We start from the raw sequence: 55,597 nt of genomic DNA, 5'->3' as shown, positions 1-55,597 counted from the left end.
CTTGATCGCGATGATGTCGTTGACGATGTCGCGGATTTCCTCGCGCGCGCTTTCGGGATCGAGCTTGGCGAGCTGCGACAGATCGATCGTGTCGATGAGTGCGGAGAAGACCTGGCTTTTGGTGTCGTAATAGCTCTCGCTGCGCTCACGCTGAATCCTTTTCGGCTCCGGCGCCAATGGCGGCGGCTCGACCGCACGGCGAACCGCCGGCCCTGCAGGCGCGCCGGATGGCGGCAGCGCCCCGGGCCTGGCAGCTACCGCCGCTTCCACAGGGTTCGCGGCCGCCGGCGCGGCAGGTGCGGGTGCTGGCTGACGGAATTCCGGGATGGTCCGGTTGCCGTCGTCGCTGCCTCTTTTACCAAACATGATCGCTTACCAATTCCACCGCTGCGGCATCACTTCTTGTTGCGCGAAAGCTTGCCGAGCAGGTTGCCGAGGCCAGCCTTTTTCTTCACCTTGATTTCGCTGCGCCCCGTCAGCACATGGGCAATCTCGTTGATCGTGGCGACGACGGGGCTCTTGGCATCCATCTCACCGAGCATACGTCCGTTGTTGGCGGCATTTCCGAACAAAAGCGGCTCGAACGGGATGACCGACATCGGCGAAAGGCCGAGCGATTCGGAGAAATCGGACGGCGTAATCTCGGGACGTTTCGGCACACCGGCCTGGTTGATCACAAGCTTTGGCGCAGGATCGTTTGGACGAAGCCGCTTCAGCATGTCGACCAGGTTCTTTGTGTTTCGCAGATTGGCCAGTTCGGGCGTCGCCGTGATGACGATCTCGTCGGCCTTGACCAGCGTGTTCTTGGTCCAGCCGGCCCACACATGGGGGACATCGAGCACGAGGAGCGGCGCGCTACGCTGGGCTATGTCGATAAGCTGGGTGAAGGCGTCGGGCTCGAAATCGTAGACCCGCTCCAGGGTCGAAGGTGCCGCAAGCAGCGACAGGTGCTCGGCGCATTGGGCGAGCAGCCGGTCGAGATAGACCTCGTCGACACGTTCCGGCGAGAAGACCGCCTCGGCAATGCCCTGCGCCGGGTCCTGGTCGAAATTGATGTTGGCCGTTCCGAAGGCGAGGTCGAGATCGGCGACAACCACTTCGGACTTGAAAAGGGACGACATGGCCCAAGCCACATTATGGGCTATTGTCGAGGAGCCGACGCCGCCCTTGGCGCCGATGAAGGCAATCGAGCGGCCGATCGGCTCAGCTTCCGGATCAACGAAGATCGAGGACACCACGCTGACGATGTCGGCCATCGATACCGGGGCGATGACATATTCGGAAATGCCCGAACGGATGAGTTCGCGATACAGGCCGACATCGTTGTAATGGCCGACAACCACCACCTTGGAGGTCGGATCGCAGTGCTCGGAGAGCTGGGCGAGTTGTTCCAGCAACAGCTTCGGCTCGCTGCGCGATTCAAGCAGGATCAGGTTCGGTGTCGGCGCAGACTGGTAGAATTCGATAGCGGTGGGGATGCCCCCCATATGCACCTTCAGATGGGCCTTGGCCATACGGCGATCCTCGCCAGCGCGCTCGACCGGATTGGCTACGCCTTCGGTCTCGCAGAACGCCTGGATCGAAATGCGCGGGATCGGCCGCAACGCCTGCATCGCGGCAATATCCTGCTCCGAGGTTTCGCCGCCTGCTACCTCTGTGTCATAGGCAAGATTGCTCATTGTCATCTCTTTCAGTGACTTGCGCGGCTTAGGTCTGTTGAGCCTCAACACTCGTTAATATTCGACTTCCGAATTGCCGAGGAGTTCGTCCGAAATTCCTCTGTCGCGATAGACGTCGATCACCGCGCTCCGATTTGCCGCGTCGATGGGAGTCTGTTTGCGCGGCCCGATCAGATCGGCCGGATTGGCCATCTGGGCGGCAAGGTTGTTTTGGTACGAACAGCCGAAATCGGCATAATGCTTGTTTTCCGAAGTCTCCAGAAGGTCTTCCGGCCAGCGCCCGCATTTGTCCGTCTGAGCCTTCACCGAGACGTAGGCGACACGGACCGGGGCGGACGCTTCGGCCGAAACGGATTGATAGGACCGCACGGCGATCCGCTTCCGGCTGATGCCGCTGGCTATGGCAAGCCTGGCGAAATCGCGGCCGGCCGCGGCCGCTGCGATTTCGTTAGCCGAGCCGCTCGGGACCTCAATCGTCAGCACCGGAGCCGCGCTCCTGTCGTATCCGTCCAGAAAGCCCAGGAGCGTGTCGCGCTGGAATCTGGTCATGCCACGGTCGCCGGCGCCGACCGGAAGGTCGATCTTCTGGATCTTCTCGGCGATGACGATCGGATGGGTGGTGCGATAGTCGTCCGGTATGGCACCGACCGTGACGCTGTCGCGATTGGCGCAGCCGGCCAGTGATGCCGCCATCACGACCGCCATGATGGGAACGGCGGGCCGCCAGATTCGCAAATGGACCGACCGCATCGCGGTGATCGCCTTTGTCTTCGATGCTGACTGAGACATGTCCGCTTCCCCGCTTACTTGTAGATGAAGCCGATAACGCCGTGATAACGGCCGTTGGGCTTGTCGGTCTGCATGGTGCCGTAGACGCGGTTGACGCGTCCAAGGAACATGGCGGCCCCGTCGCTGGCGGCGTTGAAATTGTCGTCAGGCTTGGCAAGGTCGTTGCGCGCCACCGGCTTCACCAGATAGGGCGTGATGATGATGACGAGCTCGGTCTCGTTGCGAACGAAATCCCTGCTGCGGAAGAGCGCGCCGAGCACTGGAATCTTTGTCAGGCCAGGCAAGCCGTTGACGGCTTGCCTGACATCGTCGCGGACGAGCCCGGCAATCATCATCGAGCCGCCCGAAGGCAGTTCCACCGTCGTGTCGGCCAAGCGTTTGCGAAGCGACAGGGCGTTCATGCCAAGGCTTTTTACGCCTTCGGAATAAGATACTGACCCTTCCGTTGTCGGCTCGGAGACCGACGTCCTGACTTTCAGGCTGATGCGGCCGGGAGACAGCACCACCGGCTGAAATTCCAGGCCAATACCATATTCGATCTTCTCGACTGAATAGGTTTTCAGACCTGTCTGGTTATCGTTGGAGACGGCTTCGGAAACGCCGGTCACCATGTTATATTCACCGCCGACCTTGAAGGTCGCCTTCTCGCCGGATACGGCCGTCAATGTTGGCTCGGCGAGAGTCTTCATGACGCCGGACTGTTCCATGGCGTTGATATAGGCCTGCAGCGTCGAGCTGCTGATAGAGAGGCCCGAGTTCGACAGCGACTTGCCTAAACCCGTGAAATTGTCGCTTAACGCGCTCCAGCTGATGCCGTTGCTGCTGCCGCTGCCGATCATGTTGACGCCGAGCTGCTTCATCACCGAGCGGCTGACTTCGGCAACCGTCACCTTGAGCGTCACCTGGTCGTCGCCGATAATCTGCAGCAGGTTGACGATCTTGCTGACGCGGCGCTCGGTGTCCGGATTGTTGATGTCGACGCCGGCATCGGCGGAGCCGCCGGCAGCGGTCTGCGAATATTGACCCGTGGTCGCTTCGCCGCCTGAGACGAAGATCTCCGCCAGGTCTTGCGCACGCTTGGCGTCCAGCGGAGTGTCAACGGTTCCGGTCAGAACGACATTGTCGTTCAGCAACTCGACCTTGATCTCCGATGACGGGATGAAGCGCTTGATATAGTCCTCCAGCCCGGCAACATCGCGTTCGACCGCCAGATCAAGGCTGACGATCTGTTCGCCATTCGGGCCAAAGACGAAGATGTTGGTCTCGCCGACCGCCTTTCCGAATAGATAGATGCGCCTGGCGGTGCGGGTCACCGCATCGGCTACCGCGGGGTTGGCAACGAGAATATCGTAGGCATCGCTCGGCAGGTCGATGACCACCGATTTGTTGAGCCCGAGCTTCACTCGCTGGGTGGCCGTCGAGGCTGTGACCCTGGCATTGTTCGCCGCATGGGCATCGAGAGTGCCATACGCATTCGTTCCAAGGAGAAACAGGCCGATCGCCGCAGCCAAGGTGACCGGCAGTTTGGTTTTTAGCTTCATTTCCTCGCCCCCACTTCGGAAACTTCGCCCGACTTGATCAACCGCACCGTTCCGCGCCGACCATTGCCGGAAACCAAGTAGTCGGCCTCCCCCACATTCTTGTCCTGGCTGTCCTTGATTGAGCGCAGTGCCAATGTCAGGCGATCCGCCATCTGCTGAGCGACGGTGATGATCTCGGACTGCTGCGGCGTCAGTTCCAGGGTGGCGGTCTGGCCGACCCTGGTCTTCTTGCCTTCCTCATCCTCCTGAATGGTCTGGTCGATCGCCAGGACGCGAATGTTCTTGAGGATAGTCTCGGTCGTGAAGCCCGGACTACCGCCATTGGCGGTATCGGCTCTGCGGGTCATGATGACGTCGACGAAATCGTTGGGAAGAATAAAGCCACCGGCCGAAGTGTCGGCCGAGATGCTTGTGGCGACAGCCCGCATGCCGGAGGGCAGGATCGACGACATGAAGCTTTGCCCCTCACCGATCAACTTCGAGCGCCGCAACGGCTCGCCGGCATACAGCGCCACGCGCGCGACGCCGCCCTTCAGCTTATCCAGCGCTTCAGGCTCGGCGGCGCGGGTGATGAAATTTGCGTTGATGCCGGCGGACGGCCATGACTCCCAGGAAATGTTGTTCTCTAGCGGACTGCCCATCGGAACATCGCCGGAAAGGACAAGCACGTCCTGCAGCGCGATCGCCGGCGCTTGGGGGCCGGAATCGACAACCGGAGGCGGCGGAGGCGCGACCATGTTCTTCGCGACATAGCCTGCACCTCCGGCCGCGGCTATCGCCACGCCTAGAATAATCAATCGGGATGCTGGCATCTGTCCGAACCTCGCCCTTGGCAAACCACCTGGCCAAGCCGGACTTTGCAGCGGCAATCGTCAAAACAAGGTTAATGTTATACTTACGATCGTGATTAATTTAACGTTTACATAAATTAGAGCGACCAAGCGCGGCCCGAAGGAAAGACGTCGCCAACTCGCCAGGCCCGGCGCAAACGGAGTAACGCAAATCAGCCCGCCAGCCTGGCGAGAGCCCAGGCCATTAACGGCGAGTCCGGATAGGTAAGCAGACCGCCAATGCCAAGCGCAATGCCGTACGGAACACCGGTCGCGTCATCGGCGAAATGGCGCAGGAACGGATTGTGGCTTGTGACGGCGGCAAGCAGCGATTTTCGATAGGCGAGAATGGCAAGCGTCAGCAAGCCGCCTATGAATGTCGAGGCGACGAGATATTCGATGAGATGGACATTCAGTCCCATCCACATGGCAGTGGCGGCCAGAAGCTTCGCGTCGCCGCCGCCCATGCCGCCAAGCGCGAACAGGCCGAACGTCACCGCGAGAACCAGGCCGGCGGCGGCGAAATGCCAGCCATAGGTGGCCCAATCCATGCCGGTCAAAGGCGCTACCAAGGCGAAGACAACCACAAGCAGCACAGGCACGCGATTGGCGATCGTCATCGACAGCATGTCGGAGATCGCGGCAAAAAGCATGCAGAACGGAAAGACGACGAAGATCACGGCTTCAAGCATGGACGCGCGCCTGTGGTCAAATTGTACCTGGCCTAACCTAGGCACATTCTATTAACGACTGATGAGACTTCAAAGTGTTTTGTTACTATAATGCAACAAGGGCCGCAACGGAGCGGCCCCTGTTCTTGAAAAGTGACTGGCCGCGTAGCTTAATTGACGCCGTTGACCTTGCTGGCGATCTTGTCGAACTTGGCGTTCAGCGCGTTGCCGAGCGAGCCGGCGCCAACCATGATGGCGAGCGCGATGAGGGCGGCGATCAGACCGTATTCGATAGCGGTCGCGCCGGATTCGTCCTTCACAAAACGTGCGATGAGGTTAGACATTCGAGCTCCTACTCCAATTGTTACAGCACTTCCGTCAACTTCTCTTGATGGCTGATCGGATGCTGCGAATGTAAGCGGAAGCTGTTTCGATCGGCTTAATAAACAGGCTTACCGATTCCTTTCCCGCTTCGATGACATTGCGTAGTTAACCCAGGACTAAAATACCGGCCACTGGGTCCACAGGCTAACAAAGGGCGCAAAAGGCGCAATTCGGCAAAGAGGTTTGAGCCGTGCCTGCTAGCCCAATGCCGGTTCCGGCTTAATCCTGAACTCCAGCCGCTTAACGGTTGGTTCACCAATCTCGTTCATGTTCTGTTGAACAGTTTGTTGCCGGGGAGCGCCTCAATGGCCGGGCCGAGATCGTCATTTCCAATTGCCGTGGTTCTTGCCGCAGCGGCTTTCGCCGTTCCAGCCAAGGCAGGCGCCGGCATCGAGGTCACGATGAACCAGGCAAAGATCGTCAAATTGTCGCGCGCCGCCGATACGATTGTCGTCGGCAATCCGGCGATCGCTGACGCCTCCGTGCAGGACGCATCGACGATCGTACTGACCGGCAAGGGATTTGGCGTCACCAATCTTGTCGTCCTCGATCAGGAGGGCAACCCGATCGTCGATGAGCAAATAACGGTCGTGCGCCAGGCAGCGTCGTCGGTGCGCATCTATCGGCGTGCCGAAGTACAGACCATGTCCTGCGCGCCATATTGCGAAAGCTCGTACAAGAGCGATGCCGAGAAGGCCTCTGAGGCCGAGATGAGCGCCGGGCATTAGCTAGCCGACTTCTCCACCTTTGCGGGAACGCTTCGGTTATTGCCTGGTTAAGGCCTTTCCGCCGAATTTAACGGTCATTCCAACCGGACTTCAATCGGTTCCGACTAATGGTGGGATCCGATGCAGAACTGGAATCGGCGGGTAGAGGACATGAGCAAGGCAGGACGAGCAGGTTTTCCCGGAAGGTTTTTGGGCGACCGACGCGGAAGCACGGCGATCGAATTCGCCATGCTTGCAATTCCATTCGCGCTTCTTGTCTTCGCCATCCTGGAGAGCTGTATTTCATTTGCCGCACAAGAAGTGATGGCAAACGCCACAGACGACATCGCGCGCCAACTGCGTACCGGCCAATTAAGACCGGCCGATGTGTCCGGGACCAAGCTGCGGGATATGATCTGCACCAAGTTGGAGATCATGGTCGCCAAGACCTGTCCCGGATTGCTGGTGGATTTGCGCGAATATCCGACCTTCGCCGATGCGGCGCTGGCCGGTTTCAAGATCCAGGATGGCGACGTCGTGTTGACCAAGGGCACGAGCACACAGACCTTCACCGTCGCACCAGGCCTGGCAGAGTCGAGAAACATGCTGCGGGTTTTTTACAAATGGCCGGTGATGACCGACTTCATGGCCAAGTCGATGGCCAATCTGAAGGACGGCAAAACGCTGCATTTCGCTTCGATCACTTGGCAGAACGAGCCGTTCGACAACTGAACCACCTAGTCGCTTGAAAAGGGCAAAGCCATGATTCGTGCGGGGGCACAGCTGGGCATCGCAGAGATTTGTACAAGAGCAGTCCGGCTTTGCTCGGACCGCCGCGGTATTGCGGCTGTCGAGTTTGCCCTCATCGTGCCTGTCCTGTTGATCATGTACTTTATGACCATGGAAGCCTCGCAAGCCATCGAGACCAGCAAGAAGGTCAGCCGCATCGGCAGCATGGTAGCGGACCTTGTCACGCAGCAGCAGACCATCAAGGCGGCCGATCTCGATGCCATCATCGCGATCGGCAGTTCCACGCTTCAGCCCTATAATCGTTCGAAACCGAAGATCATCATTACGGCGATACAGGTCACGGACGAGACGACGCCGAAAGTCTTGGTCGTGTGGTCGCGCAAAGTAGTCGATGGTGTCTCTAGCGTCGACGCCATCAAGGATTCCGCCACAACGGTCCCGAGCGCGCTCAAGATCAAAGGCACTTTCCTCATTCGGGTCGAAAGCGATCTCGCCTACAAGCCAATCATCACCTGGTCGGCGGATGGCCAAAGCCGGTTCGGGTTGAGCTCGGCCTTCAATTCGATATCGATGGCGGAAACTTATTATCTACGGCCGCGAAGGAGCCCGACCATTCCGTGCAGCGATTGCTGACGCCTGAAGCCCGCTAACCGGGCTGTAGCTATTGCGTGCGGCCGCGGGCCGAGACCAGGTGCACGATGGCCGCAGCCAGCACATAATCCCTCGGACCGGCAACGGCGAACCCGCCGGAGTGTCTCGGCTCCAGAAGATCGTAAATGTCCGGCGCGGCTGATCTGAGATTGGTGAGAAAGACGGTGAGCCGGCGCTTGGCTTCGGGGTCCAGATCGCTGCGGACGGCGTGCGGACCATACCTCAGCAGGCCTGAGGTCCATACGACCTGAAGCGACGATTTCGAGAGCCCTGCGGCCTCGAGCCTCGCCACCGTGCCGCCAGGAGGATTTGGCCGTCCCTCTGCCACAGCCGGGATCCAGCCGAATATGGCATCGGCCTCGCCCTCGACCAGCATTGCTTCAGCTGCGGCAGCCGAATTGGCGTGGGTCAAAAACGGCGCATCTTCCGCCACGTTGACCCCGTCTGCAGCCAGCCCGGCAAGCGGCAACAAAGCACCACCGACGCTGTCGAAAGGCGCCATGACGACCCGATGGACTGCCATGGCCATCAGATCGGGAACCCTCCCGTCGCGCGTCAGCAGTACGGAGCGGATGCCGATGGCGCCGCCGGAATCGAGCGGCGCCGCGAGAGGTTCGACACATCCGCACCGTTCGGAGGCGGCGGCGTAGGCGGTTGCCGAATAGATTGCATATTCGATCCGCGCATTGGCCTGCGCCTCGATCAACGACGTATAGTCGCGGGCAACGACAAACTCCACCTTCATGCCGAGCGCTTTGGTATAGGCGTCGGTCAGCAGCGCCAGACCTGGAACGGTGTTGCCGGCGCCAGGCTCGGCGACGATACCGATACGGAACGTTCCGATATCATCGCGCCAATCGGCACGCGCCAGGTTCGCGCAAGATGCATCCAGCAGCAAGGCCAGTACGGCAGCGAATGCTTTCAGGGCAGGCCTCATGCGAGCTCCATGCCGCGCATTTCGATCGGCAGATCGACCATGCCGCGATTCGTTTCTCCCGGACCAGCACGCCAAGCCGTGCCGTTCGGGTTTCCGAATTGCCAACGGCAGCGCGGAACCCTATGTCTGAGTCAACACCCAGGCAATGATGAACCTTTGATGGCACGCGCCTCCCTTTTTGTCCTTGACTCCTTCGGCATCGGCGGCGCGGCCGACGCCGAACGCTATGGCGACACTGGCTCCAACACGTTCGCACACATCGCGCAGGCCTGCGCGGAAGGCCGCGCCAATCGCGAAGGCCTGCGTGGCGGACCGCTTCTTGTACCAAACATGCTATCGCTCGGCCTCGGCCATGCCGCGGCAACGGCGACGGGTTTCAGGTTCGAGAATGGCGGCAGCGTCGAGTTTGCCGCCGCCTTTCACGGCGCGGCACAGGAGGTTTCGAGCGGCAAGGACACGCCATCGGGCCATTGGGAAATAGCCGGCCTGCCGGTCCGTTTCGACTGGGGTTACTTCCCCGACACGATTCCCGCCTTTCCAGCCGAGTTGACCGAAGCAATGGTGCGTGAAGGGAAGGTGCCCGGCATTCTCGGCAATTGTCATGCCCCCGGCACCGAGATCATCGAACGGTTCGGCGAAGACCATATCCGCACCGGCAAGCCGATTTGCTACACCTCGGTCGACTCCGTCCTGCAGATCGCCGCGCATGAGGTTCATTTCGGCCTGGAACGGCTTTACGACTTCTGCAAGATAGTGCGCGGGCTGGTCGATCCGCTGAATATCGGGCGCGTCATCGCACGACCGTTTATCGGTGAAACCGCCGCCACGTTCGCGCGAACGCATAATCGTCGCGACTATGCCGTACCGCCGCCGGAACCGACGCTGCTCGACCGGCTGACGGCGCGCGGCAGCCGGGTTATCGCAATCGGCAAGATCGGCGACATCTTCGCCCATCGGGGGATCTCGGAAGTCCGCAAGGCTGCCGGCAACATGGCGATGTTCGACAAAGCGCTTGGCGCCATGGAAGATGCCCGCGACGGCGACTTCGTCTTCGCGAACTTTGTCGACTTTGATACCGAGTTCGGACATCGGCGCGACGTCGCGGGGTATGCCGCCGCACTCGAAGCTTTCGACCGGCGCCTGCCGGAGGCATTCGCGCGGCTGAGGCCAGGCGATCTGCTCATTTTGACCGCCGATCACGGCAACGATCCGACGTGGCGCGGCACCGACCACACACGCGAGCGTATTCCGGTTATCGGCACACGGCCGGGTTTCAAAGGCGCGGACATTGGACTGAGGACGACATTTGCCGACATCGGCGAAACCGTGGCCGAACATCTCGGGCTGGCGCCCGGCCCATACGGCACCTCCTTCCATGCCACGATAAGCGGCCATGCCTGAGCTGCCGGAGGTCGAGACAGTCAGGCGCGGTCTGCAGCCGGTCCTTGAAGGTGCCCGCATCGTCGGTGTCGAGGCACGCCGGCCCGATTTGCGGTTTCCATTCCCCGAGAGATTTTCGGAGCGGCTGACCGGCAAGACGATTGCAGCGCTCGGCCGCCGCGCCAAATATCTGACGATGCACCTGGACAACGGCCCGGTGCTGATCTGCCATCTCGGCATGTCGGGTTCGTTTCGCGTCGAAACGGCCGACGAGAGTGCAACACCCGGCGCGTTCCACTATGAACGTTCGAAAAACACCGCTCACGATCACGTCGTCTTCGACATCACATCACCTGCCGGCGTCCGCTCTCGCGTGATCTTCAACGACCCGCGCCGCTTCGGGTTCATGCTGTTTTCGGAAGACGAGCCAGACATGCATCCGATGCTGGCGGGATTAGGTGTCGAGCCTACAGGCAATGCACTGGACGGCGCTCTGCTCGCTTCGCTGCTGAAAGGTCGCAAGTCACCGCTGAAGGCGGCACTTCTCGACCAACGGCTGATCGCCGGGCTAGGCAATATCTACGTCTCGGAAGCGCTTTGGCGGGCCGGCCTGTCACCGCTGCGCAAAGCGGGCACGCTCGCGAGAGCCGGCAAGAAAGCCAGAGAACAGAGCGAACGCCTGGCCGAAGCAATCCGCTCGGTCGTCGCCGACGCGATCGCCGCCGGCGGCTCGTCGTTGCGCGATTATATGCAGACCGATGGATCGCTGGGCTACTTCCAGCATTCCTTCGCGGTTTATGATCGCGAGGGCGAGGCCTGCCCCAAGCCTGGTTGTGGCGGACACATCGAGCGTATCGTGCAAAGCGGTCGCTCAACCTTCCACTGCCGGACCTGTCAGGCTTGAAACACAAGCGAGGAGGAGCAAGCATGGGCTATGAAACCATCATCGTCGAGACCCGCGGCAAGGTCGGGCTGATTACGCTGAACCGGCCGCAAGCGCTCAATGCGCTGAATTCACAAGTGCTGGCGGAACTGGTTGCGTCGGTGAACAGCATGGGCGCAAATGCCGACATCGGCGCTATGGTCATCACTGGTTCGGAAAAGGCTTTCGCCGCAGGTGCCGATATCAAGGAAATGCAGTCGATCTCCTATGTGGATGCCTATCTGCAGGATTTCTTCGTCGGCTGGGAAGAATTTACGCGGGCACGAAAGCCGATCATCGCGGCGGTGGCGGGCTACGCTCTGGGCGGCGGCTGCGAACTGGCGATGATGTGCGATTTCATCATCGCCGCCGATACCGCCAAGTTTGGCCAACCCGAGATCACGCTGGGTGTCATGCCCGGCATGGGCGGATCGCAGCGCCTGACCCGCTTCGTCGGCAAGTCGAAGGCGATGGATATGTGCCTGACGGGGCGAATGATGGACGCAGCCGAGGCCGAGCGTTCCGGCCTGGTCTCGCGCGTCGTGCCAGCCGGCGAGTTGATCGAGGAAGCGCTTAAGGCAGCGGCCAAGATCGCCGGTTTTTCCTTGCCATCGGTGATGATGGCGAAGGAGGCCGTCAACCGCGCCTATGAGACGACGCTCACCGAGGGCCTGCGGTTCGAGCGCCGGCTGTTTCATTCGCTGTTTGCGCTGGACGACCAGAAGGAAGGCATGGCGGCCTTCACCGGCAAGCGGAAGCCGAATTTCACGAACCGATGAGATGACGAAGGCACCGGCCAAAAAGAAAGCGCCGCAGCGTTGACGCGCCGGAAAAGCTGAACTATAAGCCGCACCAACCGAGGCGGCCCTGTGGCTGCCCGTTTGTTTTTTGCGCCCCGCGGTATCCCGCAAGCGCCCACCAGATCAGAAGAGAGGCACCATGGCCAATACCTCCTCGGCCAAAAAGGCAACGCGCAAGATCGCCCGTCGCGCAGCGATCAACAAGAACCGTCGCTCCCGCGTCCGGACCTACATCCGCCAGGTCGAAGAGGCGCTCGCGGCTGGCGACAAGGCGGCCGCACAGGCTGCCTTCAAGGTGGCCGAGCCGGAATTGATGCGGGCCGCGACCAAGGGCGTGGTGCACAAGAACACTGCATCGCGCAAGGTGTCGCGGCTGGCCCAACGGGTCAAGGTGCTGTCGGCCTAATATACCTTTTCCTGAACTGCGCTTCTTCAAACCCGGCCGATCGCGCCGGGTTTTTTCCTTTGCCGGCAAGTACTTAAAAGAAAGCCCGCAAAACGGCGCTCCGCGTGCATTTCAAAGTTCGAAATGCTTTGCCGGCATATACATGCCCGCTGATATTCGCAGCCTTCGAAACCGCCAATGCGAAAATTTCCGAGCGTCACAGATTACCGTTTCTTTTCAGCAGTTTACAGATGGTGATCCACAGCTTGTTCACATCGGCTGCGGTCGATAGGCGACAATTGGCTGTCAAGTGAATTATTTCAGAAAATTTCCCGTTGTGTGGCCTTTTTCATATTCGCCGGAAAAGGGTTTGAATCACAATGGCTTTGTCAAAATCAACTGTTGCGGCATGGCGTCCGAACCGTCCCTTGCTAGTCAGATTCCTTAAAAATCCGTTAGGGGTGGCCTTGCCCTATCCACAGCGATTTCGGTAATGTCTGTCCATCGAAGGGACGGGCCCTTGGCCCTTGACCAGCCTGAAACCGGCCAGCTCAAATTGGCAGAGTTTACAACGCGGATTCAACTCCGCGGACAGGGTTGGTTTGTCTTTTTGATACGGTAGGGGACTGGCGTAATTGTACATGGCAGGTCGACGGTGCGCCGGCGTTTTTCGCCGGACGGCATTTTATTGCCCTGACATGACCAAGGCGGATCGGCACTTCGGCGCCGGACCGACAACGAGGCGATTCATCAGCCGGCGGTGGCGATGGTGTCGCAGCGAAGACACGGTCGCCGGAAACATGGATGCAGGAGGCGCATCCCCGGCGGAAAACAGGTACAAGAGACAAGGAACTCGATCATGCAGAGCGGCGGCATCGAAAGGGAGCTTACGGGCGACCTCCCATTTCCTGGAACGTTAATCGGAAGGAACGACATGGCGGCTTCCAATGAAGCTGAACAGAAGTTCGATCGGGTCAAGGCCCAGCTGAAGGCGCGTCTGGGAACCGAGGTCTATTCGAGCTGGTTCGGGCGCATGAAGGTCGCTGAATCCTCCAAGGGCATTGTCCGCATCTCGGTGCCAACCGCATTCCTGCGTTCATGGATCAACGGCCACTATCTCGATCTCATCGCCGAGTTGTGGAAGCACGAGGATCCGGAGATCCTCAAGATCGAGATCGTCGTTCGCACCGCCACACGCCAGGGCCGCAACAGCGTCGAGCCGGAAGTGGCCCCGGCACGCAAGATGACCAGGCAGACGCAAACCGCTCTCTCTGCGGGCACGGCGAGCCCCAGCAGGGTCGAGCGGGTCCCGGCACCCCGCCCAGGAATGCCGGCAGAGACAGAGTTCCGGCACAATGTGCTCGGTTCGCCGCTCGATCCACGCTACACTTTCACCTCCTTCATCGAGGGACCATCGAACCGAGTGGCTTTTGCCGCTGCCAAGGCGGTCGCGGAATCACAGTCGAGCGCGGTGCGCTTCAATCCGCTCTTTCTTCACGCGACGGTTGGGCTGGGCAAGACGCATCTGTTGCAGGCGATCGCCGCAGAATCGCTGAAGCAGAACCCGAAATCGCGGGTCGTCTATCTGACGGCTGAATATTTCATGTGGCGGTTCGCCACCGCGATTCGCGACAACAACGCACTGACGCTGAAAGAACAGCTTCGCGACATCGACCTTCTCATCATCGACGACATGCAGTTCCTGCAGGGCAAGTCGATCCAGCATGAATTCTGCCATTTGATCAACATGCTGCTCGACAGCGCCAAGCAAGTGGTGGTCGCTGCCGACCGGCCGCCGTCGGAATTGGAGTCGCTGGAGCCGCGCGTCCGCTCGCGCCTCAACGGCGGCGTCGCGCTGGAAATGTCGGCCCCGGATTTCGCCATGCGCATCGGTATGCTCAAGCTCAGGCTTGCCACCGCCAAGCTCGACGATGTGTCGCTCGATATTTCCGAAGAGATCCTCAATCACGTTGCCCGCACGGTGACCGGCAGCGGGCGCGAGCTCGAAGGTGCCTTCAACCAGCTTTTGTTTCGCCAATCCTTCGAACCGCAGATCACCATCGACCGCATCGACGAGATCCTTGGCCACATCTATCGTTCCGGCGAGCCGAAGCGGGTGCGTATCGAGGACATTCAGCGCATCGTCGCACGCCATTACAACGTGTCGAAGACTGAACTTCTGTCCAACCGGCGCACACGCACCATCGTCAAGCCACGGCAGGTCGCCATGTACCTGTCGAAGGTGATGACGCCGCGCTCGCTGCCGGAGATCGGGCGGCGTTTCGGCGGCCGTGACCATACGACGGTGCTGCATGCCGTGCGCAAGATCGAGGATCTTTCAGGCGTCGACAACACACTGGCGCAGGAACTCGAATTGCTGAGAAGGCTGATCAACGACCAGGCCTGACGGCGCGAAAAACGCCGGCTCGCGGACTTCGGCCTTTTTATCCCCAGAAAGCCCGTGCAGCCGGCCCGAACCGGTGGCGCGGGCTTGCGTTTGCCGGGTTTTTCCTGTCAGTTTACGCAGATTCTGAGCCTGTTCAGACCTTTCGCGGGGCGCCGCTTGCCGGAGACCCGTTCATTCATTCAAGCGAGCCTGTTTCGTCATGCGTGTTATCCTGGAACGGTCAAATCTCCTGAAGTCGCTCAACCATGTTCACCGCGTGGTCGAGCGGCGCAACACCATTCCGATCCTGTCGAACGTGCTGCTCAGCGCCGAGGGGGCCAGCCTTGAAATGAAGGCGACCGACCTCGACCTGGAGGTGACCGAAGCAACGCCGGCAAAGGTCGAGCGTGGCGGGGCGACGACGGTTCCGGCGCATCTGCTCTACGACATCGTGCGCAAGCTTGCCGACGGCGCGGAGGTGGCGCTGAAGACCGACGAAGACGGCAACGCCATGACGGTGACGTCGGGGCGCTCGAGCTTCCGCCTGCAGTGCCTGCCGCAGTCCGACTTTCCCGAGCTTTCAGCCGGGTCGTTCTCGCATATTTTCCGGCTCGATTCCCTCGGGCTAAAGGGCCTCATCGAGAAGACCCAGTTCGCCATCTCGACCGAGGAGACGCGCTATTATCTGAACGGCATCTATCTGCACACGCACGAGGCTGGCGGCAAGCTGAAGCTGCGCTCGGTCGCGACCGACGGCCATCGGCTGGCGCGCGCCGAGATCGACGCACCAGCGGGCTCCGAGGGCATGCCTGGCGTCATCATCCCGCGAAAGACGGTCAGCGAGTTGCAGAAGCTGGTCGACGACCCCGACATTGCGGTGACCACCGAGCTGTCGGACACCAAGATCCGTTTCACCATCGGCAGCGTCATCTTGACCTCCAAGCTGATCGACGGCACTTTCCCGGACTACCAGCGCGTCATTCCGACCGGCAACGACAAGAAGCTGATCATCGATCGTCAGAGTTTCGCCGCTGCCGTCGATCGCGTTTCGACCATTTCGTCCGAACGCGGCCGGGCTGTAAAGCTTTCGATCGCCGAAGGCCAGGTCACGCTTGCAGTCAACAATCCGGATTCAGGCAGCGCCACCGAAGAACTGGCAGCCGACTATTCGTCCGATCCGATCGAAATCGGCTTCAACGCCAAATACCTGCTCGACGTTGCCGCGCAACTGACCGGCACGGAGGCGAAGTTCATGCTGGCGGATGCCGGATCCCCGACACTGATCCACGACATGGCCGACGAGACCGCGCTCTACGTGTTGATGCCGATGCGGGTGTAGGGCCCGAACGAGGCCATCTGCTGTCGTGACCAGATTTGCAAACCCGCGGCAGACTTACATAAGTAAGCTTACACTTACGAATTTCCGCAATTATGCGGCGTTGGCAATCGACCTTGATCCCGGCGCTGTGGTTTTCTCCGGCGACAATGGCGCCGGCAAGACCAATCTGCTTGAAGCGATCTCGCTGCTCACGCCAGGCCGCGGCCTGCGCCGCGCACCCTATGCCGAGGTGGCGCGCGAAGGCGGCGACGGTGGCTTTGCGCTGCATGCCCGGCTTGACGGGCCGGACGGCCAGGTCGAGATCGGTACCGGGATTGCAGGCAGCGACAGCGAAGGCGGCAGGCGGGTGCGGATCAACGGCGCGGCGGCGCGCTCAGCCGAAGACATGCTGGAATGGCTGCGCGTGGTCTGGCTGACACCGGCCATGGACGGCCTGTTCCCCGGGCCAGCCGCCGACCGTCGGCGCTTCCTCGACCGACTGGTGCTGGCGATCGACCCCGGCCACGGCCAGCGCGCGCTTGACTACGAAAAGGCAATGCGCGGCCGCAACAGGCTGCTCGCCGACGGTTCGCGCGACGGTGCCTGGTTCGATGCCATCGAGATGCAAATGGCGGAGACCGGCGTGGCAATTGCCGCGGCGCGTGCCGAACTGGTGCGCCTGCTCGCCGCCATGATCGACCGTCTGCCCGGCGACGGACCGTTTCCGCAAGCCGACATCGGCATCTCGGGGGAACTGGAAGGCGAAGTCGGCATTTCGCCGGCCGTCGACGTCGAGGAACGGTTCCGTCGTGCGCTTGCCCAAGGGCGCGACCGTGACCGCACCGCCGGACGCACGCTCGACGGCCCGCACCGTTCCGATCTCGTGGTGCGCCACCGGCCCAAGGCAATGCCGGCCGAACTCTGCTCGACCGGCGAGCAGAAGGCGCTGCTGGTCGGCATTGTCTTGTCGCATGCACGGCTAACCGGCGAGATGTCGGGCATGACGCCGATCCTGCTGCTCGACGAGATCGCCGCCCATCTCGACGGCGGCCGGCGCGCGGCCTTGTTCTCGATCCTGGAGGAGCTGAACTGCCAGGCTTTCATGACCGGGACCGATGCCGCGTTGTTTGACAGCCTCAAGGGACGCGCGCAGTTCCTGACCGTCGATCACGGCAAGGTCAGGCCGACCATCTGAACTTCGTCCATGACGCATTTCTGAGCCGCATGCATTGACGCCTGACAAGTTTTTTCCTCCGTTATATGGTCCGGCGATGATCACAGCCGCCCTCACCGACGAAGAGCTCGAACGCTACGCCCGCCACATCGTGCTGCCCGAAATCGGCGGCGCCGGCCAGCAGCGGCTAAAGCGAGCGCGGGTGCTGGTCATCGGCGCCGGCGGGTTGGGAGCGCCGGTGCTCGAATATCTCGCCGCCGCAGGGATTGGCACACTCGGTATCGTCGACGACGACATCGTTTCGCTTTCCAACCTGCAACGACAAGTGATCCACGCCACGGGCGATGTCGGCATGGCGAAAACCGACAGCGCCAAGGCGGCGATCATCCGCATCAATCCAAACGTCGTCGTGGAAGAGCACAATTTCAGGCTGACCGCGGACAACGCCCCTGCCCTCATCGCCGATTATGACATCGTCGTTGACGGCTCCGACAATTTCGAGACGCGCTACGCCGTGGCCGACGCCTGCGCCGCCGAAAGCCGGCCGCTCGTCCATGCCGCCGTTGGCCGCTTCGACGGCTCGGTCACGGTGCTGAAGCCGTTCGAAACCGGTCCGGACGGCACGTTGAACCCAAGCTACCGCGATCTTTTTCCCGAAGCGCCGCCGCCGGGACTGGTGCCGTCCTGCGCGGTGGCCGGCATTGTCGGCGCGCTGAGCGGGGTCATCGGCACGCTGCAAGCCATGGAGGCAATCAAGCTGATCACCGGGATTGGCGAGCCGCTGGTCGGGCGACTGCTGCTCTACGATGCACTGGCGGCACGCTTCGACACGATCCGCTACAAGCGAACTAGCCGGTGAGCCTGCCTGCCGACGTTTCCATTGTGCAGTTTGCGGCCGACTTCGATCGTTGGGACGAGGTCTTGGCACTGGTCATGCGCGCCTTCGCCTTCATGGAAGACGTTATTGATCCGCCGTCCTCGGCGCATCGGCTCACTGTCGAAAATCTTAGGGCTAAAGCGCTGGAGGAGACAGGATTCCTGGCGCTGAAGGAAAGCGAGATCGTCGGTTGCGTCTTCATCCTGGAGCGGGCAGACGACCTCTATGTCGGAAAGCTCGCGGTTGTGCCGGCTCTTCAGGGACAAGGCATCGGAAAGCGGCTGATGCAGGCTGTCGAAGATCTTGCCCGTAGCCACAACCGGGCCGCCATCGAGCTCCAGACCCGGGTCGAACTGACCGGAAACCACGCTGCCTTCGCCCGCCTCGGCTTTCGCGAAACCGAACGGACAGCGCACAAGGGCTACGACCGGCCGACCTCAATCACCATGCGCAAGGCGCTTTCGTAAGCCAACACTATCCAAAGACGAACGCGTGGTTGCCGCGGCAAGGCCATGCCGGCATGATGGCAGGTCACGCCCGCAGCGGCAGCACGCGGTCGGGCGGACGATGGCCATCGAAGAAGGCGCGGATGTTGATGATCACCTTCTCACCCATGTCGATGCGGCCTTCGAGCGTCGCCGAGCCCATATGCGGCAACAGCACGACCTTGCCTTTGTGGGCGAGCTTCAGAAGCTTGCTGTTCAGCGCCGGCTCGTGCTCGTAGACGTCGAGGCCGGCGCCGGCGATCTTGCCGTCATGGATGAGCTTGACCAGCGATTCCTCATCGATGATATCGCCGCGCGCGGTGTTGACTATGTAAGCGGACGGTTGCAGAAGCGCCAGCCGCCGCGCCGAAAGCAGGTGGAAGGTTGCCGGTGTCGATGGGCAATTGACCGAGATAATGTCCATACGGGCAAGCATCTGGTCGAGGCTTTCCCAATATGTGGCTTCCAACTCGTCCTCGATTGCCGGCAGCACGCGGTGGCGGTTGTGGTAGTGGATCGAGAGGCCAAAGGCCTTGGCGCGCCTGGCGACGGCGGTGCCGATGCGACCCATGCCGACAATGCCGAGCCGTTTGCCCCAGATGCGACGGCCGAGCATCCAGGTCGGCGACCAGCCCGCCCATTTCTTGTCCCCGGTCAGCACGTTGGCGCCTTCGGCCAGCCGTCGCGGCACGGCCAGCATCAGCGCCATGGTCATGTCGGCCGTATCTTCGGTCAGCACGTTCGGCGTATTGGTGACGGTGATGCCTTTCTTGGCCGCTGCCGCAACGTCGATCTTGTCGACGCCATTGCCGAAATTGGCGATCAGCTTGAGCTTGTCGCCGGCTTGGGCAATCAGCGCCGCGTCGATATTATCGGTCACGGTCGGCACCAGCACGTCAGCCTCCTTGACCGCCGCCACCAGTTCCGGCTGCGTCATCGGCCTGTCCTCGACATTCAACCGGGCGTCGAACAACTCGCGCATGCGGGTCTCGACCGGGTCGGGCAACTTGCGCGTGATGACGACGAGGGGCTTCTTTTTGCCTGCCATTGTTTCCTCGAACCCGATCTCGTTGAGACCTCTTTAACCAAGAACGGCGAAACTGAGAGCCGATCGCGGTACCGGTCATCCATGTAACAAGTGGTTCCGCCGAACACAAAGAAAAAGGGGCGCGAAGGCCGATGGGCCGGCGCCGAAAGGAACGAAAGTGTCTGGTTTCGCGTCGCTCCGCCTGACCCTCAGTGCAGCATTCCTCGGCGCTCTCATCCATAGCCCACTGGTGATGGCGCAAAGTGCCGCGGCCCCCGCCCAGAGCGTCACGCTCGGACCAAGCGGCTTGCCGCTGCCGCGCTTCGTCAGCCTGAAATCCGGCCGCGTCAACTCGCGCGTCGGGCCGGGCGTCAACTATTCCGTCGATTGGATGTACATGAAACCAGGCCTGCCGATGGAGATCATCCAGGAGTTCGATACATGGCGCCGCGTGCGCGATGCCGACGGCTCGGAAGGCTGGATCAATCAGTCGCTGCTTTCGGGCCGCCGCACGGCGATCGTCGCCCCCTGGCAGCGCGGCAAGGACGCCCGCATCAACCTCCTCGACGACCCGGCAAAAGATGCAAGCGTCATCGCGATCCTCGAACCGGGGGTGATGGGCACGATCAAGTCCTGCGATGGCCAATGGTGCGAAATGACCTTCGACGGCCATACCGGCTGGCTCGCCCAGTCGCTCGTCTGGGGCGCCTATCCCGGCGAAAAGGTCAAGAACTGACGCTTCCGAACCGGAGGTCAGGCCAGCGCTGCAAGCACCGGATCCGGCATTTTGTTTCGCTGTTCTTCAATTCGGGGATGATCTAGCCGCCGATGCGGCCGAGATGGGTATCCTGGAAACTGCTCGACAGCTTCAAGCCATAGCCCAGGGCGCGGTCGATGGCGATGTGGGCGATCCAGATCAGCGCAACGGATGTCGCCAATGCATTGTCAAAGACGCTGCCGAAAAGCGCCAGCAGAACGGGCAAGACCAGTATGTGCAAGGTGTTGTAGGCGACGGCCCCGACGCGCGGCCCGGCCATGTAACCCAGGATCGACAGGTCGGGCGCCAGGACGAGCACTGCAAATAGCCACCAGGAAGCACCGGCCATTGCATAGAAGACAAGAGCCGCCACCGCGACGGCGACCCATTCGAGCCGGAGCGTCAAATCCAGGAAATTCATAAGGCGCCGGTCAGTCGCAGCGTTTCGGACGCAGTCTCACCACGATATCGACATTGGCGATCTCCATGCCTTCCGGCGGTTCCGGCAGGTTGGAAACCGTCACCGGGCCGCTGTCGATATCGAAGATCCTGTTTTCGCCCTCGATATAGAAATGATGGTGATCGGAGGTGTTGGTGTCGAAATAGGTCTTCGATCCCTCGACGGCAAGGATGCGCAAAAGGCCAGCCTGGGTGAACTGGTGCAGAGCATTGTAGACGGTGGCCAGAGACACCGGCACGCCGGCGGCAAGCGCTTCCTCGTGCAGTTCCTCGGCCGAAAGGTGGCGGTCGCCCTTGGCGAAAAGCAGATCGGCCAGCGCGATACGCTGGCGTGTCGGCCTCAGACCGGCTTCGCGAACCCGCTTGTCCACAGCGACATTATCCTTCCGGCAACCCAGATCCATCTATCCGTCGCGCCCACAGTTCCGTCTCAGACACGTCCAAAATGGCAGAAATAGAGCATCTGCCGAAATTGGACGTGTCCTGACATATATTCTGTCGGCCGAATGCGATCAATAGCGCGCATTGACCCGGGCAGACGGGCAGGTTAAGCGCAAACGCCGGTTTCCGGCCTGAAACAGATTGTGTTAGGAAACCACCAGCATGGGCGCCTATCGCCCGGGACGATCACGGGGACGAGATTGATGGCGGGTTCGAAATCCAGCTACGGTTACGAGGAATTGCTTGCCTGCGCCCGCGGCGAGCTGTTCGGACCGGGAAATGCGCAACTGCCCTATCCGCCGATGCTGATGTTCGACCGCATCACCGAGATCAGCGAAACCGGCGGTGCGTTCGACAAGGGTTTCATCCGCGCAGAATTCGATATCAAGCCGGATTTGTGGTTTTTCGCCTGCCATTTCATCGGCAATCCGATCATGCCGGGATGCCTGGGCCTGGACGCCATGTGGCAGTTGACGGGTTTCTACCTTGGATGGCTCGGCGAACCAGGCAAGGGAATGGCGCTGTCGACAGGTGAGGTGAGATTCAAAGGCATGGTCACGCCTTCGGTCAAGAAGGTGGAGTATGGCGTCGACTTCAAGCGAGTGATGCGCGGTCGGCTTGTGCTTGGCATCGCCGATGGCTGGCTGAAGGCAGATGGCGAGCCCATATATGCGGCAACGGATCTGAAGGTCGGTCTGTCCAAGCAATCGGCCGCCGGCTGAGCGAAGACCAACAGTGCCACGTCTTGGACATCTAAAGGACGCTGTAGCACTTTAATTTGCGCATGGTTCCGTTCCGGAAACTTAATCAGGTTTCGGAGGTCCGTGCTGGAAGGAGTTGCGAATGAGACGGGTCGTAGTCACAGGTCTCGGCATCGTGTCGTCGATCGGCAACAATGCCAACGAGGTGCAGGCCTCCTTGCATGATGCCAGGTCCGGCATCAGCTTTTCCGACTCTTTCGCCGAGCATGGCTTCCGTTGCCGGGTGTGGGGAGCGCCGACGCTGGATCCGTCGGGAATGATCGACCGTCGCGCCATGCGCTTCCTGTCGCAAGGTGCTGCTTGGAACCATGTCGCGATGGACCAGGCGATCGCAGACGCCGGCCTCGACGAGACCGACATCACCAACGAGCGCACCGGCATCGTAATGGGCTCCGGCGGACCGTCGACCCGTGCAATCGTCGAAGCGGCCGAGACGACGATCAAAAACGGCAGCCCCAAGCGGATCGGCCCGTTCGCGGTGCCAAAAGCGATGTCGTCGACCGCTTCAGCGACGCTTGCCACTTGGTTCAAGATCCACGGCGTCAACTATTCGATCTCATCGGCCTGCTCGACGTCAGCGCATTGCATCGGCAATGGCTACGAGCTGATCCAGTGGGGGAAGCAGGACATCGTCTTCGCCGGCGGTCATGAGGATCTCGACTGGACGATGTCGGATCTGTTCGATGCCATGGGCGCCATGTCGTCCAAGTTCAACGACAGGGCATCAGTCGCCTCGCGCGCCTACGACGTCGATCGCGACGGTTTCGTCATTGCCGGCGGCGCCGGCGTGCTGATTCTTGAAGAGCTCGAGCATGCCAAGGCACGCGGCGCCAAGATCTATGCCGAGATCGTCGGCTATGGCGCCACCTCCGACGGCTACGACATGGTGGCGCCGTCGGGCGAAGGCGCGGCTCGCTGCATGAAGCAGGCGCTCGCAACGGTGTCCTCGCCGGTCGACTATATTAATACGCACGGCACTTCGACGCCGGTCGGCGACTCCAAGGAAATGGGCGCCATCCGCGAGGTGTTCGGCGAGAAGATGCCTTTCATCACGTCGACCAAATCGCTGACCGGTCATTCGCTGGGTGCGGCCGGCGTGCAGGAATCGATCTACTCGATCCTGATGATGCAAGGCGGCTTTATCGGCGAGAGCGCCCACATTGACAACCTCGATCCGGAATTCGAAGGCATGCCGATCGTGCGCAAGCGCATCGACGAAGCCAGGATCGACACCGTTTTGTCCAATTCGTTCGGTTTCGGTGGCACCAACGCTACGCTGATTTTCCAGCGCTATTCCGCATAAGGATTTGCCGACCATGGACGGATTGATGAAGGGCAAGCGCGGGCTTGTCATGGGCGTCGCCAACGATCATTCGATCGCCTGGGGCATCGCCCGCAAACTGTCCGAACATGGCGCGGATCTCGCCTTCACCTATCAGGGTGAGGCCTTCGGGCGCCGCGTCAAGCCGCTCGCCGAGAAACTGGGCGCATCGCTGGTGGTACCTTGCGACGTCGAGGACAGCGCATCGGTCGCCGCGACTTTCGAGACTTTGGGCAAGGCGTGGGGCGGGCTGGATTTCGTCGTCCATGCCATCGGCTTTTCCGACAAGAACGAGCTGAAAGGCCTCTACGCCGACACCAGCCGCGACAACTTCATCCGCACCATGGTGATCTCCTGCTACTCCTTCACCGAGGTCGCCCGTCACGCCGCCACGTTGATGAAGGATAGCGGTTCGATGATCACGCTGACCTATGCCGGTTCGGTCCGCGTCATGCCGAACTACAACGTCATGGGCGTCGCCAAGGCCGGGCTGGAGGCCAGCGTCCGCTATCTAGCCAACGACTACGGCCCGCGCGGCATCAGGGTGAACGGCATATCGGCTGGACCGGTGCGGACGCTTGCCGGCGCCGGGATTTCCGACGCACGCCACATGTTCTCCTACCAGCAGCGCAACTCGCCGCTACGCCGCACGGTGACAATCGACGAAGTCGGCGGCTCAGCGCTCTATCTGCTGTCCGATCTGTCCTCCGGCGTCACCGGCGAAATCCACTATGTCGATTCCGGCTATCACATCGTGTCCATGCCGACGCTTGACGAGTTGAAGCAAACCGACGGCGGGCGGGAATAGCGCGAGCGACGTGTCGCCGGCTTGCCCCGCAGCGTTTCAGCGTCGCGCCGAGAAGACCTTGAACATGCCGTCGCGGGCGAGCTCCGCATGGCTGGAGAAGGCGGCCGCCAGCACCGGTTCGTAGGGAAGCTGACGGTTCGCCACCATGAACAGCCGGCCGCCCGGCTTCAGCGCCTTGCCTGCCGCGCGGATCATGCCGGCACCGATTTCGGGCTCAGTCGCCCGGCTGCGGTGAAAGGGCGGGTTCATGGCGATCACATCGTAGCGGTGCTCGACCGGCTCGCTCAAAAGATCTATCCAGAAGAAACGTGGCTCCAGGCCTGTGTTGCCGACATTGACCTTCGCCGCCTCCAGCGCCTCGAAATCCGCTTCGTAAAGGTCAAGCGCCGATATGCCGGGTGAGCGGGCGGCGACTTCGGCGGCGACATAGCCCCAACCGGCACAGAAATCCGCAACGCTGCCACGCAGATCGTTGGGCAGATTTTCGACCAGCAGCTTCGATCCGGCATCGATCTTGTGGAACGAAAACATGCCTGGGGCCGTGCGGAAGCGGTCCTCGACCACCAAGTCCGGATTGGCGGCGCGAAGCGTTGCCGCGGCAACGGTATCGGCCGGCCGGCGAAACCAGAAGGCAATGCCGTGATGCTTCGGCAGGTGGCCTTCGGGCGGCACAAGGGCGCCGACATGCTTGCGCAGGCTGGCGATACCATCGTCCTTACCGCCGGCGACGACGATCAACCCGCCTGATGCCACGTGCTCGATCGCTTCTGCGACGCGCACCTCGTTTTGTCCGCGATGGCGGCCAGCGAGCACTAGCGCCGCGTCGAAAGCCTTGCCTTCCACTTGCGGCGTGACGGTGAAGCCGGACGCCTGCAAGGCGCGAAAATGCGGCCTGAAGCCTTGGACGAGATGAAGCTTGGCATCGAAGCCTTCGAGCAAGCGAAAGCCGGGCTCGGCACCGAGAAAAAGAATACGTTCATCCTTTCGCGGCAGGGAAACGGTCCCGGCCTCGAAAGGATGGAAAAGCGTCTTCAGCGGCTCGGCGGACATTCACCACTCTTGAACTGCAAGGCTGTTGTTGAAATGCAAACGGGCGCGACCTTCCGGCGCGCCCGCTTCGATTGCTTTATGCGTTCGACGGAACGCAACCCCGCTTAGGCGGCGTTTTCTTCGCCTTCGCTCTTCTTATCGCGGGCGATTTCCTTGCCGGTGGCCTGGTCGACGACCTTCATCGACAGGCGGACCTTGCCGCGCTCGTCGAAGCCCATCAGCTTGACCCAGACCTTGTCGCCTTCCTTGACCACATCGGAGGTCTTGGCGACGCGATCATTGGCGAGCTGCGAGATGTGGACGAGGCCGTCACGCGGACCGAAGAAGTTGACGAAAGCGCCGAAGTCGGCGGTCTTGACGACCGTGCCTTCGTAGATTTCACCGACTTCCGGCTCGGCGACGATGGTGTGGATCCACTTCTTCGCCGCCTCGATTTCCTTGGCGTTGGCCGAAGCGATCTTGACCGTGCCGTCATCCTCGATGTTGATCTTGGCGCCGGTCTTTTCGACGATCTCGCGGATGACCTTGCCGCCCGAGCCGATCACGTCGCGGATCTTGTCGGTCGGGATGTGCATGACCTCGATGCGCGGCGCGAACTCGCCGAGCTCGGCACGCGCGCCGGACAGCGCATGGGCCATTTCGCCGAGAATGTGCTGACGGCCATCCTTGGCCTGGTCGAGGGCGATCTTCATGATCTCTTCGGTGATGCCCTCGATCTTGATGTCCATCTGCAGCGAGGTGATGCCGTAGGCGGTGCCGGCAACCTTGAAATCCATGTCGCCGAGGTGGTCCTCGTCGCCGAGGATATCGGAGAGCACGGCGAAGCGCTCGCCTTCCTTGATCAGGCCCATCGCAATGCCGGCGACCGGCTTGGCCAGCGGCACACCGGCATCCATCAGCGCCAGCGAGGTGCCGCAGACGGTAGCCATCGAGGACGAGCCGTTGGACTCGGTGATCTCCGAAACGACGCGCAACGTATAGGGGAACTGGTCGGCGGTCGGCAGCATCGGCCGGATGGCGCGCCAGGCGAGCTTGCCGTGGCCGATTTCGCGGCGGCCGGGCGAACCCATACGGCCCGTTTCACCGACCGAATAGGGAGGGAAATTGTAGTGCAGGAGGAACTTCTCCTTGTACATGCCGGTCAGCGAATCGACATACTGCTCGTCCTCGCCGGTGCCGAGCGTGGCGACGACCAGCGCCTGGGTCTCGCCGCGAGTGAACAGCGCCGAGCCGTGTGTGCGCGGCAGGACGCCGACTTCCGAGACGATCTTGCGGACCGTCTTCAGGTCGCGGCCGTCGATGCGCGAGCCGGTGTCGAGGATGTTCCAGCGCACGACCTTGGCCTGGAGTTCCTTGAACACGGTGCCGATCTGTTCGGACGTGTATTTGGCCTCTTCGCCTTCTGCCGGCGCAAACGCGGCCTTGACCTTCGCCTTGACGGCGTCGACGGCGGCATAGCGCTTCTGCTTGTCGGTGATCTTGTAGGCATCGCGAAGCTCGCCTTCGACGATCTTGAGCATCTCGGCTTCAAGCGCGGAATAGTCCGGCGCGGTGAAATCGCGCGGGTCCTTGGCGGCGACTTCGGCCAGCTTGATGATCGCGTCGATCACCGGCTGGAAGCCCCTGTGGCCGAACATCACGGCGCCGAGCATCAGATCCTCGCCGAGTTCCTTGGCTTCGGACTCGACCATCAGCACGGCGTCGGCGGTGCCGGCGACGACCAGGTCGAGCTTCGATTCCTGCATCTCGTCGACATGCGGGTTGAGCACGTATTCGCCGTTAATGTAGCCAACGCGGGCGCCACCAACCGGGCCCATGAACGGCACGCCGGACAAGGTCAGTGCGGCGGAGGTGGCGACGATCGACAGGATGTCCGGATCATTTTCGAGATCGTGCTGGACGACGGTGACAACGATCTGGGTGTCGTTCTTGTAGCCTTCGGCGAAGAGCGGGCGGATCGGGCGGTCAATCAGGCGGGAAACCAGCGTTTCCTTCTCGCTCGGACGGCCTTCACGCTTGAAATAGCCACCCGGGATCTTGCCGGCGGCGTAAGTCTTTTCCTGGTAGTTGACCGTCAGGGGAAAGAAATCGAGGCCGGGCTTCGGCTCTTTCATCGAGACGACGGTGGCGAGAACCTTGGTTTCGCCATAGGTGGCCAGCACCGCGCCGTCAGCCTGACGTGCGATCTTGCCGGTTTCGAGAATGAGCGGACGGCCGCCCCATTCGATTTCCACTTTGTGGTAATTGAACATATCTTGTCCTTCGTATGCGGAAAGGGCCGCGCCGTTGCAGCGTGCGCGGATGCCCCTTTCCCTTGGCTTCCTTTCTCGGGCAGCCACGGGCAAGACAACGGGAAGCTCGGCTATTCGGCGCATTTGCCGCGCGAGCGTCCTGCAATCCTGCCCCATGACCGTCCATGGGCGGTTTCGAGTGGCCCTCTGCTGTTTCGAAACCGGGTTGGCCAATCGATCCGACTGGCCTTGCGCGTGAACCCGAAAACCAGGTTTTCGGAAAGTATCCTGCGCAAATCTAAAACTTCAGAGCGTCCTTTGCGCATCCAAACCGGTGCGCGGCGCTCTGCTTTCTTCATTGGAGCCTTGGATGATCCGATGCTCCAATGCGCGACCGGCGGGCTCTCGAAAGAACCCGCCGGTCAATTCGTCAACGGCGCAGACCGAGCTTCTCGATCAGCGTCTGATAGCGCGCGTCGTCCTTGCGCTTGAGATAATCAAGCAGGCTGCGGCGCTGGGAAACGAGAGCGAGCAGGCCACGGCGGGAATGGTTATCCTTCTTGTGGTCCTTGAAATGATCGGTCAGGTTCTTGATGCGCTCGGAAAGGATGGCCACCTGGACTTCCGGAGACCCGGTATCGCCCTTGGCGGTTGCGAATTCGCCCATCAATTCCTTCTTGCGTTCGGCAGTAATCGACATCGTGTTTTTCCTTGTCTGTTTGAGGAAACGGGACGCCCTCAGCCGGGATGTCGTCCAGCAGGGGCCGGTGCAAGCAACGCGTCAAAGCGCGAAGCTGCGGCGCATATAGTGCAATTCCGACAAAAAGGCCAGCCCAATTCACAAGCCGGCTTTTTGCTGCATAAACGGGCACTTCCGCATGGTCAGAGCCATTTCTTCCATTTGAAGTATGCGTAGAGCCCGACCGCAACAATCGCCATGAAGACGAGCGACAGGGGATAGCCGTAATAGGCTTTCAGCTCCGGCATGTTCCAGGGCGAGGTGTCGGGGTCGAAATTCATGCCCCATACGCCGACGAGAAAGGTGAGCGGCATGAAGATCACCGAGACGATGGTCAAATAGCTGATGACGTCGTTGGTGCGCGCCTGGCTGAGCGACAGGTGCATCTCGATCAGGCCGGTCAGCATATCGCGCTGGGTTTCGACCAGTTCGATCAATCGCAGCGAATGATCCAGCGTGTCGTTCAGGAATAATTTGGTTTCGGCCTTCACATAAGAGACGTCGTTGCGGATCATGGTCGCCAGCGCGTCGCGCATCGGCCAAAGCACGCCCTTCAGCACATTGGCGTCGCGCCGCAATTCGTGAAGCTGCCGCATCTGGTGCTTGTGCGCCTGGTTCAGCATCTGGTCCTCGATGCTGTCGACCAATTCGCCGGCAGCCTCGATCGGCGGGAAATAGCTGTCGACGATGGCGTCGATCAAAGCATAGGCGAGATAGTCGGCGCCGCGCGAGCGCAAGCGGTTGGGCACCGAGCTCGCGATCCGCTTGCGCACGGGATCGAACGGGTCGCCTTCGCGCTCCTGGAAGGTGACGACGAAGTTCTTGCCGAAGAAGACGGCGATCTGTTCGTAACGATGGGCGGTGACATCGTCGATCATCCTGACGACGACAAAGGCATGGTCCTCGAAGAAATCCACCTTGGGCCGCTGACCGGTGTTGACGACATCTTCCAGCGCCAGCGGATGCAGGTTGAAGATCCCGCCGATCTCCTCGATCAGCTGGATGTTGGCGAGGCCGGTGCAGTCGAGCCAGATGATCGGCCAATTGTGGCAATGAGTGTTGACGTCGTCGATGCTGGCATTGTCGATCGTCTTGAACTTCTCAGGCGAGATCAATGTCAGCCTGAGCTCGGAGCGGCGCGCCGCCGGGTCGGCGATCAGCGTGCCCGGCGAAGCCCCGACCGGTGGCCGCCGTGTTTTGAGCGCCGCTCGCTTGTTGACCGTGTCAGCCTTTGCCATGTGCCCCCTCGAGTGCAGCGTCGAACGGCACTACAGCACAGCGCATCTTTTCGGACGACAAACGACGCCGTAGCCCTGTTGATTTAGCGCATGATCCTTTCCCAAAATAGAATCCGGTTTGGAGATCATGCGCCGGGCGACAGCTGTTACCCGACAAAGACCCGCTTTGGCTTGAACATGCCTTGCTCGATGGCGCCGATGGCGACCAGCTTGCCGCGCGCGGTGGCGCAGGCCTCCTCAGCTTCTACCGGCGCGTCACGGCCGCGAATGATGACCGGATTGCCGAGGCGGATTTTGGTTGCCGCATCGTCGCTGATCGCAACCTGCGGCAAGCATTCGAGCGCCGCGGCGGTGTCGACCAGAAGTGCATCGATGGCACCGAAGTCGATCGGCGCGTCCGCTGCTTGCGAAGCGTCCTCGCTCTGTTCGCCGAAGCGGGCGGCCTCCAGCTCGGCCAAGGTGACGAAATCTTCCTGCGTGAACGGCTCGACCTCGACCCGCCGCAGCTCGGCGATGTGACCAAAACAGCCAAGGTCGCGCCCCATGTCGCGCGCCAGCGAGCGGACATAGGTGCCCTTGCCGCATTCGACCTCGAAGATGGTGCGATCGGCCATGTGCTCGACCAGGTCGAGCCGGCCGATCTCGACCTCGCGTGCCGGAATGTCGACCGTCTCGCCGTCGCGGGCAAGGTCGTAGGCGCGCTCGCCGGCGATCTTGATCGCTGAGAATTGCGGCGGTGTCTGCATGATCACGCCGGTATATTTCGAAAGCAGCGCCAGCACTTCGGATTCCGCCGGACGGAGGTCTGAGCTTTTGGTCGCCGCGCCTTCGAGGTCGTCGGTCGAACGCTCCTCGCCCCAGGCGACGGTGAAGCGGTAGACCTTGGCGCCGTCCTGGACGTAAGGCACAGTCTTCGTCGCCTCGCCAAGCGCGATCGGCAGCATGCCCGACGCCAGCGGGTCGAGCGTGCCGGCATGGCCGGCCTTTTCCGCCAGGAACAGCCATTTGATCTTGGAGACGGCTTCGGTCGAGCCCATGCCGACCGGCTTGTCCAGTACCAGCCAGCCCGAGATCGGCCGGCCCTTCTTCTTGCCGCGACGCGCCACTATTCGCTGTCCTTCCGGTCGTCTTTGTCTTTGTCTTTGTCGTCGGCGCTGAGATCGCGCGCCACTTCGGGCGAGTGCAGCAATTCGTTGATCTTCTGGAAATTATCGTAGCTGGTATCGAGCCGGAAGCGGAATTCCGGCATGTACTTCATCTGCCGCAGCGCGCCGGAGACGCGGCCGCGGACGAACTTGGCATGCTTGTTGAGCGCTTCGACCACCGCACCGGCATCCTTGGCGCCGAGCGGCGAGACGAAGGCGGTGGCGATCTTCAGATCGGGCGACATGCGCACTTCGGAGACCGAGACCACTGTGTTCTCGATCAGCGGATCGAGGATATCGCCGCGCTGCAAGGTTTCGGATAGCGCATGGCGCACCTGCTCTCCGACTCGCAGCATGCGCTGGGATGGGCCTGACGGGGTCGAACGGGGCATTTTCCTCGGTCCTGAAATCGTGAAGCGCGGGATGGGACCGCGCCACATGTCTCATATGGTTTGGGCGGCGGCCTTTCGACCACCGCCCGGTCTCAATAGATGCTCGAACTCAAGACGCTCGAACTCAGAGCGTCCTGGTTACCATCTCGACGCGGAAGCACTCGATGACGTCACCGACGCGCATGTCCTCGTAGTTCTGGAAGGCCATGCCGCATTCCTGACCGCCCGGAACTTCCGAAACCTCGTCCTTGAAGCGCTTCAGGGTCTTCAGCGTGCCTTCGTGGATGACGACGTTGTCGCGGATCAGGCGCACGCCCGCACCACGCTCGACCTTGCCTTCGGTGACACGGCAGCCGGCGATCTTGCCGACCTTGGTGATGTCGAAGATCTCGAGGATCTCGGCATTGCCGATGAAGGTCTCGCGACGCTCCGGTGATAGCAGGCCGGAGAGCGCCGCCTTAACGTCATCGACGAGATTGTAGATGATCGAATAGTAGCGGATCTCGATGCCTGCCGCAGCCGCGGCCGCACGCGCCTGCACATTGGCACGAACGTTGAAGCCGATGATCGCAGCCCCCGAGGTCTCCGCCAGCGACACGTCGCTTTCGGTGATGCCGCCGGCGCCCGCATGGACGATGGGGGCGCGCACCTCGTCGGTGCCGAGATTGTCGAGCGCCGCGTTGATCGCCTCGATCGAGCCCTGCACGTCGCCCTTGATGACCAGCGGGAATTCCTTCAATCCGCTGGTCTGCAATTGCGACATCATCTGTTCAAGCGAGCCGCGCTGGCCGGCATGCCTGGCCACCGCCTTCTCGCGCGCCAGACGTTGGCGATATTCGGTGATCTCGCGGGCGCGGGCTTCGTTGTTGACAACGGCGAAGCGGTCGCCGGCCAGCGGCGTACCTTGCAGACCGAGGACTTCCACCGGCATTGCCGGCGGCGCTTCCTTGACCTGATCGCCGCGATCGTTGACCAGCGCGCGCACCCGGCCCCACTCGTTGCCGGCGACGAGAATGTCGCCCGGCATCAGCGTGCCGGTCTGCACCAGCACGGTTGCGACTGGGCCGCGGCCCTTGTCGAGCTGGGCTTCGATGACAACGCCTTCGGCGGTGCGGTCCGGATTGGCCTTCAGGTCGAGGATTTCGGCCTGCAGCAGGATCGCTTCGAGCAACTTGTCGAGATTGATGCCCTTGGTCGCCGACACCTCGACATCCAGCACCTCGCCGCCCATGGATTCGACGAACACCTCATGGCGCAGCAGTTCCGAGCGCACCTTCTGCGGGTCGGCGTCGTGCTTGTCGATCTTGTTGATCGCCACGATGATCGGAACGCCGGCCGCCTTGGCGTGGTTGATCGATTCGATCGTCTGCGGCATCACGCTGTCATCGGCCGCCACCACCAGGATGGCGATATCGGTCGCCTGGGCACCGCGGGCACGCATCGCCGTGAAGGCGGCGTGGCCGGGCGTGTCGATGAAGGTAATCTTGTTACCGTTCTTCTCGACCTGATAGGCGCCGATATGCTGCGTAATGCCACCGGCTTCGCCGGACACCACGTTGGCATTTCGGATGGCATCGAGCAACGAGGTCTTGCCGTGATCGACATGGCCCATGATGGTTACCACCGGCGGACGCGGCTGCAGGTCCTCGGGACGATCGGCGATGTTGAACAAGCCCTCTTCGATGTCGGACTCGGCGACGCGGCGGACCGTGTGGCCAAATTCGGTCGCGACGAGTTCGGCCGTGTCGGCGTCGATGACGTCGCCAGGCTTCAGGATCTGGCCCTGCTTCATGAAGAACTTGACCACGTCGACAGCGCGCTCGGACATGCGCTGCGCCAGCTCCTGGATGGTGATGGTTTCGGGCAGGATCACTTCACGCATGACTTTCTCGCGTGGCTCATTATGCAACGCGCGCTTGAATTTCTCCTGACGGCGGCGCATCGACGACAGCGAGCGGGCGCGCGCATCCTCGTCGGAAAGCGCCGAATTCAGCGTCAGCTTGCCGCGGCGGCGGTCTTCCTCGCCCTTGGTCGGTTTGGCCGGACGCGCCACTTCGGGCGTGACCAGACGGCGCACTGGTGCGCCGGCACCGGTCCGCTTCGGCTTGACCTCTTCCTCGTCATCGACTGTCGCCAGTTCGGCGGCCAGCGGCGCACGGCGGCGTGCCTCTTCCTCGGCACGGCGGCGGGATTCAGCCTCGGCTTGCAGCCGTGCCTCTTCCTCGGCCTGACGGCGAGCCGATTCCTCGCGCTCGCGGCGGCGGCGCTCCTCGTCCTCGCTGCGGCGCTTGGCCTCCTCGATGGCGCGTTGGCGATCCTCGACGTCACGGACCTTCGAGCCCTCGAGAGCGCGGCGGCGTGCTTCCATTTCCTGGCGCGACAACTCGTTCAGCACCATGCCGCCGCGTTCGACCGGCGGCGGAGGCGGCGGCGCCTTGGGGGCTTCCTGCACGGCAGGCGCTGCCGCGACCGGCTTCGGCGTGAAGACGGACACAGGCGCTGCCGCCGGCTCCGGCTTGTCGCCGGGCAGCGAGAACTTGCGCTTCTTGGTCTCGACAACCACCGATTTGGTGCGGCCGTGCGAGAAGTTCTGGCGCACCGTGCCCTGTTCCATACCGGGGCGCTTCAGCGTCAAGGTCTTCTTCGGCGTAACACTCAGCGTCTTGTCGTCGCCCGATTTCGTATCGCTCATTCCATATCCTCTGCGGCATCATCTTCGTCAGCAACGGCCGCAAGCATTGCCAGATCGTCCGGGGAACCGCCCCGATATCGGTCGAGCGCAACCATGCGCTTCTGGACCGCCCTGCCCGCGTCTCCCGCGAGAACGGCAGCATGTATCACATTTGTACCCCCCAATGCCAAGCTCAACTCGGCCTCGGAGAAAAGTTTGTAAGCGCGGATCGCAGGCCCGCCGAGGTGGACGGTTGCCCGTCGCGCCTGGCTTATCTTGCGGACGCCATCGTCGGAAGCCTCGGTCGCGTGGAGCACGAAAAGTGCAAGTCCGCCGCGCACGGCGCTCTCGACCTTAGTCGCTCCGAGCGCTATGGCGCCCGCCTTGCGGGCCAGGCCAAGCATGCCCAGAGCGGACCTGGAAAGCAGCGCGTCGACCATGCCGCCAAGATCGGCTGGCACGGTCACCTGCGCCTTAAAAGCACGGGCAAACAGGTTTTTCGCCGCTGCCTTGTCTATATGTAGGCGGTCGGCGGTCACCCAGCAACCGCGGCCGGGCAGGTTTCTCTTGATGTCCGGAACGACGGCCGAATCCGGGCCGACGACGAAACGGATCAGCTCATCCGGTTCGGCTTGCCTGCGGGTGACGATGCAGGTGCGATCGTTCATCTCGTCCAAGGGCGGGTTCGGTGCGATGCGGTTTCACCTCACGCACCGACGGTTTCGTCAGCCGGCACGCCCTCGGCGGCAAGCTCGTCTTCGGTGATCCAGCCAGCCTTCAGGCGAGCGGCCAAGACCATTTGCTCGGCATCGGCGCGCGACACGCCGTGGTTGGCGAGCACACCCGGGAATACCTTCGTCTCGCCGTCCTTGCGTTCCTTCCAGCCGGTCAGGTCGTCGGCGGCGTAGCCGGCGAAATCCTCGATCGTCTTCACGCCGTCCTCGCCGAGCGTCACCATCATGGCGGTGGTGATGCCGGGAATCTCGCGCAGCTCGTCCTCAACGCCGAGCGCCTTGCGCTTCTCGTCATGCTCGGCTTCGATCTTCTCCAGATATTCGCGGGCGCGGGTCTGGATCTCCGAAGCCGTGTCCTCGTCGAAGCCGTCGATCGACGCGATTTCGCCGGAATCGACATACGCGACCTCCTCGACGCTGGTGAAGCCTTCGGAAGCGAGCACCTGGCCGACCATCTCGTCGACGTCGAGGGCTTCCATGAACAGCGACGACCGTTCAACGAATTCCTTCTGGCGCCGTTCGCTCTCTTCCTGCTCGGTCAGGATGTCGATATCCCAGCCGGTGAGCTGCGAGGCAAGACGGACGTTCTGGCCGCGGCGACCGATGGCCAGCGACAGCTGGTCGTCGGGGACGACGACCTCGATGCGCTCGGCATCCTCGTCGAGCACGACCTTGGCGACTTCCGCCGGCTGCAATGCATTGACGATGAAGGACGCGGCCGAGGGCGACCACGGAATGATGTCGATCTTCTCGCCCTGCAATTCGCCGACGACCGCCTGGACGCGGCTGCCGCGCATGCCGACGCAGGCACCGACCGGATCGATGGAGCTGTCACGGGAGATGACAGCGATCTTGGCGCGCGAACCCGGATCGCGGGCGACCGACTTGATCTCGATGATACCGTCGTAGATTTCCGGCACTTCCATGGTGAACAGTTTCGCCATGAACTGCGGATGGGTGCGCGACAGGAATATCTGCGGGCCGCGTTGTTCGCGGCGCACGTCATAGACGTAGGCGCGGACGCGATCGCCATATTTATAGTTTTCGCGCGGGATCAGCTCGTCCCGGCGGATAATCGCCTCGCCGCGGCCGAGATCGACGATGACGTTGCCGTATTCGACACGCTTGACGGTGCCGTTGACGATCTCGCCGATACGGTCCTTGTACTCGTCATATTGCCGGTCGCGCTCGGCCTCGCGCACCTTCTGCACGATGACCTGCTTGGCCGACTGGGCGGCGATGCGGCCGAAATCCATCGGCGGCAGCTGTTCGGCGATGAAATCGCCGAGCTGGGCGTCCGGATTGCGCTCGCGCGCCGAGGAAATGGCAATCTGCGTCGCGTAGTCGTCGACCTTCTCGACCACTTCCATCAGCCGCTGCAGCTTCATCTCGCCGGTATTCGGATTGATATCGGCCCGGATATTGGTTTCCTGGCCGTAGCGCGAGCGCGCGGCCTTCTGGATCGCATCGGCCATAGCGGCGATGACGATCGACTTGTCGATCGACTTTTCACGCGCGACCGCATCGGCGATCTGCAGCAGTTCAAGCCTGTTGGCGCTTACAACCATCTTCTTTCTCCCGAGCTTGTTGCCGACCTTACGGCCGGCAGCCCAATCACATTTCCTGTTCGGTTTCGTCTTCCGCACCCTCTGGTGCGTCTTCGGGTTCGCCGCGGCGTTTTCTGGCTTCCTTGCGCGCCCGGTTATCCTTCGACAGCGCATCGCGGATAAGATCATCGGTCAGAACCAGCCGCGCTTCGGCAATCGCATCGTAGGGAACACGCACCGTCGGCTCCTCGCCGTAAGCGGCCTTGTCGCGCTCGATCAGCACACCGTCCGCGTCGCTTTCGGCGATCTTGCCCTTGAAGCGCTTGCGGTCGGCGACGAGAACCGACGTTTCCATCTTCACCAGATGGCCGGTCCAGGCTGCAAAGTCCGATTTGCGGACCAGCGGCCTGTCGATGCCCGGCGACGACACTTCGAGATGATAAGCCTTCTCGATCGGATCATCGACATCGAGCGCCGGCGATACTGCCCGGCTGACCTCTTCACAATCCTCGACAGTCATCGTGCCGTCCTCGCGCTCGGCCATGATCTGCAGCGTCAGCCCGTTCTGGCCCGACAGATGCACACGTACCAAGCGGAAACCGATGGCGCGCAGTACCGGCTGAACGATCAGGGCGATGCGCGCATCGATGCCGCTTTCGCGGATGATGCGGTCGTCGCCTTCGCTTGCCGTCACTGTCATTCGGTCCCTGTCGTTCGATTCCTGCTTGGCCGGCAGGTAATAAAAAAGAGCGGGACCGGGTGGACCCACTCTTCGTCATACCGACCAAGAATTTGAAGCTGATATAGACGATCGTGGCCGTCGTTTCAAGCCCGTCGTGCATGACGGCAAGGCTCCGAGTCCGCAGCGCTGCGCCAAATGCATGGCGCCCATGCAGTAATCCTCCTTTGAGCACCGGCAACGCACGACTATCTATGTTGCATTGCACAATTGGAGCGCTCACTACGCTCGGAAGGATCCGATCATGAACAATCGTGGATTTTTTTCAGCCATAGGCGACTTTTTTAGCGTGTTTGGCAGCGCCGTAGCAGCGTCGCGTGCTGTGGAAAACGGTCGCAAGCCGCGTGCGAATGATCTGCGCAATCTGGGCATGGAGCCGGCAGCCTTCGATAAAATCCGCCGCTTCTAAGCCAAGTGAACAGGAGAGCCTTCGGCCGCTCAGCTCGGACTTCCTGCTATTTCCGCACAAAGGTGAGATAGGCGGGCCGTCGGCCCTCGCGAATGGCCTTGGCCTCATAGCGCGTCCCCGGCCAGCCATCATAGGGCCGACGCCAGTCGGCTGCTTCGTTTGCCTGCCACGTGAAGGCGCCATGCGCCCGGCAATGCAGCAGCGTCCAGTTCACATAGCTGTCGATGTCTGACGCAAAGTGGAACTTTCCGCCGTGCTTCAAGACGCGCGCGAAGCGGTCGAGATTGACCGGGCTGACGAAGCGCCGCTTCCAGTGCTTCTTCTTCGGCCACGGATCCGGGTAGAGAAGGTCGATGCCGTCAAGCGAAGCCTGCGGCAGCCAGTCAAGCAGGCGTGTGGCGTCGTCGTCATAGACGCGCAGATTAGCAAGCGGCCGCTCCCGGACCGCCATCATCATCTTGGCCATGCCGTTGACGAAAGGCTCGACGCCGATAAAGCCGGTCGCCTGGCTGGCCGTGGCACGGTGCAGAAGATGTTCGCCGCCGCCAAAACCGATTTCGAGCTGGACAGCGGAAACTTCGGCTTCGAAAAGGCTGCGCAGATCGGCTGGCGGTTCAACCGTCAGATCGAGCCTGTAGGCGGCGAAGCCGCTCTCCAGCGCCGCCGCCTGCTGCGGTCGGATGGTCTTGCCGCGCCGGCGACCGAAAAACGCCTCGGTCGCACGGCTTGGCCGGTCCTTCGGGTCCATAGGCGCCGTTGTTAGGCGGCGACTGCTTCGGCGACCGGTTCGGCGAGAGCGTCCTTGAGCGCCTTGGCGAGATCGGTCTTCTCCCAGGAGAAGGATCCGTCGCGGCCGGCCTTGCGGCCAAAATGGCCGTAGGACGACGTCTTGGCATAGATCGGCTTGTTGAGATCGAGGTGGCGGCGGATGCCGGACGGCGATAGGTCCATCACAGTGCGCAGTGCACGCTCGAGCTTTGCCTCGTCGACCTTGCCGGTGCCGTGGAGGTCGACGTAGATCGACAGCGGCTGGGCGACACCGATCGCATAGGAAAGCTGGATAGTGCAGCGATCGGCAAGCTTCGCGGCAACCACGTTCTTGGCGAGATAGCGCGCCGCATAGGCGGCCGAGCGGTCGACCTTGGTGGTGTCCTTGCCGGAGAAGGCGCCGCCGCCATGGGGCGCAGCCCCACCATAGGTGTCGACGATGATCTTGCGGCCGGTCAGGCCGGCGTCGCCGTCAGGTCCGCCGATGACGAACTTGCCAGTCGGGTTGATGTACCAATTGCAATTGTCGGCGATCTTCAGGTCGCCTAGTGCTTCGCGGATATAGGGCTCGACGACGTTGCGCACCTTCTTCGAATCCCACGTCTCATCGAGATGTTGGGTCGACAGCACGATCTGCGTCACTTCCGCCGCTTTGCCGTCGACATAGCGGACTGTCACCTGGCTCTTGGCATCCGGCCCGAGCCTGCCGGCATCACCGCTGCCCTCATGGCGCGCAGCGGCCAGCAATTCGAGGATCTTGTGGCTGTAATAGATCGGCGCCGGCATCAGGTCCGGCGTTTCGCGGCAGGCATAGCCAAACATGATGCCCTGGTCGCCGGCTCCTTCCTCGCCTTGCCGGTCGGAAGCGTTGTCGACGCCTTGGCCGATATCCGGTGATTGGCCGTGCAGCAGGACCTCGATCTTGGCCGTCTTCCAGTGGAAGCCGGCCTGCTCGTAGCCGATTTCGCGGATTGCCTTGCGGGCGACCGACTTGAACTTGGCCGGGTTGACAATCGGATGACCGGCCGCATCCTTCAGGACGTTGCCCTCCTTGTCCTTCTTGAGCAGCGTCTCGGGGACGCGCACTTCACCGGCGATGACAACGCGATTGGTCGTCGCGAGCGTCTCGCAGGCGACGCGGACTTTCCACGGGTCCATGCCGGTCTTTCTAGCCTCGCGGTAGACGAGATCGACAATCTCGTCGGAGATACGATCGCAGACCTTGTCGGGATGGCCCTCGGCAACGGATTCCGAGGTGAAGAAATAATTGTGCCGCGTCACGGGTGTCCCCTCTTGAAAAAATATCGGCAGGCCGCCGATTTTGGCGCGCCAGTTGTTAACGGTGCCGGGCGCCGCTCGTCAAGTCGTGCAGCCGTTCTGGCATGAATTTTGACGTTATTATCTTTGCGTCCAGAAGACGGCGGCAGGGCGCACTACCCTCATCTCTTGCACTCACAGGCTGAAGAGAACGGTTTCGTGGAAGCATGTCGAGCAAAATCGATCCGCGCGTCGGCGCATCTGCGGAATGCACATCCCACGGTGCACTCAGCCACGAGAAATTGCATGCCCGGCTACGGCCAGTCAATCGACCTCGTCGGCGGAGAGCGACTTCACAAGCTCGATGATCTTGCGACGCACTTTCACGTCGGCGATCTTGACGAAGGCGCGGTTCAGCTGGAGGCCTTCCGGGCTGCCGCAGAATTCGACGGCGGAGGTCATCGACGCATCCTCGGCAAATCCACGGTTGCCCACGGCCTCCTGACCGGGCGCATCCTCGAAAAAGAAGGCGACGGGAACGCCGAGTATCGAGGCGATTGCCTGCAAACGACTGGCGCCGACGCGATTGGTGCCTTTTTCGTACTTTTGGATCTGCTGGAACGTTATGCCGAGGTTTTCGCCCAGTTTTTCCTGACTCATTCCCAGCATATTGCGGCGAAGCCGGATGCGGCTTCCGACGTGGATGTCGATCGGATTCGGCTTTTTCTTGTTTTCTTCTGTCATTTTTTCCTCGCCGAATTTTTCCGGCTTTTTCTATTTTGCTGCCCAAACGACGCCGCGGCCCGTGCCCCAACAGAACGACCTTATCGACTTCGAGAATTTTCAGGCGCTTACAGTATGAGTTTCTAATGTGTCGGCTGTCAATTCGCCCGTAGCCTTTGCCTTACGTTCAAAATGCATGCCGCAACGGCAAGCAAAAACATGATCAGCATTCCGTTAATGCGTCGTTGGCCGGAGGAAACGATGGCTTGGTTGGAGATCGGCACACGCACATCGATGGCGCCGCGTGCGTCGATAGCCAGCGCGTCGACGATGCGTCCTTGCGGGTCGACAACGGCCGAAATGCCGTTATTGGCCGCGCGCAACAGGGGCACCCCATTCTCCACCGCCCGGATCTGCGCCTGCCTGAAGTGCTGGTACGGCCCTGGCGTGTCGCCGAACCAGGCGTCATTGGTGACGTTCACAATAAGCTCGGCTGACGTAGCGTCAACCGCGACCAGATCGGGAAAGATGACCTCATAGCAAATAAACGGCAGCGCCCGGATGCCGCCGGGCAGCGTGATCGGGTGCCGCTCATTGCCGGCCGCGAAGGTCATTGGGCCGGCGACAAGCTGCTCAAGCCCGAAGCGGCCGAGCAGATCGGCGAAAGGCAGGTATTCACCAAACGGTACCAGATGAACCTTGTCGACGGCATCGACGATTTCGCCCCTTTCGTCGATCGCCACGACCGAGTTGTAGTAACGGCTTCCGGTCGCCGAGCCGCCTTCCTCGCGAACGACGCCGGCGACCAGCATCTGGCCATCGCCGAGCATCTCTCCGATGGCAGGCAAGGCATCCGGACGTTCGGTGAACAGAAACGGCACGGAGGTCTCCGGCCACAGGATCAATTGCGGCCTGTCATGGCCGGGTTCCGGCGCTTTGGCCGAAAGCCCCATCATGGTGGCGAAGATGCGGTCACGCACCGAGGCATCCCATTTTTCCGTGAGGTCGACGGCAGGCTGCACGATACGGACGTCGAGGCTGCGGGCGGCCGGCTTTTCGGGGGCGGCGAGCCTGATATAGCCGAAGCCGGCATGGGCAACGACCAGAACGACAAGCAATGCCACGCCGAGGCGAAGATGCCGGCGCGCCGCAAGCAGGGCCGGCAGTGCAAAGACGAAGACTGCAAGCGCATTCATGCCGATCATGCCGGTCACCGACACGCTCTGCATCAGCAAAGGCACCGGCATCGCCGCATAGCCGACGGCATTCCAGGGAAAGCCGGTGAACAGGAAGCCGCGCAACCATTCCGCCAGCGCAAAGCCGAAGGCGAGCGCGGCGATGCGGCCGATGTCATTGCTCCACAACAGCCGGGCAACCACGGCGGCGAAGCCATAGAAGAAGGCCAGCGCGAGGGGGATGCCAACCACCGCGAACGGCAAGGCCCAGGCGAAGCTGTCGGCCTCGACCAGAAGCGCCGAGCCAACCCACCACAGACCGGCAAGAAAGTAGCCGAAACCGAACCACCAGCCGATGGCGAAAGCCGGCAGCAAGCGTCGCAGAAAACCGTCCGAGGCTTCGCCGGTCGCGCCATCGAGAAGCCACACCAGCAGCGGGAACGAAACGAAACAGACGGCGAAGAAATCGTAAGGCGCCTGAGCGAGAACCGCCAGCGCGCCGGCAAGAAACGCCACCAGCGCGCGCCGCCAGCCCCAAAGCAGAATTATCCGGCCGGCCTGGCGCTCCATCTATGCTTCCGAGTCGTGCGAATCAGGAAGCAAGATTTATCAGGCCGCGGCCTTGGCTCCAAACCGGATAAGAGCGAACAAGTCCGCTCATAGCTATCGATGCCAGCCTTCGATCTTCAGTCCGCCCAGCCGCTCAGCCTCTTCGCGTGGGACGGAGCGGACAGTCTGGGAAAAGGTCCAGACATGGCCTTCAGGATCGCGCGCCCTGTACTGCCGTTCACAGTAGAACTGGTCGGCAGGCTCCTCGACGATCTCGGCTCCCGCCGCCCTTGCACGATCACAGTGGGCATCTATCCCGTCCTTGAGGCACGCATAGACCGACTGCGTGTTCTTGCCTGCAACTGAAGCCGGGCTGGCTATATGGTCGGCCCATTCGGAATCGATGATGATATAGCCGTCGCCGAACCGCATCTCGGAATGGACGAGCCTGCCATCGGTATCGCTGACCACCATGCTCGGCTCGAAGCCGAAAGCCTTTTCAAGCCATGTCAATGCGGCCCGCGGATCCTGGTAGAAGACGCCGGAGCCCAGTGTCGAGTGCTTGAACGGGTCCTCAATCGGCATCGGGCGAGCCGCGTCTTTCAAGCCTGCTCGGTGCGGGCGGCGCGGCGGCGGCGCTCGCCCTTCAGGGTTTCGACTATGCGCACGCGCTTGACGCGGCGTGGGTCGGCGTCGAGCACATGGAACTCGAAGCCGGGTATGGCCTGCACCACTTCGCCGCGCGCCGGCACCCGGCCAAGCGTGTTGAAGATCATGCCGCCGATCGTGTCGACATATTCGCCGTGCTCGCCGGCGGCGAAATCCTCGCCGATCATCTTGGCGACATCGTCGATCTCGGCCTTGCCGTCGACGATGAAGACGCCTTCGCCGGCCTGGGTGATCATCGGCTCGTCGTCGTCGTGCTCGTCCTCGATGTCGCCGACCACCATCTCGACGATATCCTCGAGCGAGACGAGGCCGTCGGTGCCGCCATATTCGTCGATGACCAGCGCCATCTGGGTGCGCGTCGTCTGCATCCGCCCCATCAGGTCGGAGGCGAGCATCGACGGCGGCACGAACAGCACCGGTCGGATCAGGTTGAGATCGCCGATGGTGCGCGCCAGATCGACCTGGGCGAGATCGAGAACCGTTGCGACCGCGGTTTTCCTGGTCGTCCTGCCCTTTCGGACGCGGGCGACCTTGGTGATGTGCGCCAGCACGTCGCGGATATGGACCATGCCGCGCGGGTCGTCGAGCGTCTCCGAATAGACCGGCATGCGGGAATGGCCGGACTGTTCGAAGAGCCCCAGAAGATCACCCAGCTTCGTGGTGATCTCGACCGCCTCGATGTCGGCGCGCGGCACCATGACGTCCTCGACGCGCACTTCGCGCAGACGCAGGATATTGTTGAGCATGGCGCGTTCGCCGGGCGAGAAGGATTCCGCATCGCTCGCCGTTTCGGCAAGCGCACCGGCAATCTCCTCGCGCAGGCTGGTGCCGTTGCGGTGCCTGAAAAGCCCGAGCACGCGATCGAACAGGGAAGGACCGGCAGGCGATGCCTCGCTGGCGAAGCTGCCGGTCGTGGTACTCGGACTCGAGCCCTCTTCCGTCGTTTCGGAAGGCTTGATCGCACTGCCGGCATCGGGGCGGGCGGCAGTCTCTGGTTTGTCGTTCATCATCGTCCGGTCAATTGATCTTTTGTAATTACGTGTAGGGATCGGGAATGGCAAGCCTCGCAAGTGCTGCGCGCTCTGTCGCTTCCATCAGTTCCGCTTCGGCGTCGGTTTCGTGATCGTAGCCCAGCAAATGCAGCAGGCCATGGATAACGAGATGGGAGATATGGTCCTCGACCGGCTTGTCTTCCAGTGCCGCCTCGCGCGCGACCGTCTCGGCGGCCAGCACGATGTCGCCGAGCATCGGCGGCAGCGGCCCGCCCCGGGCAAACGGAAAAGCCGGAAAAGACAGGACGTTGGTCGGCTTGTCCTTGCCGCGCCAGCCGGCATTGAGCGTGCGGATATGGGCATCGTCGGAAAAGAGGATGCTGAGCTCGGAACGCCCGTCCGCACCGGTTTCGGCAAAGGCGGCCGAGACGGCATGGTCGACCAGCCGCGTCAGCGTCGTCTCGGCGGGCCAATCTCCGGCCTCGATCGCGATATCGATCTCGACGGGAAGCGGCCCCCCCGCCTTTTGCTCCTCAGCCATGCGGCCGCATAATCATATCAGCCTTCGACACCCAAGCCCCTGGCCAGCTTGCCGTCGCGGTCGTAGGCCTTGACGATCTCGGCGACCAGCGGATGCCTGACGACGTCGCCTTCGTTGAAGCGGACCGTCACCATGCCGGTGACGCCGTCGAGGATTCTCAGCGCCTCGACCAGGCCGGACTTGGTGTTTGGCGGCAGATCGATCTGGGTCGGATCGCCGGTGACGATCATGCGCGAGTTCTCGCCGAGCCGGGTCAGGAACATCTTCATCTGCATGGGCGTGGTGTTCTGCGCCTCGTCGAGGATGACGGCAGCGTGCGCCAGCGTACGGCCGCGCATGAACGCCAGCGGCGCGATCTCGATGACCTCGGCGGCAATCGCCCGCTCGACCTTGTCGGCCGGCATCATGTCGTAGAGCGCGTCATAGAGCGGCCGCAGATAAGGATCGACCTTCTCCTTCATGTCACCCGGCAGAAAGCCAAGCCGTTCGCCGGCCTCGACCGCGGGGCGCGACAGCACGATGCGTTCGACCATGCCGCGTTCGAGCAGCATTGCCGCATGTGCCACCGCCAGATAGGTCTTTCCGGTGCCGGCCGGGCCGATGCCGAAGACGAGTTCCGACCGCTCCAGCGCGCGCATATAGGCGTCCTGGTTCAGCGAGCGGGCATAGATCGTCTTCTTGCGCGTCGATATCTGGGCGGCAGACACCTTGCCCTTGCGCTCCAGTGTCGGCAGCGTCAGTTGGTCGTCGGCGGCGATCGCCATGCGCACAGCGCCGTCGACATCGGACTGGCCGATATCGGTGCCTTTCTGCAGAATTCCGTAAAGATTGTCCAAGGCGCGGCGTGCCTGCTCGGCCGCCGAGGAAGAGCCTTTGATGGTCAATTGATTGCCGCGCGAGCGGATGTCGACGCCGAGCTTCTGCTCGAGTCTGGCCAGATTCTCGTCGAATTGGCCGTAAAGGGCGCTGGCAAGCTTGTTGTTGTCGAAAGTCAGTACGATGTGCGCCATATCCGAGGCCCCCGAGGGTAGGTTCTGGGGCAGGTTCTTCACTTCAGCAGCGCTCAACCGTCTCTCCTCATCTGCCGAGACCTTCAGGCCAATTCGGCGAACAGGCTGTTGTAGCCCGTCTTCGTGATTCGTACCTGGATAATGTCACCGATTTCGCCGGCCATTTCATCAACAATAACCGGCTGCAGCCAGGGCGAGCGGCCAACCTTCTGACCGGCCTGGCGGCCCGGCTTTTCGATCAGCGTGTCGATGGTCCTGCCGATCAGGCTTGCGCCGAAATCCTGCTGCTGTTTCAGCAGTAGCGCCTGCAGCCGCTGCAGGCGCTCGTCCTTGACGGCCTCCGGCACGTGATCACTCATCTCGGCGCCCGGCGTGCCGGGGCGCAGCGAATATTTGAACGAAAAGGCCGAGGCATAGTTGACGTCTTGGACCAACTGCATGGTCGCCTCGAAATCGGCTTCCGTCTCGCCGGGAAAGCCGACGATAAAATCGCCCGACAGCGCAATGTCGTTCCGTGCGGCACGGATGCGGTCGATCAACGTCAGATAGTCCTTGGCCATATGTCTGCGGTTCATCGCCTTGAGTATGCGGTCGGAGCCGGATTGCACCGGTAAATGTAGATAGGGCATCAGCGTAGGCAAATCACGATGGGCGGCGATCAATTCATCGTCCATGTCGCGCGGATGACTGGTTGTGTAACGCAGACGCGCCAGGCCCGGAATCTCGGCCAGCCTGAACAGCAGCCGGCCAAGGCCCCATTCTGCGCCGTTTTCACCTCTTCCATGCCAGGCATTGACGTTCTGGCCGAGCAGCGTCACCTCGCGCACGCCGGCATCCGCCAGGCGCTCGGCCTCGGCGACGATCTGTGCCACCGGCCGCGAGACTTCCGAGCCGCGTGTGTAGGGCACGACACAGAAGGTGCAGAACTTGTCGCAGCCTTCCTGAACGGTCAAGAACGCCGTCACGCCGCGCCTGATCAGTTCGGCGCGCTTCGGCTGCGGCAGATGCTCGAACTTGTCCTCGACGGCATAGTCGGTCTCGACGATCTTTTCGCCGCTCCGCGCCCTCGCCAGCACACCGGGCAGCCGGTGGTAGGTCTGCGGGCCGATGACCAGATCGACGGCCGGCGAGCGGCGGATGATCTCGGCACCCTCGGCCTGTGCCACGCAGCCGGCGACGCCGACCAGCATTTCGCGCCCGGCCTTAGCACGTTCCGCCTTCAACTCACGGATGCGCCCAAGTTCCGAATAGACTTTTTCCGCCGCTTTCTCGCGGATGTGGCAGGTGTTGAGCAGCACCAGATCGGCCTCGCCGATAACGTCTGTCGCGGCATAGCCGTCGGCCGCCAGCGCATCGGTCATGCGCTGCGAATCGTAGACGTTCATCTGGCAGCCATAGGTCTTGACGAAGACCTTTCTGGTCGCGGCAGGCAGAACGACTAGGTTTTCGGCGGCAGCGCCGATGTCGTCGCGTTCTATCGTGTTCAATTCCATTTCGCGGCTTCTAGCGCCTTTCCCTGACAAAAAACAGACGAATCTGGCCGGAACCTGCGCGGCTTACCGGCTTGGGCGCGGTTCGGCGAGAGCCGCCTGTACCATCTCGCGCACCTGGCGTTCCATCTGCTTTGCCGTTTCCTTGCGGCTGGAGCCCTTGGAGAAAGCAATCGCCTCGCCAAAATGCACCTCGACGTCGAGGGCGCCCTCGGCCATCAGCACCTTCAGATGCGGCATCAGCTCTTCATCGCCGATCCAGGCGGCAACCGGCCGATGCCGGCGGCCGAGCGGCACGCCATGCAGGCGCGTATAGACGATCGCCACCGGCTGGATGAAGACCTGTTCGGCCGCCCCTTCCGCAATCGCCATTGTAGCGGCGCCGAACAGCGTACTCTTGAACGGCAGGATCATGTTGCCGTCGCCGGTCGAGCCTTCGGCAAACAGCACCATGGCGTCGCCCTTGGCCATGCGGCCGGCGATCTCGCTCGCCTGGTCGCCCGACGAACGTTTGCGCTCACGTTCGATGAAGACAGTGCGCTGCAGCTTCGACAGCATGCCGATCAACGGCCAGCCGGCCATGTCGGCCCTGGCGATGAACGTCACGTCGACCATCGACCCCAGTACCATGATGTCGGTCCAGGAGATGTGGTTGGCGGCAATCAGCAATGGGCGCTGGCCGGACAGCGCCCCCTTGACATGGATGCGCAGCCCCAGCGCCCTCACGATCATCCTGTGCCAGATCTTCAGGATGAAGGTCTCGCGCCAGAGCCCGGTCCTCATCGACAGGACCTGCAGCGGCACAAGCACCAATGAGCCGACGACAACCAGCCCCAGCGCCAGGAAAATCCTGATTTTTCCGATCATCCGCACCACCCCGGCGTTTGGCTAGCGAAGATCGCGGCGCATGACAAGCGCGCCGGTCGGGCCGTGTTCCGGCGATTTGTAATAGTTGGCGCGCTTGCCGACCTCGCGGAAGCCAAGCCGCCGATAGAGCGCGATCGCAGCGACGTTGGTCTCGTCGACCTCGAGGAAAAGTGCCTCGGCGCGCTGTGCGTGCAATTCGCGCAGCACCGCATCCATCAATTGCCAGCCGAGCCCCCGGCGCCGATGCGAGCGTGCCACCGCGACCGTCAGGACCTCCCCCTCGCCGGCCGCCAGCCGCGCCAGCACGAAGCCGACCGGCGGCTTGGCGCCCTGTCCGGTCTCGCGCGCGGCATAGCCGAACACGGTGTCCTGCTCGAGCAGTGCGGCGAATTCGTCGTCGGTCCACGGCCGCGCGAAATCCTCGCGATGCAGCACCGACATGGCCGCGCTGTCGGCAATTGTCAGCGGCTCGAGCGCATAGTTCCTGCGGCGCGGCTGGAGGAACGGAATGCGCATCAGTTTTTTTGCCTCGACAAAACAAAGCCGGCCTGCGGCTTGGCGTCGGCGCCGCGCAGATAGAGCGGTTTCGGCTTTTCGCCCTCGCCCTTGGCTGCGGCCCGATGGGCATAGACGGCGATGTCGGCGGTGGCCGCCGTCCCGCCGAGATCGAAGCTGCGCCCGGCCGCCGCGGCAATTTGGGTTACCGCCGTGCCCGCCAGAACCGGAGAGATGTCGGTCGCCATGGCTGCGGCTTGCGAGAGCGTGGTCACAGCCGGACCATAGATCAGAACCGACCTCTCATCGTAAAGCGCCGCATGGATCTCCTCGCGGCCTGCATCGAGCGCGGCGAGCACGGCGCGGCGGGGAAATATCGCTGCGGCCTCTGCGGCCAACGCCTCCAGAGTCGTCACGCCGATCGCGGGGATTTTCAGCGCCAGCGCAAGGCCGCGCGCCGCCGAGACGCCGACGCGCAGACCGGTGAAGGAGCCCGGACCGGTCGCAACGGCAATGGCGCCGAGGCCGGTAAAGTCCGTTCCGGCCGCCTTCAACGCCCCCTCGATGACACCCATCAGATGCTCGGCATGACCCTTGCCGAGATCGAGCACCGAACGGCCGAGTTCTTTCCCGGCCGCCGCGTCGTAGACGCAGGCGGCGCAGAGATTGGCGGCACAGTCGATGGCAAGCAACTTCATGAAGCGCCCGGTTGAGACAGTTTCGAAAGCAGCCTCCCTCTGCCCGCCAGGGCTGATCCCCGCAAGGGGAATATCCACAAATCTTCAGGCGACTTGCTTGGAGTGTGGGTCCAAGAAGGTAAGTTTCGACGAACGCAACTGCCACAAACCGTTGCCAGGATTAGCCGATCTGCTCGATACGCAGCACGTGATTGTCCCAGACATAGTCCGGCTCGGAACGGATCGTGCCACCGCCCTCGACAATTTCGCCGGCGCCCGTCGTCGCCATGAAGCTTTTCCCATCGGGCGCCACGCCACAGACCTCGACCAGCGCCTTGGTAGCGACGATGCGGCTGCTGGCGGTGTCGATCACGGCAAGCGAATTCCCCTCAGGCGAAGACACGGCGATGGTGCCGGCGGCAGGGTTGGCGGCGACCGAGCCGATATAGTTCCTGAAGCCGGAGAGCACGTCTTGCGACATGTCGAGCAATTGCAAGTCCTTGCCGCGCGGCGCGCGGCCGACCAGCGGGGGACGATCGGTACCCGGCCCCCTGTATTGACAGCCGAACCAGACGGTGCCGGACCGGTCGGCATCCATATGGCGGATCGACAGTTGGTGCAGCGCCGGCGGCAATTCGTGCTTTTCGGTGAGATCGCCGGTAAGGCGGTCGACCAGAACATAGGACGGCTTCATCGTTGCGATATTGAGCTCTGCGCGGCCATAGTCCGGATGCGTCTCGATGCCGCCATTAGCCACAGCAATCGTCCTGCCATTGGAAAGCAGCAAAAGCTCGTGTGGGCCCATGCCGTAGGTCGGGAACTCGCCGATGCGCTTGAATTTCGCATGCGCGTCATAGACGCCGACCACGCCGGCGGCATTGTCGAAATCGTTCTCGGTGGCGTAGAGCAGCGTGCCGTCGGCCGAGAACACGCCATGGCCGAAGAAATGTCGGCCGGCAACGCTGGCAATGGTCTGCGGTTCATCGCGGCCGGTATGGTCGAAGACGACAGCAAAGGTGCCCGGCTGCCTGGCAAACACCACCGACCGCTTCGACACCGGGTCGAAAGTAACGTCGTGGCCCCGATCGGGCAGATCGATCGTGTGCAACAACTTGCCGGCCTTGGACAGGACGGCCACGCCATAGCTGCCGTCGCGCTTGACGAAAGCGGTGGCGAAGACCGCGTCGGCGTCGAGTGTCTTTGCCCAGGCCGACGGCGCCATCGCCGCTACGAAACCAGCGCCTGCGGCCCTCAGGAAATCGCGCCGATCGATCAGCGGCGTCCTCATGATCAGTCGCCGTCCAGTGACGAGAACCCGGCGGTCAGGCCAAATTCGGCGGTCAGCCTGGTTCCGATCAGGGTCGTCAGGCTGGATGTCACCAGCGAGAAATAATCGAGCTTGCGGCGCAGCGCCGGATCGGCAAGTGCCTTGTCGATCGGACCCCTGATCGCCTTGGCCGCCTCGATCCCGTTGGTGAGCTGGATGTGAACCGATTCCGCCATCCAGCGCGCATCGGGCGGCAGCGCGTCGCCAAGCTGCGAGGCCTGGAACAGCGCGTCCATGCCCGCCAGGTTCCCGGTCAGCGAGCGGGCGGTGTTTTGCGAGCGCCAATAGATCGCCTGTTTCGGTTTGTCGGCCTCCGGCTTGGCGCCCAGGAAGCCTTTCAGGCGCACGTCGCGCACCATTTCCAGCTCGTTGATGAAGACGCCGACCAGTTCGGTCACCGCTTCGGTGCCGCCGTGATAGAGCGCGTTCTGCGGACCCGGATTGGCCCAGAGCGCGGCAAAACCGTCGGGCTTGGTCCAGGCATCGCTGACCTCGCCGGCGATTGCCTCGATATTGCCGGCAATGGCCGCACCGTAGGCGCAGCGATAGGCGGCGTCCCTGCCGGCCAATTGATCGGCGCCGTCACCATGGAGCACGAATTCCAGTGCGCCGAGCCCTTGCATGGCGACGCTCTTTGTCGCCAGCTGGGCCGGATCGGCGGCTGTCGGATCCTTGCCGGCAAGTGCTGCCTGCACCTGCTTCAGGCCGATGCTCTTGCGGTCCGGCCAAAACAGCATGCGCTCAAGCCGGTTGTTTTCGGAGATCGGCCCGAAACGGATGATTTCCACCACCGACCAGGCATCCACGACACCCGAGAATTCGGCGCGTGCCGCATCGAGATTGTCTTGCGAGGGCGCCTGGCAAAGCGCGTGCATGATCTTCGCCAAGCCGTCCGCATGGTCATGCAGCCTGGCGTAGGCCGGGCGGACGAAGCCGTCGGTCGCCCGCTGGATCACATCCGAAGCCTTCACCGCCGCGGATGCTGGCAGCGCACCGTTGAGGACCAGCAGAGCGAGCGCAAGCGCAAGACGCTTCGGCATCAGAGCGACTCCAGAAATTTGATCAGCGCATCGCGATCGGCCGCTTCAGCGGCGGCAAAGCGGTCACGCGCCTTCTGGCCCTCGCCGTCATGCCACAGGATCGCCTCGGCCAGGCTGCGCGCGCGCCCGTCATGCAGGAAGAAGGTGTTGCCGCTGACGGTCTGGGTGAGCCCGATGCCCCACAGCGGCGGCGTGCGCCATTCGCTTCCCGTGGCCTCGCCCACCGCCTGCCCGTCGGCAAGGCCTGGTCCCATGTCGTGCAGCAGGAAATCGGAATACGGCCAGATCAGCTGGAAGGCCTGCGCCTTATTCGGGGTGCCGCGACGGGTGACGAATTTCGGCGTATGGCAGGAGATGCAGCCCATATCGTAGAACAGTTTTTTGCCGGCGAGCACGTCCGGTCTGTCGAGACCGCGCCGGGCCGGCACGGCAAGGTTTTGCGAATAGAAGGTAACGAGGTCCATGATCGGCGGCGGCGCTTCGACCGGACCGAGGCGCTCCTGCACGCCGTTAGGCAGGGCAAGGCAGGTCTTTTCTCCGGAGGTGCAATCGCCCCAGTGCTTCGGCACCTCGGGCGTCGAAATGCCGATATCACCGGCAAAAGCGTCCGCCGATTGCTGGCGGATCGATGCCGCCTGCGCCTTCCAGCCGAAACGGCCGAGCGTCAGTTCACCGCTGCTGCCGTCACGTATTATGTTGGGCCTGCCGGAAATCCCGTCACCATCGCGGTCGGCCGCATCGGCACGCGCAAGGATGTCGGCAGGAGCGATCTGCTCGACCAGGCCGAGGCCGATCATCGGCGGCGTCATGCGCGGCGACAGCGTGGTGTGCGGGTCGAGCGGCCCGTAGGCGAGGCCCTCGACCGAATAGCTCGGCTTGCGCAGCGACACCGTGCTGCCATCCGCCAATTTCACCTTCTCGTCCTGATAGTCGACATGCATCCTGCCCTCGCCCTGCAGGCCGGGTACCGCCAATTCCTGCAATTGCGTGCCATAGACCGGGTCGGGGAAGTTGAGCACCTTGTGATCGGCGAGCGCGGCTTCCTCCTCCTCGGTACTGGCTTGCCTTGCCAGGCGCAGGAACATCGAGGTGGTGCCGCTGTCGCCTTCGGGCGGATGGCCGCGGCCGTCCTTCAGATGACAGTTCTGGCAGCCGCGCTCATTGAACAGCGGACCGAGCCCATCCGAGGCCTGTGTCGAGGATGGCGAGGACACCCAGTTCTTGCGGAAAATGGCGTTGCCGAGCTTGAAGGTGCCCTCTTCCTCGAAGCTGATGTTGGCAGAGGATTGCGAGAAGGCGTCCTTGTTGACGTCCTTCTTCGAGGTGCCGGCGCCGCCCTGCATTAGCTCGAATTGCTCGGGCTTGGAGAAATCGCTGGTCGGCCTGGTAATGGCGATGACGCGCGCCAGATCCTTCGGCGCCAGATCGGTGCGGCTGGTGGCAAGGCCCGCCGGTTGCGGCGCTCCGGCCAGCGCCGAGGCTGTGAGCGTCGCCACCACGGCAAGAAAAGCGCCGCGAACCATTCCGTATCGCGGCTTCTTCTGAGGCGGCGGGCCGCAATGCTCGGCCGGCCGCAAGCGGCGCATGAAATCTAGGGTGCGCCGCATTCCCGCATGTCCTTATTCCGCCTCGTCGGCCGACGCCGCGTTGAGCTGGCCATACTTTTCTTCGCCGATCGAGGCCAGCAGATCGAGTTGCGTCTCGAGGAAGTCGATGTGAACTTCCTCGTCAGTCAGCAATTCCTCGAACAGCTTCATCGTCACGTAGTCGCCTGCCTCGTTGCAGATCTCGCGCGACCGCTTGTAGGCAGTGCGCGCGTCATATTCGCCGGCAAGATCGGATTCGAGCACTTCCTTGACATTCTGCCCGATGCGCAGCGGCGCCACGGACTGCAGGTTCGGATGGCCCTCGAGGAAAATGATGCGCGCCACGAGCCGGTCGGCATGGTGCATTTCCTCGATCGATTCGGCGCGTTCCTTCTTCGCCAGCTTGGCGTATCCCCAGTCTTCCAGCAGCCGGAAATGCACCCAGTACTGATTGACCGCTCCAAGTTCCAGAAACAGAGCCTCGTTAAGCCGCTCTATGATCTGCTGTTCGCCTTTCATGGGTTCTGCTCCCGTATTGGACGCGCAGGCCTCTGACGCGATCCAGGTGTGAAACAATGTCCACGCCGCTCGCCGCCGAGCGGGTGTGGTAATTTTCGGTGACCCGAATGATCGTTTCGACCACATTTGGGAAGCAGCCGCAACAGCGACCGCGCTTGTGCATGGCATGATAGACCTTCGCCGGCACGATAAGCTGCCAAGGGTCCTCATCCAGCAGTCCGACGATCGTCTGCTCTATCTCCTTTTCGGTGATGATGTTGCAATGGCAGATCAGCATTTGGCGCTCTGGCTGACGGCGCTCATTGCGCCGCGTGGCTGGTGGTTTCGATAGTTTACTGGAACACCTTGTCCGGTGAATCGAGGCTGTCCGATCCCTCGAAGGCTATGGCATTGAGCTTCAGGGTACCGACGGCGCGTTCGATCGACTTGGTCTGATCGACCAGCGCGTCGATCGCCGCCTGCACGGTGGCATTGCCTTCCGTGTTGCCCTCTCCGATCTGCTGGTCATAGGCCTCGCCGGCAAGCGCCCGCGCCTTGATGGCCTCCATCTTGGCGACGGTGACATCCAGTTTGTCCGACAATTCCTTGTCGATCGCCGGATCGGCCGCCTTGACCATGTCGGCCACAGACGGCCCCTCGACGACAGTGCCGTCAAGCCGCGTGTAGCTGCCGTGATAGGCGGCGCGGATGCCGACGGCGTCATTGAGATGGGAATTGTAGGTGTTGTCGGAGAAACAATCGTGCTCCTCTTCCGGATCGTGCAGCAAGAGGCCGAGCTTCATCCGCTCGCCGGCGAGCTCGCCATAGGACAGCGAGCCCATGCCGGTGAAGATGGTCGAAATGGCGGCGTTCGGCTCGCCATCGACAAGGTTCTTGCGGGCGGCGCCGCCTTCCTTCCAGTCGTTGACCATGTCCTTGAGATCGGAAACCAGAAGGTCGCTCGCCGATTTCAGGTACTGCCCGCGACGGTCGCAATTGCCGCCGGTGCAATTGGCAAGATCGTAATCGGTGTAGGGCCGCTCGCCGGCGCCAGGACCGGTGCCGTGCAGGTCCTGGCCCCATAGCAGGAATTCGATGGCGTGATAGCCGGTCGCCACATTGGCCTCGATGCCGCCGGCTTCCTGCAGGGTGCCGGAGAGGAACTCCGGCGTCAGATTGGTAGCGTCGACCTTCTTGCCGTTGATCTCGATCGACTTGTTGGCGATCACATTGGCGGTATAGAGCGCGTTGGCGTCCGACTCGGTGCCGTAGCCCTTGGCGACATAGTCGATCAAGCCCTCGTCGAGCGGCCAGGAGTTCACCTTGCCTTCCCAGTCATCGACGATCGCATTGCCGAAGCGATAGACCTCGGTCTGCTGATAGGAAACGCGCGACGCCTTCCAGGCCTCGCGGGCGGCGTTCAGCGTTTCGACCGATGGCTTGGCGAGCAGTGCATCGACAGCCTTGTCGAGCGCCTCGGCCGTGATCAGCGAATCCTCGTATTTAGCGAGCGCAATGTCGGAATAGGTCTTGATGACCGCCTTAGCATCGGTTTGCGCCTTGGCCGGCAGCACGAACACCGCCGCCGTGAGCATCGCGGTGGCGCCGATCGCCGCAAGCCTGCCGCCATACCGCGCCGTGATCATCGTTCTCATGACTGTCTCTCCTCGGGAATCAATGAAATGCCGGCGCCGCGGCGGGCAGTTGCCAGCGGGCAAAGAAGGGTCGCGCCATCGCGCGGTTCGCGGAAGAAAGACACCGAAATGCCTCCAATCGAAAGGGTTCAAGGCCCAGACATCAAAGGGATGCGCTGACGCGCGAGCTTCCATAAAACGGCGAAGACGCCGGATGTCAACTGGTGGTCTAGAAAAAATTCAATTGAAACAACAGTTTAGAATTATTCTAAACTAGAACTGTCAACTTTAACACCGATGTATCAGGAATGCCGGCGCATGACGCGATTGACAGGGGGGCATTCCGGGTGCGACCCGGATCGGCGTTCTTGCGGCGGCGCCGGACAATCGCCAGCTGGCGGGACGTCCTAGATTTGGATGAGGAATCGGGCTGTTATGAAGAACGGGGTTGTCATTGTCGGTGCGGGTCATGCGGGCGTGCAAGCGGCCGCCAGCCTGCGCGAAGAAGGCTATGACGGTCCGGTGATCCTGATCGGCGACGAAAACGAATTGCCCTACCACAAGCCGCCGCTGTCGAAGACCTTCATCAAGGATCAGCAAGCAAAGCCGCAGCCGTTGCGCGGCGAGGCTTTTTATACCGGCAGCGCCATAGACTATCGGCCAGGCCTCCGGGTCGAGCGCATCGATGTAGGCGGCCGCCGGCTGGAGATATCGGGCGGCGGCGTGCTGCCGTTCGAGCGGCTGGTCCTCGCCACCGGCGCGCGGCCGCGCCTGCTGCCGCTGCCGGGTTCGGAGCTTTCCGGCGTTGTGTCGCTGCGCTCGCTCGGCGATGCCCGCCTGATCCGCGAATTGAGCGCGCAAAGCGAGGAGGCCGTCATCCTCGGCGGCGGCTTCATCGGCCTGGAGATTGCCGCGACGCTCACCGCCGCCGGCCGCAAGGTCACGGTGGTCGAGGCGGTCGACCGACTGCTCGGCCGCGCCGTGGCGCCGGTCATCGCCGGCCATGTGCGCAAGCGGCTGGAAGCCACCGGTGTGCGCGTCCTCACCGGCACCACCATCGAACGGCTGGAGGGCGAGAACGGCCGTGTTTCGGCTGCAATCACCTCGTCCGGCGAGAGATTGCCGGCACAGATGGTCGCCATCGGCATTGGCGTCGTGCCGAAT

57 protein-coding genes (2 of these 57 cut by a window edge) are annotated in these 55,597 nt (G+C 62.2%); 18 read left to right on the top strand and 39 right to left on the bottom strand.

The annotated features are described in order from the left end of the window. The 7 genes from NKJ09_RS20585 to NKJ09_RS20555 form a co-directional block, all read right to left on the bottom strand. A protein-coding gene (locus NKJ09_RS20585; RefSeq protein ID WP_023719531.1) for a TadA family conjugal transfer-associated ATPase crosses the window boundary here: on the bottom strand, positions 1 to 366 show its start. Its footprint begins 1,143 nt before the window's first position; 366 of the gene's 1,509 nt are visible here — the first part of the coding sequence; the start codon lies at positions 364 to 366; its stop codon lies off the left edge, out of view. 29 nt (positions 367 to 395) lie between these two features. Continuing rightward, on the bottom strand, positions 396 to 1,679 hold the full coding sequence (locus NKJ09_RS20580; protein ID WP_023719532.1) for a CpaE/TadZ family protein: 1,284 nt from the start codon (positions 1,677 to 1,679) through the stop codon (positions 396 to 398). Between the two features lie 54 nt (positions 1,680 to 1,733). Beyond that, positions 1,734 to 2,468 (bottom strand): CpaD family pilus assembly protein, encoded by a 735-nt coding sequence (locus NKJ09_RS20575; protein ID WP_023719533.1) that lies wholly within the window; start codon positions 2,466 to 2,468, stop codon positions 1,734 to 1,736. A gap of 14 nt (positions 2,469 to 2,482) precedes the next feature. Then, the gene (locus tag NKJ09_RS20570) at positions 2,483 to 4,009 is read right to left on the bottom strand and encodes a type II and III secretion system protein family protein (protein WP_352493779.1); all 1,527 of its coding nucleotides are present in this window, start codon (positions 4,007 to 4,009) and stop codon (positions 2,483 to 2,485) included. Continuing rightward, on the bottom strand, positions 4,006 to 4,821 hold the full coding sequence (cpaB, locus tag NKJ09_RS20565; RefSeq protein ID WP_023719535.1) for a Flp pilus assembly protein CpaB: 816 nt from the start codon (positions 4,819 to 4,821) through the stop codon (positions 4,006 to 4,008). The genes NKJ09_RS20570 and cpaB overlap by 4 nt, the downstream gene beginning before the upstream one ends. Before the next feature lie 191 nt (positions 4,822 to 5,012). Continuing rightward, positions 5,013 to 5,531, bottom strand: a complete 519-nt coding sequence (locus NKJ09_RS20560; protein WP_023719536.1) for an A24 family peptidase — start codon at positions 5,529 to 5,531, stop codon at positions 5,013 to 5,015. Positions 5,532 to 5,680: 149 nt separating this feature from the next. Next, positions 5,681 to 5,854, bottom strand: a complete 174-nt coding sequence (locus NKJ09_RS20555; RefSeq protein WP_023719537.1) for a Flp family type IVb pilin — start codon at positions 5,852 to 5,854, stop codon at positions 5,681 to 5,683. Positions 5,855 to 6,199: 345 nt separating this feature from the next. Between NKJ09_RS20555 and NKJ09_RS20550 the strand changes: the two genes are divergently transcribed. From NKJ09_RS20550 to NKJ09_RS20540, 3 genes are all read left to right on the top strand, one after another. Beyond that, positions 6,200 to 6,622: a pilus assembly protein N-terminal domain-containing protein gene (locus NKJ09_RS20550; protein WP_023719538.1), complete on the top strand. Its 423-nt coding sequence runs from the start codon at positions 6,200 to 6,202 to the stop codon at positions 6,620 to 6,622. Between the two features lie 150 nt (positions 6,623 to 6,772). Next, positions 6,773 to 7,333: a TadE/TadG family type IV pilus assembly protein gene (locus tag NKJ09_RS20545; protein WP_031194173.1), complete on the top strand. Its 561-nt coding sequence runs from the start codon at positions 6,773 to 6,775 to the stop codon at positions 7,331 to 7,333. Positions 7,334 to 7,363: 30 nt separating this feature from the next. Continuing rightward, positions 7,364 to 7,984: a TadE/TadG family type IV pilus assembly protein gene (locus NKJ09_RS20540; protein ID WP_023719540.1), complete on the top strand. Its 621-nt coding sequence runs from the start codon at positions 7,364 to 7,366 to the stop codon at positions 7,982 to 7,984. Between the two features lie 28 nt (positions 7,985 to 8,012). Here the strand turns inward: NKJ09_RS20540 and NKJ09_RS20535 are convergent, their stop codons facing one another. Continuing rightward, on the bottom strand, positions 8,013 to 8,939 hold the full coding sequence (locus NKJ09_RS20535; RefSeq protein WP_023719541.1) for a phosphate/phosphite/phosphonate ABC transporter substrate-binding protein: 927 nt from the start codon (positions 8,937 to 8,939) through the stop codon (positions 8,013 to 8,015). Positions 8,940 to 9,098: 159 nt separating this feature from the next. Here NKJ09_RS20535 and NKJ09_RS20530 point away from each other — a divergent pair, with 159 nt between their 5' ends. The 9 genes from NKJ09_RS20530 (at position 9,099) to NKJ09_RS20490 (ending at position 18,648) form a co-directional block, all read left to right on the top strand. Then, complete coding sequence (locus NKJ09_RS20530) at positions 9,099 to 10,340, top strand: phosphopentomutase (protein ID WP_023719542.1); 1,242 nt, start codon at positions 9,099 to 9,101, stop codon at positions 10,338 to 10,340. Continuing rightward, complete coding sequence (gene mutM, locus NKJ09_RS20525; RefSeq protein WP_352493778.1) at positions 10,333 to 11,223, top strand: bifunctional DNA-formamidopyrimidine glycosylase/DNA-(apurinic or apyrimidinic site) lyase; 891 nt, start codon at positions 10,333 to 10,335, stop codon at positions 11,221 to 11,223. Before NKJ09_RS20530 ends, mutM begins: the two co-directional genes overlap by 8 nt. A 23-nt stretch (positions 11,224 to 11,246) precedes the next feature. Beyond that, on the top strand, positions 11,247 to 12,020 hold the full coding sequence (locus NKJ09_RS20520; protein ID WP_023719544.1) for an enoyl-CoA hydratase: 774 nt from the start codon (positions 11,247 to 11,249) through the stop codon (positions 12,018 to 12,020). A gap of 160 nt (positions 12,021 to 12,180) precedes the next feature. After that, entirely contained in the window at positions 12,181 to 12,447 is a 267-nt protein-coding gene (rpsT, locus tag NKJ09_RS20515; RefSeq protein WP_023676922.1) for a 30S ribosomal protein S20, read from the top strand. Positions 12,448 to 13,285: 838 nt separating this feature from the next. Further along, complete coding sequence (dnaA, locus tag NKJ09_RS20510; RefSeq protein ID WP_031194174.1) at positions 13,286 to 14,833, top strand: chromosomal replication initiator protein DnaA; 1,548 nt, start codon at positions 13,286 to 13,288, stop codon at positions 14,831 to 14,833. A gap of 199 nt (positions 14,834 to 15,032) precedes the next feature. After that, positions 15,033 to 16,151, top strand: a complete 1,119-nt coding sequence (gene dnaN, locus NKJ09_RS20505) for a DNA polymerase III subunit beta (protein WP_023719546.1) — start codon at positions 15,033 to 15,035, stop codon at positions 16,149 to 16,151. Between the two features lie 25 nt (positions 16,152 to 16,176). After that, a complete protein-coding gene (recF, locus tag NKJ09_RS20500; protein ID WP_352493777.1) occupies positions 16,177 to 17,325 on the top strand; it encodes a DNA replication/repair protein RecF in 1,149 nt (382 codons plus the stop codon). A 76-nt stretch (positions 17,326 to 17,401) separates the two neighbouring features. Then, the gene (locus NKJ09_RS20495) at positions 17,402 to 18,163 is read left to right on the top strand and encodes a molybdopterin-synthase adenylyltransferase MoeB (protein WP_031194176.1); all 762 of its coding nucleotides are present in this window, start codon (positions 17,402 to 17,404) and stop codon (positions 18,161 to 18,163) included. After that, positions 18,160 to 18,648 carry a GNAT family N-acetyltransferase gene (locus NKJ09_RS20490; protein ID WP_023719549.1) on the top strand — a complete coding sequence of 163 codons (489 nt, stop codon included), beginning with the start codon at positions 18,160 to 18,162 and terminating at the stop codon, positions 18,646 to 18,648. Before NKJ09_RS20495 ends, NKJ09_RS20490 begins: the two co-directional genes overlap by 4 nt. A 64-nt stretch (positions 18,649 to 18,712) precedes the next feature. Here NKJ09_RS20490 and NKJ09_RS20485 read toward each other — a convergent pair whose 3' ends face one another. After that, positions 18,713 to 19,714: a 2-hydroxyacid dehydrogenase gene (locus tag NKJ09_RS20485; RefSeq protein ID WP_023719550.1), complete on the bottom strand. Its 1,002-nt coding sequence runs from the start codon at positions 19,712 to 19,714 to the stop codon at positions 18,713 to 18,715. A gap of 157 nt (positions 19,715 to 19,871) precedes the next feature. Between NKJ09_RS20485 and NKJ09_RS20480 the strand changes: the two genes are divergently transcribed. Next, a complete protein-coding gene (locus NKJ09_RS20480) occupies positions 19,872 to 20,429 on the top strand; it encodes an SH3 domain-containing protein (RefSeq protein WP_023719551.1) in 558 nt (185 codons plus the stop codon). Between the two features lie 82 nt (positions 20,430 to 20,511). On the opposite strand, the gene NKJ09_RS20475 is transcribed toward NKJ09_RS20480, so the two are convergent. Further along, on the bottom strand, positions 20,512 to 20,871 hold the full coding sequence (locus NKJ09_RS20475; protein WP_023719552.1) for a DUF4260 domain-containing protein: 360 nt from the start codon (positions 20,869 to 20,871) through the stop codon (positions 20,512 to 20,514). Positions 20,872 to 20,881: 10 nt separating this feature from the next. Then, positions 20,882 to 21,313 (bottom strand): iron response transcriptional regulator IrrA, encoded by a 432-nt coding sequence (gene irrA / locus NKJ09_RS20470; RefSeq protein ID WP_023676913.1) that lies wholly within the window; start codon positions 21,311 to 21,313, stop codon positions 20,882 to 20,884. A 240-nt stretch (positions 21,314 to 21,553) separates the two neighbouring features. Between irrA and fabA the strand changes: the two genes are divergently transcribed. The 3 genes from fabA to fabI all read left to right on the top strand — a co-directional run bounded on the left by fabA (position 21,554) and on the right by fabI (position 24,240). Beyond that, positions 21,554 to 22,072, top strand: coding sequence for a 3-hydroxyacyl-[acyl-carrier-protein] dehydratase FabA (gene fabA, locus NKJ09_RS20465; protein WP_352483234.1), 519 nt, complete (start codon positions 21,554 to 21,556; stop codon positions 22,070 to 22,072). A 121-nt stretch (positions 22,073 to 22,193) separates the two neighbouring features. Beyond that, a complete protein-coding gene (gene fabB, locus NKJ09_RS20460) occupies positions 22,194 to 23,414 on the top strand; it encodes a beta-ketoacyl-ACP synthase I (protein WP_023719554.1) in 1,221 nt (406 codons plus the stop codon). 13 nt (positions 23,415 to 23,427) lie between these two features. Then, a complete protein-coding gene (gene fabI, locus NKJ09_RS20455) occupies positions 23,428 to 24,240 on the top strand; it encodes an enoyl-ACP reductase FabI (RefSeq protein ID WP_023719555.1) in 813 nt (270 codons plus the stop codon). 36 nt (positions 24,241 to 24,276) lie between these two features. Here the strand turns inward: fabI and NKJ09_RS20450 are convergent, their stop codons facing one another. From NKJ09_RS20450 to rimP, 10 genes are all read right to left on the bottom strand, one after another. Then, a complete protein-coding gene (locus tag NKJ09_RS20450; protein ID WP_352763382.1) occupies positions 24,277 to 25,290 on the bottom strand; it encodes a class I SAM-dependent methyltransferase in 1,014 nt (337 codons plus the stop codon). 104 nt (positions 25,291 to 25,394) lie between these two features. Next, positions 25,395 to 27,542 carry a polyribonucleotide nucleotidyltransferase gene (gene pnp, locus NKJ09_RS20445; protein ID WP_023719557.1) on the bottom strand — a complete coding sequence of 716 codons (2,148 nt, stop codon included), beginning with the start codon at positions 27,540 to 27,542 and terminating at the stop codon, positions 25,395 to 25,397. Positions 27,543 to 27,951: 409 nt separating this feature from the next. Further along, complete coding sequence (gene rpsO, locus NKJ09_RS20440; protein ID WP_280940423.1) at positions 27,952 to 28,263, bottom strand: 30S ribosomal protein S15; 312 nt, start codon at positions 28,261 to 28,263, stop codon at positions 27,952 to 27,954. A gap of 140 nt (positions 28,264 to 28,403) precedes the next feature. Next, on the bottom strand, positions 28,404 to 29,498 hold the full coding sequence (gene corA, locus NKJ09_RS20435) for a magnesium/cobalt transporter CorA (RefSeq protein WP_023719558.1): 1,095 nt from the start codon (positions 29,496 to 29,498) through the stop codon (positions 28,404 to 28,406). 146 nt (positions 29,499 to 29,644) lie between these two features. Further along, complete coding sequence (gene truB, locus NKJ09_RS20430; RefSeq protein WP_352493774.1) at positions 29,645 to 30,604, bottom strand: tRNA pseudouridine(55) synthase TruB; 960 nt, start codon at positions 30,602 to 30,604, stop codon at positions 29,645 to 29,647. Further along, positions 30,604 to 31,035 carry a 30S ribosome-binding factor RbfA gene (gene rbfA / locus NKJ09_RS20425; protein ID WP_352493773.1) on the bottom strand — a complete coding sequence of 144 codons (432 nt, stop codon included), beginning with the start codon at positions 31,033 to 31,035 and terminating at the stop codon, positions 30,604 to 30,606. The genes truB and rbfA overlap by 1 nt, the downstream gene beginning before the upstream one ends. Positions 31,036 to 31,159: 124 nt before the next feature. Further along, positions 31,160 to 33,727, bottom strand: a complete 2,568-nt coding sequence (infB, locus tag NKJ09_RS20420; protein WP_352641440.1) for a translation initiation factor IF-2 — start codon at positions 33,725 to 33,727, stop codon at positions 31,160 to 31,162. Next, entirely contained in the window at positions 33,724 to 34,374 is a 651-nt protein-coding gene (locus NKJ09_RS20415) for an RNA-binding protein (protein ID WP_023719562.1), read from the bottom strand. Before NKJ09_RS20415 ends, infB begins: the two co-directional genes overlap by 4 nt. A gap of 38 nt (positions 34,375 to 34,412) precedes the next feature. Next, positions 34,413 to 36,008, bottom strand: a complete 1,596-nt coding sequence (gene nusA / locus NKJ09_RS20410) for a transcription termination factor NusA (protein ID WP_352493772.1) — start codon at positions 36,006 to 36,008, stop codon at positions 34,413 to 34,415. A gap of 46 nt (positions 36,009 to 36,054) precedes the next feature. After that, entirely contained in the window at positions 36,055 to 36,687 is a 633-nt protein-coding gene (gene rimP / locus NKJ09_RS20405) for a ribosome maturation factor RimP (protein ID WP_023719564.1), read from the bottom strand. A gap of 283 nt (positions 36,688 to 36,970) precedes the next feature. On the opposite strand from rimP, the gene NKJ09_RS20400 reads away from it, so the two are divergent. Beyond that, positions 36,971 to 37,135 (top strand): hypothetical protein, encoded by a 165-nt coding sequence (locus tag NKJ09_RS20400; protein ID WP_023719565.1) that lies wholly within the window; start codon positions 36,971 to 36,973, stop codon positions 37,133 to 37,135. 46 nt (positions 37,136 to 37,181) lie between these two features. Here NKJ09_RS20400 and trmB read toward each other — a convergent pair whose 3' ends face one another. From trmB to NKJ09_RS20310, 18 genes are all read right to left on the bottom strand, one after another. Beyond that, a complete protein-coding gene (trmB, locus tag NKJ09_RS20395) occupies positions 37,182 to 37,883 on the bottom strand; it encodes a tRNA (guanine(46)-N(7))-methyltransferase TrmB (protein WP_352493771.1) in 702 nt (233 codons plus the stop codon). Positions 37,884 to 37,894: 11 nt separating this feature from the next. Further along, complete coding sequence (gene metK, locus NKJ09_RS20390) at positions 37,895 to 39,184, bottom strand: methionine adenosyltransferase (protein ID WP_023719567.1); 1,290 nt, start codon at positions 39,182 to 39,184, stop codon at positions 37,895 to 37,897. Between the two features lie 300 nt (positions 39,185 to 39,484). After that, complete coding sequence (locus tag NKJ09_RS20385) at positions 39,485 to 39,904, bottom strand: helix-turn-helix domain-containing protein (RefSeq protein WP_352493770.1); 420 nt, start codon at positions 39,902 to 39,904, stop codon at positions 39,485 to 39,487. 137 nt (positions 39,905 to 40,041) lie between these two features. Beyond that, complete coding sequence (lnt, locus tag NKJ09_RS20380; RefSeq protein WP_352493769.1) at positions 40,042 to 41,628, bottom strand: apolipoprotein N-acyltransferase; 1,587 nt, start codon at positions 41,626 to 41,628, stop codon at positions 40,042 to 40,044. A 93-nt stretch (positions 41,629 to 41,721) separates the two neighbouring features. Next, positions 41,722 to 42,192, bottom strand: coding sequence for a VOC family protein (locus tag NKJ09_RS20375; protein WP_352493768.1), 471 nt, complete (start codon positions 42,190 to 42,192; stop codon positions 41,722 to 41,724). 17 nt (positions 42,193 to 42,209) lie between these two features. After that, positions 42,210 to 43,283, bottom strand: coding sequence for a hemolysin family protein (locus tag NKJ09_RS20370; RefSeq protein ID WP_352483241.1), 1,074 nt, complete (start codon positions 43,281 to 43,283; stop codon positions 42,210 to 42,212). A gap of 28 nt (positions 43,284 to 43,311) precedes the next feature. Continuing rightward, positions 43,312 to 43,809 (bottom strand): rRNA maturation RNase YbeY, encoded by a 498-nt coding sequence (ybeY, locus tag NKJ09_RS20365; RefSeq protein WP_352483242.1) that lies wholly within the window; start codon positions 43,807 to 43,809, stop codon positions 43,312 to 43,314. Between the two features lie 17 nt (positions 43,810 to 43,826). After that, complete coding sequence (locus NKJ09_RS20360; protein ID WP_023719573.1) at positions 43,827 to 44,819, bottom strand: PhoH family protein; 993 nt, start codon at positions 44,817 to 44,819, stop codon at positions 43,827 to 43,829. 83 nt (positions 44,820 to 44,902) lie between these two features. Beyond that, positions 44,903 to 46,312: a tRNA (N6-isopentenyl adenosine(37)-C2)-methylthiotransferase MiaB gene (gene miaB, locus NKJ09_RS20355; protein WP_352483244.1), complete on the bottom strand. Its 1,410-nt coding sequence runs from the start codon at positions 46,310 to 46,312 to the stop codon at positions 44,903 to 44,905. Positions 46,313 to 46,375: 63 nt separating this feature from the next. After that, positions 46,376 to 47,176: a lyso-ornithine lipid O-acyltransferase gene (olsA, locus tag NKJ09_RS20350; protein WP_023719575.1), complete on the bottom strand. Its 801-nt coding sequence runs from the start codon at positions 47,174 to 47,176 to the stop codon at positions 46,376 to 46,378. A gap of 21 nt (positions 47,177 to 47,197) precedes the next feature. Further along, positions 47,198 to 47,692, bottom strand: coding sequence for a ribosomal protein S18-alanine N-acetyltransferase (gene rimI, locus NKJ09_RS20345; RefSeq protein WP_352493767.1), 495 nt, complete (start codon positions 47,690 to 47,692; stop codon positions 47,198 to 47,200). Further along, positions 47,692 to 48,369 carry a tRNA (adenosine(37)-N6)-threonylcarbamoyltransferase complex dimerization subunit type 1 TsaB gene (tsaB, locus tag NKJ09_RS20340; RefSeq protein WP_352493766.1) on the bottom strand — a complete coding sequence of 226 codons (678 nt, stop codon included), beginning with the start codon at positions 48,367 to 48,369 and terminating at the stop codon, positions 47,692 to 47,694. The genes rimI and tsaB overlap by 1 nt, the downstream gene beginning before the upstream one ends. A 160-nt stretch (positions 48,370 to 48,529) precedes the next feature. Continuing rightward, positions 48,530 to 49,636, bottom strand: a complete 1,107-nt coding sequence (locus NKJ09_RS20335; protein ID WP_352493765.1) for a DUF1513 domain-containing protein — start codon at positions 49,634 to 49,636, stop codon at positions 48,530 to 48,532. A 2-nt stretch (positions 49,637 to 49,638) separates the two neighbouring features. After that, positions 49,639 to 50,715 (bottom strand): imelysin family protein, encoded by a 1,077-nt coding sequence (locus NKJ09_RS20330; protein ID WP_352515767.1) that lies wholly within the window; start codon positions 50,713 to 50,715, stop codon positions 49,639 to 49,641. After that, positions 50,715 to 52,238, bottom strand: a complete 1,524-nt coding sequence (locus tag NKJ09_RS20325) for a di-heme oxidoreductase family protein (RefSeq protein ID WP_502901322.1) — start codon at positions 52,236 to 52,238, stop codon at positions 50,715 to 50,717. Before NKJ09_RS20325 ends, NKJ09_RS20330 begins: the two co-directional genes overlap by 1 nt. A gap of 96 nt (positions 52,239 to 52,334) precedes the next feature. After that, positions 52,335 to 52,820: a bacterioferritin gene (gene bfr, locus NKJ09_RS20320; protein ID WP_352493762.1), complete on the bottom strand. Its 486-nt coding sequence runs from the start codon at positions 52,818 to 52,820 to the stop codon at positions 52,335 to 52,337. Further along, on the bottom strand, positions 52,786 to 53,097 hold the full coding sequence (locus tag NKJ09_RS20315; RefSeq protein WP_254816251.1) for a (2Fe-2S)-binding protein: 312 nt from the start codon (positions 53,095 to 53,097) through the stop codon (positions 52,786 to 52,788). The genes bfr and NKJ09_RS20315 overlap by 35 nt, the downstream gene beginning before the upstream one ends. Before the next feature lie 55 nt (positions 53,098 to 53,152). After that, the gene (locus NKJ09_RS20310) at positions 53,153 to 54,445 is read right to left on the bottom strand and encodes an imelysin family protein (protein WP_502899015.1); all 1,293 of its coding nucleotides are present in this window, start codon (positions 54,443 to 54,445) and stop codon (positions 53,153 to 53,155) included. Positions 54,446 to 54,868: 423 nt separating this feature from the next. On the opposite strand from NKJ09_RS20310, the gene NKJ09_RS20305 reads away from it, so the two are divergent. After that, positions 54,869 to 55,597: the 5' portion of an NAD(P)/FAD-dependent oxidoreductase gene (locus NKJ09_RS20305; RefSeq protein WP_352493761.1), read on the top strand. 525 nt of this gene lie beyond the right edge of the window; only the first 729 of its 1,254 coding nucleotides appear in the window; the start codon lies at positions 54,869 to 54,871; the stop codon falls past the right edge of the window.

This window comes from Mesorhizobium sp. M0189, from assembly GCF_040322135.1.
Classification (GTDB): domain Bacteria; phylum Pseudomonadota; class Alphaproteobacteria; order Rhizobiales; family Rhizobiaceae; genus Mesorhizobium.
This window is presented reverse-complemented; position numbering and strand designations above follow the sequence as displayed.

Bases quoted from the DNA above. Each gene is read 5' to 3' on its own strand.
- NKJ09_RS20580 (WP_023719532.1), bottom strand. From the start codon at position 1,679: ATGAGCAATCTTGCCTATGACACAGAGGTAGCAGGCGGCGAAACCTCG.
- NKJ09_RS20575 (WP_023719533.1), bottom strand. From the start codon at position 2,468: ATGTCTCAGTCAGCATCGAAGACAAAGGCGATCACCGCGATGCGGTCG.
- NKJ09_RS20570 (WP_352493779.1), bottom strand. From the start codon at position 4,009: ATGAAGCTAAAAACCAAACTGCCGGTCACCTTGGCTGCGGCGATCGGC.
- cpaB (WP_023719535.1), bottom strand. From the start codon at position 4,821: ATGCCAGCATCCCGATTGATTATTCTAGGCGTGGCGATAGCCGCGGCC.
- NKJ09_RS20560 (WP_023719536.1), bottom strand. From the start codon at position 5,531: ATGCTTGAAGCCGTGATCTTCGTCGTCTTTCCGTTCTGCATGCTTTTT.
- NKJ09_RS20555 (WP_023719537.1), bottom strand. From the start codon at position 5,854: ATGTCTAACCTCATCGCACGTTTTGTGAAGGACGAATCCGGCGCGACC.
- NKJ09_RS20550 (WP_023719538.1), top strand. From the start codon at position 6,200: ATGGCCGGGCCGAGATCGTCATTTCCAATTGCCGTGGTTCTTGCCGCA.
- NKJ09_RS20545 (WP_031194173.1), top strand. From the start codon at position 6,773: ATGAGCAAGGCAGGACGAGCAGGTTTTCCCGGAAGGTTTTTGGGCGAC.
- NKJ09_RS20540 (WP_023719540.1), top strand. From the start codon at position 7,364: ATGATTCGTGCGGGGGCACAGCTGGGCATCGCAGAGATTTGTACAAGA.
- NKJ09_RS20535 (WP_023719541.1), bottom strand. From the start codon at position 8,939: ATGAGGCCTGCCCTGAAAGCATTCGCTGCCGTACTGGCCTTGCTGCTG.
- NKJ09_RS20530 (WP_023719542.1), top strand. From the start codon at position 9,099: ATGGCACGCGCCTCCCTTTTTGTCCTTGACTCCTTCGGCATCGGCGGC.
- mutM (WP_352493778.1), top strand. From the start codon at position 10,333: ATGCCTGAGCTGCCGGAGGTCGAGACAGTCAGGCGCGGTCTGCAGCCG.
- NKJ09_RS20520 (WP_023719544.1), top strand. From the start codon at position 11,247: ATGGGCTATGAAACCATCATCGTCGAGACCCGCGGCAAGGTCGGGCTG.
- rpsT (WP_023676922.1), top strand. From the start codon at position 12,181: ATGGCCAATACCTCCTCGGCCAAAAAGGCAACGCGCAAGATCGCCCGT.
- dnaA (WP_031194174.1), top strand. From the start codon at position 13,286: ATGCAGAGCGGCGGCATCGAAAGGGAGCTTACGGGCGACCTCCCATTT.
- dnaN (WP_023719546.1), top strand. From the start codon at position 15,033: ATGCGTGTTATCCTGGAACGGTCAAATCTCCTGAAGTCGCTCAACCAT.
- NKJ09_RS20495 (WP_031194176.1), top strand. From the start codon at position 17,402: ATGATCACAGCCGCCCTCACCGACGAAGAGCTCGAACGCTACGCCCGC.
- NKJ09_RS20485 (WP_023719550.1), bottom strand. From the start codon at position 19,714: ATGGCAGGCAAAAAGAAGCCCCTCGTCGTCATCACGCGCAAGTTGCCC.
- NKJ09_RS20475 (WP_023719552.1), bottom strand. From the start codon at position 20,871: ATGAATTTCCTGGATTTGACGCTCCGGCTCGAATGGGTCGCCGTCGCG.
- irrA (WP_023676913.1), bottom strand. From the start codon at position 21,313: ATGGATCTGGGTTGCCGGAAGGATAATGTCGCTGTGGACAAGCGGGTT.
- fabA (WP_352483234.1), top strand. From the start codon at position 21,554: ATGGCGGGTTCGAAATCCAGCTACGGTTACGAGGAATTGCTTGCCTGC.
- fabB (WP_023719554.1), top strand. From the start codon at position 22,194: ATGAGACGGGTCGTAGTCACAGGTCTCGGCATCGTGTCGTCGATCGGC.
- fabI (WP_023719555.1), top strand. From the start codon at position 23,428: ATGGACGGATTGATGAAGGGCAAGCGCGGGCTTGTCATGGGCGTCGCC.
- NKJ09_RS20450 (WP_352763382.1), bottom strand. From the start codon at position 25,290: ATGTCCGCCGAGCCGCTGAAGACGCTTTTCCATCCTTTCGAGGCCGGG.
- pnp (WP_023719557.1), bottom strand. From the start codon at position 27,542: ATGTTCAATTACCACAAAGTGGAAATCGAATGGGGCGGCCGTCCGCTC.
- corA (WP_023719558.1), bottom strand. From the start codon at position 29,498: ATGGCAAAGGCTGACACGGTCAACAAGCGAGCGGCGCTCAAAACACGG.
- rbfA (WP_352493773.1), bottom strand. From the start codon at position 31,035: ATGCCCCGTTCGACCCCGTCAGGCCCATCCCAGCGCATGCTGCGAGTC.
- infB (WP_352641440.1), bottom strand. From the start codon at position 33,727: ATGAGCGATACGAAATCGGGCGACGACAAGACGCTGAGTGTTACGCCG.
- NKJ09_RS20415 (WP_023719562.1), bottom strand. From the start codon at position 34,374: ATGAACGATCGCACCTGCATCGTCACCCGCAGGCAAGCCGAACCGGAT.
- nusA (WP_352493772.1), bottom strand. From the start codon at position 36,008: ATGGTTGTAAGCGCCAACAGGCTTGAACTGCTGCAGATCGCCGATGCG.
- rimP (WP_023719564.1), bottom strand. From the start codon at position 36,687: ATGACAGTGACGGCAAGCGAAGGCGACGACCGCATCATCCGCGAAAGC.
- NKJ09_RS20400 (WP_023719565.1), top strand. From the start codon at position 36,971: ATGAACAATCGTGGATTTTTTTCAGCCATAGGCGACTTTTTTAGCGTG.
- trmB (WP_352493771.1), bottom strand. From the start codon at position 37,883: ATGGACCCGAAGGACCGGCCAAGCCGTGCGACCGAGGCGTTTTTCGGT.
- NKJ09_RS20385 (WP_352493770.1), bottom strand. From the start codon at position 39,904: ATGACAGAAGAAAACAAGAAAAAGCCGAATCCGATCGACATCCACGTC.
- lnt (WP_352493769.1), bottom strand. From the start codon at position 41,628: ATGGAGCGCCAGGCCGGCCGGATAATTCTGCTTTGGGGCTGGCGGCGC.
- NKJ09_RS20375 (WP_352493768.1), bottom strand. From the start codon at position 42,192: ATGCCGATTGAGGACCCGTTCAAGCACTCGACACTGGGCTCCGGCGTC.
- NKJ09_RS20370 (WP_352483241.1), bottom strand. From the start codon at position 43,283: ATGAACGACAAACCAGAGACTGCCGCCCGCCCCGATGCCGGCAGTGCG.
- ybeY (WP_352483242.1), bottom strand. From the start codon at position 43,809: ATGGCTGAGGAGCAAAAGGCGGGGGGGCCGCTTCCCGTCGAGATCGAT.
- NKJ09_RS20360 (WP_023719573.1), bottom strand. From the start codon at position 44,819: ATGGCGCACATCGTACTGACTTTCGACAACAACAAGCTTGCCAGCGCC.
- miaB (WP_352483244.1), bottom strand. From the start codon at position 46,312: ATGGAATTGAACACGATAGAACGCGACGACATCGGCGCTGCCGCCGAA.
- olsA (WP_023719575.1), bottom strand. From the start codon at position 47,176: ATGATCGGAAAAATCAGGATTTTCCTGGCGCTGGGGCTGGTTGTCGTC.
- rimI (WP_352493767.1), bottom strand. From the start codon at position 47,692: ATGCGCATTCCGTTCCTCCAGCCGCGCCGCAGGAACTATGCGCTCGAG.
- tsaB (WP_352493766.1), bottom strand. From the start codon at position 48,369: ATGAAGTTGCTTGCCATCGACTGTGCCGCCAATCTCTGCGCCGCCTGC.
- NKJ09_RS20335 (WP_352493765.1), bottom strand. From the start codon at position 49,636: ATGAGGACGCCGCTGATCGATCGGCGCGATTTCCTGAGGGCCGCAGGC.
- NKJ09_RS20330 (WP_352515767.1), bottom strand. From the start codon at position 50,715: ATGCCGAAGCGTCTTGCGCTTGCGCTCGCTCTGCTGGTCCTCAACGGT.
- NKJ09_RS20325 (WP_502901322.1), bottom strand. From the start codon at position 52,238: ATGGTTCGCGGCGCTTTTCTTGCCGTGGTGGCGACGCTCACAGCCTCG.
- bfr (WP_352493762.1), bottom strand. From the start codon at position 52,820: ATGAAAGGCGAACAGCAGATCATAGAGCGGCTTAACGAGGCTCTGTTT.
- NKJ09_RS20315 (WP_254816251.1), bottom strand. From the start codon at position 53,097: ATGCTGATCTGCCATTGCAACATCATCACCGAAAAGGAGATAGAGCAG.
- NKJ09_RS20310 (WP_502899015.1), bottom strand. From the start codon at position 54,445: ATGATCACGGCGCGGTATGGCGGCAGGCTTGCGGCGATCGGCGCCACC.